The 53213-nt window shown below is 64.4% G+C and carries 64 protein-coding genes and 1 tRNA gene (2 of these 65 running past the window's edge); 31 read left to right on the top strand and 34 right to left on the bottom strand.

Annotation, left to right across the window (positions count from 1 at the left end):
* From NP503_RS03405 to NP503_RS03385, 5 genes are all read left to right on the top strand, one after another.
* Positions 1 to 19: the 3' end of a hypothetical protein gene (locus NP503_RS03405; RefSeq protein ID WP_127270775.1), read on the top strand. It extends 173 nt beyond the left edge of the window; only the last 19 of its 192 coding nucleotides appear in the window; its start codon lies off the left edge, out of view; it ends in the stop codon at positions 17 to 19.
* 485 nt (positions 20 to 504) lie between these two features.
* Positions 505 to 684 carry a DUF3606 domain-containing protein gene (locus NP503_RS03400; protein ID WP_023813816.1) on the top strand — a complete coding sequence of 60 codons (180 nt, stop codon included), beginning with the start codon at positions 505 to 507 and terminating at the stop codon, positions 682 to 684.
* A 171-nt stretch (positions 685 to 855) separates the two neighbouring features.
* Positions 856 to 1299 carry a GFA family protein gene (locus tag NP503_RS03395; RefSeq protein WP_127270773.1) on the top strand — a complete coding sequence of 148 codons (444 nt, stop codon included), beginning with the start codon at positions 856 to 858 and terminating at the stop codon, positions 1297 to 1299.
* A 95-nt stretch (positions 1300 to 1394) separates the two neighbouring features.
* Complete coding sequence (locus NP503_RS03390; RefSeq protein WP_127270771.1) at positions 1395 to 1631, top strand: DUF982 domain-containing protein; 237 nt, start codon at positions 1395 to 1397, stop codon at positions 1629 to 1631.
* A 14-nt stretch (positions 1632 to 1645) separates the two neighbouring features.
* Entirely contained in the window at positions 1646 to 1891 is a 246-nt protein-coding gene (locus NP503_RS03385; protein WP_127271133.1) for a DUF982 domain-containing protein, read from the top strand.
* 43 nt (positions 1892 to 1934) lie between these two features.
* On the opposite strand, the gene NP503_RS03380 is transcribed toward NP503_RS03385, so the two are convergent.
* Positions 1935 to 2069: a hypothetical protein gene (locus tag NP503_RS03380; protein WP_255337188.1), complete on the bottom strand. Its 135-nt coding sequence runs from the start codon at positions 2067 to 2069 to the stop codon at positions 1935 to 1937.
* 90 nt (positions 2070 to 2159) lie between these two features.
* A complete protein-coding gene (locus NP503_RS03375) occupies positions 2160 to 2465 on the bottom strand; it encodes a hypothetical protein (protein ID WP_127271135.1) in 306 nt (101 codons plus the stop codon).
* Between the two features lie 145 nt (positions 2466 to 2610).
* On the opposite strand from NP503_RS03375, the gene NP503_RS03370 reads away from it, so the two are divergent.
* On the top strand, positions 2611 to 3549 hold the full coding sequence (locus tag NP503_RS03370; RefSeq protein WP_206517099.1) for an alpha/beta fold hydrolase: 939 nt from the start codon (positions 2611 to 2613) through the stop codon (positions 3547 to 3549).
* On the opposite strand, the gene NP503_RS03365 is transcribed toward NP503_RS03370, so the two are convergent.
* Entirely contained in the window at positions 3529 to 4077 is a 549-nt protein-coding gene (locus tag NP503_RS03365; RefSeq protein ID WP_127271137.1) for an MgtC/SapB family protein, read from the bottom strand. The two genes, NP503_RS03370 and NP503_RS03365, sit on opposite strands and share 21 nt — an antisense overlap.
* Positions 4078 to 4218: 141 nt before the next feature.
* The gene (locus NP503_RS03360; protein WP_164749551.1) at positions 4219 to 5295 is read right to left on the bottom strand and encodes a PAS domain S-box protein; all 1077 of its coding nucleotides are present in this window, start codon (positions 5293 to 5295) and stop codon (positions 4219 to 4221) included.
* Positions 5296 to 5460: 165 nt separating this feature from the next.
* Between NP503_RS03360 and NP503_RS03355 the strand changes: the two genes are divergently transcribed.
* From NP503_RS03355 to NP503_RS03335, 5 genes are all read left to right on the top strand, one after another.
* Positions 5461 to 5943: a pyridoxamine 5'-phosphate oxidase family protein gene (locus NP503_RS03355; protein WP_127269199.1), complete on the top strand. Its 483-nt coding sequence runs from the start codon at positions 5461 to 5463 to the stop codon at positions 5941 to 5943.
* Between the two features lie 381 nt (positions 5944 to 6324).
* Positions 6325 to 6618: a hypothetical protein gene (locus NP503_RS03350; protein WP_127269198.1), complete on the top strand. Its 294-nt coding sequence runs from the start codon at positions 6325 to 6327 to the stop codon at positions 6616 to 6618.
* An 84-nt stretch (positions 6619 to 6702) separates the two neighbouring features.
* Positions 6703 to 6776: transfer RNA gene (locus NP503_RS03345), tRNA-Gln, on the top strand.
* A 318-nt stretch (positions 6777 to 7094) separates the two neighbouring features.
* Positions 7095 to 7280: a hypothetical protein gene (locus NP503_RS03340; protein WP_127269197.1), complete on the top strand. Its 186-nt coding sequence runs from the start codon at positions 7095 to 7097 to the stop codon at positions 7278 to 7280.
* Positions 7281 to 7476: 196 nt separating this feature from the next.
* On the top strand, positions 7477 to 7683 hold the full coding sequence (locus tag NP503_RS03335; protein WP_127269196.1) for a hypothetical protein: 207 nt from the start codon (positions 7477 to 7479) through the stop codon (positions 7681 to 7683).
* 96 nt (positions 7684 to 7779) lie between these two features.
* Here NP503_RS03335 and NP503_RS03330 read toward each other — a convergent pair whose 3' ends face one another.
* Positions 7780 to 8022, bottom strand: a complete 243-nt coding sequence (locus tag NP503_RS03330; protein ID WP_127269195.1) for a hypothetical protein — start codon at positions 8020 to 8022, stop codon at positions 7780 to 7782.
* A 280-nt stretch (positions 8023 to 8302) separates the two neighbouring features.
* On the opposite strand from NP503_RS03330, the gene NP503_RS03325 reads away from it, so the two are divergent.
* Positions 8303 to 8620, top strand: coding sequence for a hypothetical protein (locus tag NP503_RS03325; protein WP_127269194.1), 318 nt, complete (start codon positions 8303 to 8305; stop codon positions 8618 to 8620).
* A 103-nt stretch (positions 8621 to 8723) separates the two neighbouring features.
* Here the strand turns inward: NP503_RS03325 and NP503_RS03320 are convergent, their stop codons facing one another.
* A complete protein-coding gene (locus tag NP503_RS03320) occupies positions 8724 to 9593 on the bottom strand; it encodes an NmrA/HSCARG family protein (RefSeq protein ID WP_127271143.1) in 870 nt (289 codons plus the stop codon).
* Between the two features lie 103 nt (positions 9594 to 9696).
* Between NP503_RS03320 and NP503_RS03315 the strand changes: the two genes are divergently transcribed.
* The 3 genes from NP503_RS03315 to NP503_RS03305 all read left to right on the top strand — a co-directional run bounded on the left by NP503_RS03315 (position 9697) and on the right by NP503_RS03305 (position 12325).
* Complete coding sequence (locus NP503_RS03315; protein WP_127270566.1) at positions 9697 to 10581, top strand: LysR family transcriptional regulator; 885 nt, start codon at positions 9697 to 9699, stop codon at positions 10579 to 10581.
* Between the two features lie 424 nt (positions 10582 to 11005).
* Positions 11006 to 11194 (top strand): hypothetical protein, encoded by a 189-nt coding sequence (locus NP503_RS03310; RefSeq protein WP_127270567.1) that lies wholly within the window; start codon positions 11006 to 11008, stop codon positions 11192 to 11194.
* 129 nt (positions 11195 to 11323) lie between these two features.
* Positions 11324 to 12325 (top strand): aldo/keto reductase, encoded by a 1002-nt coding sequence (locus NP503_RS03305; protein WP_127270568.1) that lies wholly within the window; start codon positions 11324 to 11326, stop codon positions 12323 to 12325.
* 101 nt (positions 12326 to 12426) lie between these two features.
* On the opposite strand, the gene NP503_RS03300 is transcribed toward NP503_RS03305, so the two are convergent.
* The 6 genes from NP503_RS03300 to NP503_RS03275 form a co-directional block, all read right to left on the bottom strand.
* On the bottom strand, positions 12427 to 13074 hold the full coding sequence (locus NP503_RS03300) for a glutathione S-transferase family protein (RefSeq protein ID WP_127271145.1): 648 nt from the start codon (positions 13072 to 13074) through the stop codon (positions 12427 to 12429).
* 147 nt (positions 13075 to 13221) lie between these two features.
* Positions 13222 to 15243 (bottom strand): AI-2E family transporter, encoded by a 2022-nt coding sequence (locus NP503_RS03295; protein ID WP_372958874.1) that lies wholly within the window; start codon positions 15241 to 15243, stop codon positions 13222 to 13224.
* A 92-nt stretch (positions 15244 to 15335) separates the two neighbouring features.
* Positions 15336 to 16403 carry a D-alanine--D-alanine ligase family protein gene (locus tag NP503_RS03290; RefSeq protein WP_127268759.1) on the bottom strand — a complete coding sequence of 356 codons (1068 nt, stop codon included), beginning with the start codon at positions 16401 to 16403 and terminating at the stop codon, positions 15336 to 15338.
* 26 nt (positions 16404 to 16429) lie between these two features.
* The gene (locus NP503_RS03285) at positions 16430 to 17047 is read right to left on the bottom strand and encodes a C39 family peptidase (RefSeq protein WP_127268758.1); all 618 of its coding nucleotides are present in this window, start codon (positions 17045 to 17047) and stop codon (positions 16430 to 16432) included.
* A gap of 100 nt (positions 17048 to 17147) precedes the next feature.
* Complete coding sequence (locus NP503_RS03280; RefSeq protein ID WP_127268757.1) at positions 17148 to 17663, bottom strand: hypothetical protein; 516 nt, start codon at positions 17661 to 17663, stop codon at positions 17148 to 17150.
* Between the two features lie 187 nt (positions 17664 to 17850).
* On the bottom strand, positions 17851 to 18279 hold the full coding sequence (locus tag NP503_RS03275) for a VOC family protein (RefSeq protein WP_127268756.1): 429 nt from the start codon (positions 18277 to 18279) through the stop codon (positions 17851 to 17853).
* Between the two features lie 321 nt (positions 18280 to 18600).
* Between NP503_RS03275 and NP503_RS03270 the strand changes: the two genes are divergently transcribed.
* Positions 18601 to 18903: a hypothetical protein gene (locus NP503_RS03270; RefSeq protein WP_236382754.1), complete on the top strand. Its 303-nt coding sequence runs from the start codon at positions 18601 to 18603 to the stop codon at positions 18901 to 18903.
* Here NP503_RS03270 and NP503_RS03265 read toward each other — a convergent pair.
* From NP503_RS03265 to NP503_RS03255, 3 genes are all read right to left on the bottom strand, one after another.
* Entirely contained in the window at positions 18880 to 20079 is a 1200-nt protein-coding gene (locus tag NP503_RS03265; protein WP_206520052.1) for a PLP-dependent aminotransferase family protein, read from the bottom strand. The two genes, NP503_RS03270 and NP503_RS03265, sit on opposite strands and share 24 nt — an antisense overlap.
* A gap of 176 nt (positions 20080 to 20255) precedes the next feature.
* A complete protein-coding gene (locus NP503_RS03260; protein ID WP_127272036.1) occupies positions 20256 to 20708 on the bottom strand; it encodes a GNAT family N-acetyltransferase in 453 nt (150 codons plus the stop codon).
* A gap of 258 nt (positions 20709 to 20966) precedes the next feature.
* A complete protein-coding gene (locus NP503_RS03255; RefSeq protein WP_164748791.1) occupies positions 20967 to 21719 on the bottom strand; it encodes a pyridoxamine 5'-phosphate oxidase family protein in 753 nt (250 codons plus the stop codon).
* A gap of 35 nt (positions 21720 to 21754) precedes the next feature.
* Between NP503_RS03255 and NP503_RS03250 the strand changes: the two genes are divergently transcribed.
* Positions 21755 to 23179, top strand: coding sequence for a PLP-dependent aminotransferase family protein (locus tag NP503_RS03250; RefSeq protein WP_127272052.1), 1425 nt, complete (start codon positions 21755 to 21757; stop codon positions 23177 to 23179).
* A gap of 51 nt (positions 23180 to 23230) precedes the next feature.
* Here the strand turns inward: NP503_RS03250 and NP503_RS03245 are convergent, their stop codons facing one another.
* Positions 23231 to 23725: a hypothetical protein gene (locus NP503_RS03245; RefSeq protein WP_236382752.1), complete on the bottom strand. Its 495-nt coding sequence runs from the start codon at positions 23723 to 23725 to the stop codon at positions 23231 to 23233.
* Between the two features lie 118 nt (positions 23726 to 23843).
* On the opposite strand from NP503_RS03245, the gene NP503_RS03240 reads away from it, so the two are divergent.
* Entirely contained in the window at positions 23844 to 24443 is a 600-nt protein-coding gene (locus NP503_RS03240) for a DUF922 domain-containing Zn-dependent protease (protein WP_127270851.1), read from the top strand.
* 72 nt (positions 24444 to 24515) lie between these two features.
* Here NP503_RS03240 and NP503_RS03235 read toward each other — a convergent pair whose 3' ends face one another.
* Positions 24516 to 25574, bottom strand: a complete 1059-nt coding sequence (locus NP503_RS03235; protein WP_127272050.1) for a Gfo/Idh/MocA family protein — start codon at positions 25572 to 25574, stop codon at positions 24516 to 24518.
* Positions 25575 to 25621: 47 nt separating this feature from the next.
* Positions 25622 to 26326, bottom strand: coding sequence for an SDR family oxidoreductase (locus NP503_RS03230; RefSeq protein WP_023813851.1), 705 nt, complete (start codon positions 26324 to 26326; stop codon positions 25622 to 25624).
* Positions 26327 to 26453: 127 nt separating this feature from the next.
* Here NP503_RS03230 and NP503_RS03225 point away from each other — a divergent pair, with 127 nt between their 5' ends.
* Positions 26454 to 27353: a LysR substrate-binding domain-containing protein gene (locus tag NP503_RS03225; protein WP_127271872.1), complete on the top strand. Its 900-nt coding sequence runs from the start codon at positions 26454 to 26456 to the stop codon at positions 27351 to 27353.
* On the opposite strand, the gene NP503_RS03220 is transcribed toward NP503_RS03225, so the two are convergent.
* Positions 27350 to 27811 (bottom strand): Lrp/AsnC ligand binding domain-containing protein, encoded by a 462-nt coding sequence (locus tag NP503_RS03220; RefSeq protein WP_023813853.1) that lies wholly within the window; start codon positions 27809 to 27811, stop codon positions 27350 to 27352. The genes NP503_RS03225 and NP503_RS03220 overlap by 4 nt on opposite strands.
* Before the next feature lie 127 nt (positions 27812 to 27938).
* On the opposite strand from NP503_RS03220, the gene NP503_RS03215 reads away from it, so the two are divergent.
* Positions 27939 to 28934: an ornithine cyclodeaminase family protein gene (locus NP503_RS03215; protein ID WP_127271377.1), complete on the top strand. Its 996-nt coding sequence runs from the start codon at positions 27939 to 27941 to the stop codon at positions 28932 to 28934.
* A gap of 126 nt (positions 28935 to 29060) precedes the next feature.
* Here the strand turns inward: NP503_RS03215 and NP503_RS03210 are convergent, their stop codons facing one another.
* Complete coding sequence (locus tag NP503_RS03210; protein ID WP_127271375.1) at positions 29061 to 29678, bottom strand: helix-turn-helix domain-containing protein; 618 nt, start codon at positions 29676 to 29678, stop codon at positions 29061 to 29063.
* A 135-nt stretch (positions 29679 to 29813) separates the two neighbouring features.
* On the opposite strand from NP503_RS03210, the gene NP503_RS03205 reads away from it, so the two are divergent.
* Genes NP503_RS03205 through NP503_RS03195 form a run of 3 tightly spaced genes read left to right on the top strand, consistent with a single transcriptional unit; the run spans position 29814 to position 33789 of the window.
* Positions 29814 to 30947 (top strand): FAD-binding oxidoreductase, encoded by a 1134-nt coding sequence (locus tag NP503_RS03205; RefSeq protein WP_127272047.1) that lies wholly within the window; start codon positions 29814 to 29816, stop codon positions 30945 to 30947.
* Between the two features lie 55 nt (positions 30948 to 31002).
* Complete coding sequence (locus NP503_RS03200; RefSeq protein ID WP_127269268.1) at positions 31003 to 32604, top strand: ABC transporter substrate-binding protein; 1602 nt, start codon at positions 31003 to 31005, stop codon at positions 32602 to 32604.
* Between the two features lie 3 nt (positions 32605 to 32607).
* Positions 32608 to 33789, top strand: a complete 1182-nt coding sequence (locus tag NP503_RS03195; RefSeq protein ID WP_236382751.1) for a serine hydrolase — start codon at positions 32608 to 32610, stop codon at positions 33787 to 33789.
* Here NP503_RS03195 and NP503_RS03190 read toward each other — a convergent pair.
* The gene (locus NP503_RS03190) at positions 33786 to 34499 is read right to left on the bottom strand and encodes a 3-keto-5-aminohexanoate cleavage protein (protein WP_127269269.1); all 714 of its coding nucleotides are present in this window, start codon (positions 34497 to 34499) and stop codon (positions 33786 to 33788) included. The two genes, NP503_RS03195 and NP503_RS03190, sit on opposite strands and share 4 nt — an antisense overlap.
* A 320-nt stretch (positions 34500 to 34819) precedes the next feature.
* Between NP503_RS03190 and NP503_RS03185 the strand changes: the two genes are divergently transcribed.
* Entirely contained in the window at positions 34820 to 35014 is a 195-nt protein-coding gene (locus NP503_RS03185) for a hypothetical protein (protein WP_164748793.1), read from the top strand.
* A 54-nt stretch (positions 35015 to 35068) separates the two neighbouring features.
* Here NP503_RS03185 and NP503_RS03180 read toward each other — a convergent pair whose 3' ends face one another.
* A complete protein-coding gene (locus NP503_RS03180; protein WP_127301839.1) occupies positions 35069 to 37186 on the bottom strand; it encodes an EAL domain-containing protein in 2118 nt (705 codons plus the stop codon).
* Between the two features lie 249 nt (positions 37187 to 37435).
* Between NP503_RS03180 and NP503_RS03175 the strand changes: the two genes are divergently transcribed.
* Positions 37436 to 37885, top strand: a complete 450-nt coding sequence (locus tag NP503_RS03175; RefSeq protein WP_127269678.1) for an ester cyclase — start codon at positions 37436 to 37438, stop codon at positions 37883 to 37885.
* Between the two features lie 10 nt (positions 37886 to 37895).
* Here NP503_RS03175 and NP503_RS03170 read toward each other — a convergent pair whose 3' ends face one another.
* On the bottom strand, positions 37896 to 38255 hold the full coding sequence (locus NP503_RS03170) for a type II toxin-antitoxin system HigA family antitoxin (RefSeq protein WP_236382749.1): 360 nt from the start codon (positions 38253 to 38255) through the stop codon (positions 37896 to 37898).
* Between NP503_RS03170 and ada the strand changes: the two genes are divergently transcribed.
* The 4 genes from ada (at position 38211) to NP503_RS03150 (ending at position 41173) form a co-directional block, all read left to right on the top strand.
* Positions 38211 to 39326 carry a bifunctional DNA-binding transcriptional regulator/O6-methylguanine-DNA methyltransferase Ada gene (gene ada / locus NP503_RS03165; protein ID WP_164748794.1) on the top strand — a complete coding sequence of 372 codons (1116 nt, stop codon included), beginning with the start codon at positions 38211 to 38213 and terminating at the stop codon, positions 39324 to 39326. The genes NP503_RS03170 and ada overlap by 45 nt on opposite strands.
* Before the next feature lie 18 nt (positions 39327 to 39344).
* Positions 39345 to 39557, top strand: coding sequence for a hypothetical protein (locus NP503_RS03160; RefSeq protein ID WP_236382747.1), 213 nt, complete (start codon positions 39345 to 39347; stop codon positions 39555 to 39557).
* Between the two features lie 321 nt (positions 39558 to 39878).
* Positions 39879 to 40433 (top strand): methylated-DNA--[protein]-cysteine S-methyltransferase, encoded by a 555-nt coding sequence (locus NP503_RS03155; RefSeq protein ID WP_127272377.1) that lies wholly within the window; start codon positions 39879 to 39881, stop codon positions 40431 to 40433.
* Positions 40430 to 41173, top strand: a complete 744-nt coding sequence (locus tag NP503_RS03150; protein WP_127272378.1) for a 2OG-Fe(II) oxygenase — start codon at positions 40430 to 40432, stop codon at positions 41171 to 41173. Before NP503_RS03155 ends, NP503_RS03150 begins: the two co-directional genes overlap by 4 nt.
* A gap of 24 nt (positions 41174 to 41197) precedes the next feature.
* On the opposite strand, the gene NP503_RS03145 is transcribed toward NP503_RS03150, so the two are convergent.
* Complete coding sequence (locus tag NP503_RS03145; RefSeq protein WP_127271659.1) at positions 41198 to 41797, bottom strand: dihydrofolate reductase family protein; 600 nt, start codon at positions 41795 to 41797, stop codon at positions 41198 to 41200.
* Positions 41798 to 41900: 103 nt separating this feature from the next.
* Here NP503_RS03145 and NP503_RS03140 point away from each other — a divergent pair, with 103 nt between their 5' ends.
* Positions 41901 to 42317, top strand: a complete 417-nt coding sequence (locus tag NP503_RS03140) for a helix-turn-helix domain-containing protein (protein ID WP_127271661.1) — start codon at positions 41901 to 41903, stop codon at positions 42315 to 42317.
* A 117-nt stretch (positions 42318 to 42434) separates the two neighbouring features.
* A complete protein-coding gene (gene dinB / locus NP503_RS03135; RefSeq protein ID WP_127372074.1) occupies positions 42435 to 43682 on the top strand; it encodes a DNA polymerase IV in 1248 nt (415 codons plus the stop codon).
* Between the two features lie 18 nt (positions 43683 to 43700).
* Here the strand turns inward: dinB and NP503_RS03130 are convergent, their stop codons facing one another.
* The 10 genes from NP503_RS03130 to groL form a co-directional block, all read right to left on the bottom strand.
* Complete coding sequence (locus NP503_RS03130) at positions 43701 to 44729, bottom strand: cupin domain-containing protein (protein ID WP_127270848.1); 1029 nt, start codon at positions 44727 to 44729, stop codon at positions 43701 to 43703.
* Positions 44730 to 44862: 133 nt separating this feature from the next.
* Positions 44863 to 46464, bottom strand: coding sequence for an FGGY-family carbohydrate kinase (locus NP503_RS03125; RefSeq protein WP_127272380.1), 1602 nt, complete (start codon positions 46462 to 46464; stop codon positions 44863 to 44865).
* A 160-nt stretch (positions 46465 to 46624) separates the two neighbouring features.
* Positions 46625 to 47353, bottom strand: a complete 729-nt coding sequence (locus NP503_RS03120; RefSeq protein WP_127272381.1) for an SDR family oxidoreductase — start codon at positions 47351 to 47353, stop codon at positions 46625 to 46627.
* Positions 47354 to 47375: 22 nt separating this feature from the next.
* A complete protein-coding gene (locus NP503_RS03115; RefSeq protein WP_127272382.1) occupies positions 47376 to 48635 on the bottom strand; it encodes a sugar ABC transporter permease in 1260 nt (419 codons plus the stop codon).
* Complete coding sequence (locus NP503_RS03110) at positions 48632 to 49471, bottom strand: ATP-binding cassette domain-containing protein (protein ID WP_127270008.1); 840 nt, start codon at positions 49469 to 49471, stop codon at positions 48632 to 48634. The genes NP503_RS03115 and NP503_RS03110 overlap by 4 nt, the downstream gene beginning before the upstream one ends.
* A 95-nt stretch (positions 49472 to 49566) precedes the next feature.
* Positions 49567 to 50655, bottom strand: coding sequence for a sugar ABC transporter substrate-binding protein (locus NP503_RS03105; RefSeq protein WP_127270010.1), 1089 nt, complete (start codon positions 50653 to 50655; stop codon positions 49567 to 49569).
* Positions 50656 to 50902: 247 nt separating this feature from the next.
* Positions 50903 to 51787: an AraC family transcriptional regulator gene (locus NP503_RS03100; protein WP_127270012.1), complete on the bottom strand. Its 885-nt coding sequence runs from the start codon at positions 51785 to 51787 to the stop codon at positions 50903 to 50905.
* A gap of 334 nt (positions 51788 to 52121) precedes the next feature.
* Entirely contained in the window at positions 52122 to 52415 is a 294-nt protein-coding gene (locus NP503_RS03095) for a DUF982 domain-containing protein (RefSeq protein WP_127270014.1), read from the bottom strand.
* A 97-nt stretch (positions 52416 to 52512) separates the two neighbouring features.
* Complete coding sequence (locus NP503_RS03090) at positions 52513 to 52740, bottom strand: hypothetical protein (RefSeq protein ID WP_013530720.1); 228 nt, start codon at positions 52738 to 52740, stop codon at positions 52513 to 52515.
* 69 nt (positions 52741 to 52809) lie between these two features.
* Positions 52810 to 53213 carry the final stretch of a chaperonin GroEL gene (groL, locus tag NP503_RS03085; RefSeq protein WP_127301758.1) on the bottom strand. 1228 nt of this gene lie beyond the right edge of the window, so 404 of the gene's 1632 nt are visible here — the last part of the coding sequence; the start codon falls outside the window, past its right edge; its stop codon occupies positions 52810 to 52812.

The raw sequence follows: 53213 nt of genomic DNA, 5'->3' as shown, positions 1-53213 counted from the left end.
GCGGCTGAAGCCGGCCTGACGACGGCCCGAACGGCTTTCCGGCGCCGCCGCGATTGAAACTTGTTGGTAATCACGGAAGTGCTATCGTTAGTCGGGGCTAATGCATCGGCGTGCCGACGCAGCGATTTTGGGTGGGCTGAAATTTGCGTACAAGCGTCAGGTTTGGGGCGACATCTCATGGCGAGCGGTCGGCGCCGCTGGAGTGCAGCGGCTGCGGTGGCGCTGGCCAGGTCTTCGAATGCCCGCGCTGGACGAGTTCCAACGGCCATTGCTGCCCCGCCGGCACGCACCGGCGCGGCTGCCCCGGCCTCAGCGCGGCATGCTCCGAATGTGACGGCGACCACGCTGCCGCCGCCGATACCATGCGGCCCTCGGCCTGATACAGGCCTATCGCAGCCCAGGCCGTGTCGTCTGGTGGAACCGGCGGCGCCAATCTGTGTTATGTCGTGTTGATCGCGGGCGCCGAAGACTGCGCGTCCCCGACAACAGAAAGCGAGGCCTGAGATGGCTGACGACAAGTCGAAGACGAAACAGGACCGCAAGCAGGTCTCGAGTGAAGAGCCCTACGAGGTTGCCGCCTTTGCCCGCAAATACGGCATCCCGCCAAGCGAGGCACAGACCATCATCAAGCGCTACGGCCCCTCGCGCAAGAAGCTCGACGCCCATATGGCGGCCCGCGGCTAGCCGAAACCATTTCGCCTGGGCGGCGTTGAAGATGCTGCGGGCCGCGTCAACCGGGCCTGGTGGTACGGTGAACAGGATGTCTTTTTCCCGGTTTCTCATCCTGGCCAACGAAACGGCAGACGAGCATCTGTCCCACCCGGCCGGCAGCGCCACGCATTGAGGGAGGTCGCCATGTCCGACACCATACGCAGGACCGGCAGCTGCCTGTGCGGCGGCGTGCAGTTCGAGGTTCACGGCCCGCCATTGCGCGTTGGCCTGTGCCACTGCAAGGATTGCCGCAAGGCCGGCGGTTCGGTCTATTCGGCCTTTGCCATCTGGCCGCGCGAGGCCTTCGAGACCACCGGCCTCGTCAGCTCCTATGGCACGCGGAGCTTTTGCCCGACATGCGGCGGCCGCGTCGCCTGGGTCGACGACAATGAGGCCGAGGTGGCGATCGGCAGCCTCGACATCGCGCCGACCGATCTCGTGCCCGAATATGAATTGTGGACCTCCAGGCGCGAGACCTGGCTGCACGCTCTGCCCGGCACCGAACAGTTCGAGCATGACCGCCCAGCGCAGCACAGCGCCGAAGCGCCGACGCCGAGATCGCTGTCGGACATCGACGCCGAGATTTGATCTCCTGGGAAGGGAACCCTGTCCTGCCGCCGACGTTACCGATCGCCTCTCACGCATGTCGCCAGCGACACTTGCGGCAATCATGGAGACGACCGTTGAACGACAAGATGTTTCCCCGCCCCATCAGGCTGAAATTCGCGCCTGAGCGCGAGCGCATCATCCGCAGCGCCTGGGAAGGGCTGGAATGCCTCGGCGACTGGCCGTCTGGCCAGGGACGGCGCTACCGGGCGGCGTTGCGCAGTTGCCGCGATGCGCTGGATGGCTGGACGCCGGCGGAAAAAGCGATGCGGGCGATGATCGACGCCGCGCGCGAAGCAAAACTCCTCCAGTAGTTGGAAAACAGGACATGTCCGAGCTCATTTTGCCCACACCGATGCGGATCAAGCCGCATGGGTCGGACACGATCCGCGACGTCGCCACGCTCAAGGATGCCAGCGAAATCCTGATCGACTGGCCGCAGGCCAAACGCGGCCCGTTCTACCAGGCGGCGCGCGAGAAGGTCGAAGCCGCATTGGAAACCGGGACAGGCGCCGCCGAGGCGCAGGAAGCGTTCGCAGCGCTCTGCAGCCATGCCGGCGTGCTGGTGCGGTAGGTGTCAAAGGAAGCAGACGGGGCGTCGTGCCTCGCCTGCTTTGTCATTTCGTTGGAAGCTCGCCCTGGACAATCGGCTGAGAGGTTTCGAAGCCAAAACTCTTCGGCGCCAGAAGAATCAAGGCAATCACGATGGCTATCGAGGCAAGCAACGTGGCCGTGGTCGCAATATCTCTCACGATAATCTCTCCGAATTCCAAGTCGTGAGAGAAACGCTCCTGAGATAACGAGGTTCCATTAGCTTGCGCGATAATACCAGCCAGCGGCGTTTATTGCTTCGGCGGCTGGGGCGGCACTTCACCCGGCTTGATCACCGGCGTCTTGCCTTCCTCGGGGGCCGGCGCCGCCATGCCCTGGTCGCCCGTCGGGGGCGGTTTCAGCACGCCGCCGCAATCGTTGAGCTTCGCGGTCAAATTGCCGTCATCGGCCTGCTGTCCAGGCTGCTGTTTTGCCCCTTGCTCGGTCTGAGCCCTGCATTTGTCGGCCTGTGCCTGGCTGTCGTTCTGCTGCTGGGCCGCGGCCGGCACTGCCAGCGCCAGCATGAGGCCGATTGGCATGATGGCGAGAATTCTCATCACTGCCTCCTTCTTTCTTGCACGGTCGCCCGCGGCGACCTTCCCTTCACAGGGACAACGTCTGTCGACGAAAAAGGTTGGCCGCCTCGCCGGGCGGCATTGCAACCAAACCCGTTTGCCGCCGTTGCGCGTGCCGGAGGCGATCATGTTCGAGGGTTTCCAAGGCGCGGAAATCGACACCGGCGATGCCAACATATTCTGCCTGCGCGCCGGCGGCGGGCCACCGCTGCTGTTGCTGCACGGCTTTCCGCAAACGCATCTGATGTGGCGCGACATCGCCCCCGCTCTGGCCAGCCGGTTCAGCGTCGTCTGCGCCGACCTGCGCGGCTATGGCCGCAGTTCGTGTCCGGCATCCACTCCCGACCACGCCCCCTATGCCAAGCGCACCATGGCCGCCGATATGATGAGGCTGATGGAGAAGCTGGGTTTCAGCAGCTTCATGGTCGCCGGCCATGATCGCGGAGGGCGTGTCGCCTACCGCATGGCGCTCGATCATCGGGGCAGCATCGACAGGCTCGCCGTTCTCGACATCGTGCCGACCGCCGATGCCTGGGACCGGGCCGACGCCAGGCTGGCGCTGGGTTATTGGCCATGGTCGCTGCTGGCGCAGCCCGAGCCGTTGCCGGAAAAGATCCTGTCCAGCGCCGCCGAGGCGATCGTCGACAATGCGCTCAACGGCTGGGGCTCGTCGTCATCGGCGTTTCCAGCCGAAGTGCGTCAGGCCTATGTCGAGGCCTTGCGCGCGCCTGCCCACGCCCATGCCATCTGCGAGGAATATCGGGCGGCAGCCACGCTCGATCGCGAGCACGACCATGCCGACAAGGCAGCCGGCCGGCGCATTCGCTGCCCGCTGCTGGCGCTATGGAGCGGTCAGGGCGCGTTGGCGCAATGGTATGCCGGCGAAGGCGGGCCGCTGGCGCTGTGGCGCGGCTGGGCCGACGATGTGCGCGGCCAGGCGATGCCGGGCGGGCACTTCTTTCCCAAGGAGAACCCGGCGCGCACGGCCGATCTGCTGGCCGGCTTCTTCGGTGAAACCAGTCACGGCATCTCTCGGCGAACGGGATTACCTTCGCCCTCCCTTTGATCGGGCCGAGGCCCCCTCCTTCTCCGCCTTTGCCTGACTGCCTTCATCACCGGCGGCAAGGCCGGGCCCGCGTTCGAACCGGCGCAGAAAGCCGGCAACTATCAGCACGATCAGCGTGCCGAACCCGGCCACTTGCCAAAGACCCAGTCCGCAGGCGACGCCGATCGCGCCCGCCAGCCACATGCCGGCGCCGGTCGTCAGCCCATGCACCTCGCCGCGCGAAAACATGATCGAGCCGGCGGCGAGGAAAGCGACGCCGGCGGTCACCGCCTCGACCACCCGGATCGGATCGACCTTGACCGATTCCCCCGCGAACATCGGCGCGTGCACGATCTCGACCGTCAGGATGCCGAAGGTGGCGGCGGCGACGCAGACGAGGATATGCGTGCGAAGTCCGGCCGGGCGATTGCGCCATTCGCGTTCGAAACCGATGACCGCGCCATAGAGGGTGGCCAGCAACAGCCGCGCCGCGATGACCGGAAACGAGGTGTAGGTGGAATGGCCGAATTCCTCGACGAGCTGTTCCATGATGTCCCCTCCAAAAGCTTGACGCCACAACGCGGCCACCGGGTCGCGGTTCCTGAATCCACGGCCAGGTGCGGCAAGGATGCGGCCGCTTTTGAATACGCATCTGCCAAAGGGAGGTTGATGGAGCCAATCCTCAAGGCCTCAGGACGTTTCGGTTTCGGGCACGTCGGCGCCGAGCTGCGGAACGATGATCGAAGCCAGCGGCGCCGTCAGGGACCATTTGAGATGGCCCGGGCTGCGATCCAGCACCGCCAAGCCGTTCAGCGATTGCGGCGCGACCCGTTGCAGGACGACGGTGCCGAAACCCTTGCGCGTGCTTTCGTCCCGCCGCTCTCCCTCGCGCACCGGCATCGTCTCGTCCCAAACCAGATGAATTTCCCGCTTGTCAGAAACGCCTTCGACGATCCGCCAGGTGATCTCGAGCCGCCCGGCCTCGCTCGCCAGCGCGCCATATTTTGATGAGTTGGTGCCGAGCTCATGAAATGCCATGCCGAGATTCTGCACGGCGTTCGGCTGCAGGGTCAAAAGCGGCCCGGAGAGCGATACCCGCGCCTCGTGGCCGAACGGCTTGAGCTGCTCCTGGGCGAGGTCGAAGAGGCTGGCGCCGGCCCATTCCGAGTTCACCAGCAGATCGTGCGACCGCGACAGCGCCATGATGCGGGAGCGGATCAACTCCTCGAATTCACGCGGATCGGTCGAGCGTTTGCTGGTCTCCCTGATCATCGAGAGGATCACCGCGAACTGGTTCTTGACGCGATGGTTCACCTCGCGGAGCAAAAGCCTGATCCGGCGCTCGCTCTCCTTGCTGGCGGTGATGTCGCGGGCGATCTTCGAGGCGCCGATGATCTCGCCGGACGCGTTCCTGATCGGCGAAATGGTCAGCGACACGGCGATGAGGCCGCCATCCTTGCGCCGGCGGATCGTCTCGTAGCTGGCCAGCAGCTCGCCCCTGCGAACCCGGCTGATGATGTCGGTCTCTTCATCCTTGAGATGATCGGGGATGAGCATGAGCACGGAGCGGCCGACGGCCTCTTCGGCGGTGTAGCCGAACATGCGTTGCGCCGCCGCGTTCCAACTGGTGATGATGCTGTTCAGATCCTTGCTGACGATAGCGTCGAAGGACGAATCGACAATCGCCGCCAGCCGCGCATCGGCGGTGATGGCGATCAAGGCATCACGGCCCGCCAAATCTGTCACTGTCGACCCCTTCTCCCTCATGCGCGGATCGCGCGCATGGCCACCAATGCGCCGCGGTGCGTTTTGGTTGCAATCGCCTCCAACATTCCTCCCAGGAACAGTCCGGGCAGTTCATGTCCGGAACCTTGCGCGCCTGCGCGAGTTGCACCCGACACCCCCATGGACGGCTCAATAAGGAGGCACACAATGAGCGACGGCAACAGCGATCTCGACCGGGTCTGGAAACTGATGGACAGGATCGGCTTCTGTATGCTCGCCACTCGCGAAGGCGATGACATCCGCTCGCGACCGATGGCGGCGCATGTGGTGCGCGACGAAAACGCCGTCTACTTCCTCACCGATGTCGACAGTCACAAGGATGACGAGATCGAAGCCGAGCCCAATGTCGGTCTCGCCTTCGCCGATTCAGGCGGCCAGAAATATGTTTCCGTCAGCGGTCTGGCGGCGGTTTCGAACGACCGCGCCAAGATCAGGGAGTTGTGGTCGACCCCGGCCAAGGCCTGGTGGGACAGTGCCGATGATCCTTCGATCCGCGTGCTTAAGGTGACGCCGAAGGACGCCCAGTATTGGGACAGCCCCGGCACCGTGGTCAGCTATGTGAAGATGCTGGCCGCAACGGTCAGCGACAGCCGCCCGGAAATCGGTGACACCGGTAAGGTCAGGATGTAGCCGGACGGCGTTGAAAATCACGACATCAGTCAGATGTACGAATGCCGGCGGGTCGCATTTGACATATTGCTGGCGGCATACCGGCGCGGATCAGTCTGGCTTGGGAGGGTCAGGGGCATTCGGCACTGGATCGGCGTCAGTATCCCTTTGCGGACAGTCCTCATAGCTGTGGTCGCGCCCGCCGCAGAAAGAACAGCACATGGCCTCGCGGTCCCCGTTTCCGGGCCGCCATTGCGGGGTCTCGTAGGGCTTCCTCCCATCCATCCCCAGCAATGCGCGACGAACCATTTGGTTGCGCCGCCACAGACGGCCAGCCGGCGGTTGCGGAACCACCCGCCGGGATGCGAGTTTCGGCCGATACTTCCATTCGAGGGAATAGCCATGCCGATGCACCGAATTGCCTTGATGACGGCAGCGATCCTGCTGGCCGCGACCGGCCTTGCCGAAGCCAGGCCCGACACCCGCACGATGAGTTGCGACCAACTCCGGCAACTGCTCCAAAGCCATCATGCCGTGGTGCTGACCACCGGACCCAACACCTATGACCGCTATGTCAGGCAGTTCGGCAACGAATGCGACTGGCCGGAGGTGCCGATGTCGGCCTGTGTCCCGACCCGCGACGGCAGCTGCCCGGTCTACCGCTGCGAGGAACCTGTCACCAACTTTCCGGACTGACACCGCGCTTCCAATCGGCTTTGCCGCCCCCGTGCGTTGATCCCGGCGCGCGAACCGGCTAGGGGTGGGGCGCAACGTGCATTTTCCCGCTTCGTCTAATGGTAGGACAGCGCCCTTTGAAGGCGTGAATCGAGGTTCGAGCCCTTGAGCGGGAACCAGCAACCAAGCGTTCGGCTGTTCAAAAGCTGCGCGCAGGGCTGGCCAGCCGGCATCAGCGTATTAGCGAACGCTTGTATTTCGCCCCAAGCAGGATCATCATCCGGACCGTCAGTGGCTTCAAGGGGTGCAGCGCCATGGAACTGAGTTGCTTTGACGGGGGCGTCCTTGCATCGACGATGTCCCTGAACGTCACGGCGGTTTTCATAATATTGGCCGCATTTGCCGCATTTCGGCTGGTTGCAATGTCAGGCGAAGGTTCTGTCGACCAACTCCAGACGGCGTAGCCCGCGGAGAACCTTCCGTGCAGGAGAAGGCATATGGCCGTCCGAAAGGTGATAGCCGTGAAGGACTGGTCTTGCGGCATGAGCGACGAGCTCGGCCGCGTCGTCCTGACCATCAACCCGACCGAGGGTGAGCCCATCCTGGTTTTGATGACAATCTTCCAGGCGGCAAGGATAGCCGGGGAATTGCGGGCTCCGGAACTCGTCTCCATACCTCGGTGACGCAACGCCCCTGGGCAAATCGGATCAAGCTCGCCGGGGCAGCCCCAACGCCCTCCCCAGCGAGCTGTTGCTCCGTTACGATGAACGATGGAGCAATTACTGCTTTACGAATCCGGGCGCCGTTAAGTTGCATCCGGCTCCTGAAACCATTTCGCGGACCCTGCGTTGACCACCGGGCCGACACAGGAGACATCTCATGACCGTCAACTGCCGCTTATCGATCGACAACCGGCCGGAGGCCACGGACGCCGTTTTCCAGGCGGTTCCCCGGATCGGCGAAAGTGTTGCGCTGTCGATCGACGGAACCACGCAGGATCTGCGGGTATCGCGCGTCGTGCACGTCACCAATGGCAGCCTGGAAGGTGCCGCGATAATCGTCGAAGTGACGACCAATATCCTCTGAACCGAGAGTCTCGTCCCGGTACGCCAGCCGGCGCCGCGTCGCGGCAACCGCCGACCGGCCTGCGGGACCAGGGCGGCTCAGGCACGGTGAACCGCCCTACTCCTTGCCGCCGTCGGAAATGCCGTTGCCGCCGGCGGTTGGCAGGATGCCGAAGTCTTGCGACTTCGTCCCTTGCTCCGCCGTCAGGAAGCCATCCGAGGCAAGACCGCGCCGCAGCAATTCCCTCACGGCGGCCGAACGGCTCGGCATGCGCTTGTCGAAGCGCCAGTTTTCCAGCGCCGCCAGTTCGTCTGACGTCAGCATGATCTGCAACCGTTCCGGGCGTTCCAGTTCAGTCATCGCGCTTCCCTCGCTCAGCACCACAAATACGTAGAATGAGTATTCAACTCACTTACCGCATAATTAGGAAGCCGCTCCTAGCGCGTCAAGACCTCGCGATGGGTGAACTGCTTCTCATGCTCAAGATGAGTCTCATGGGTATTCGGCGTAAGGCGCACACTTGCATAACTATTGTAACTACCTGATTTGTTTAGATATTTTTTAATTCGTGACTTGCCAAGACGAAGCCTCTGCCGCATTGTGCAACCTCAACGAAAACCGGTCCCCTTGGGAGGTTTCGATGCGGTATGATTACTCGGCGCGACTACGCGATGACGTCCGTTCAGCAGTCCAGGTCGCCTTCAGGAAGACCGGCATCGTCAGCATCACGGCGGTGGCGGAGCATGTAAGGGTCAGGAATCTGGCCGAAAACGTCGCCCTCGAGGACGTCGAATACCTTGTCTTCCAGGCAGCCCAGCTGATTGGCGCGGCAATTGAATTCGACGGGCTCACCAATTTCGACGGCGTAGCTGGTCTGTTCGTGGATGGCCTCGGTGGCGACGATGGTGAGCGCGTCAACGCCCAACTCGACAGACCTGGTGAGGCCACCCTGCAGTAAGGCAATTCCGGCTGAACGCGCATTTGTCCCGTGCCAGTCAAGGCGGCCTCCTCAAAGGGCCGCCCTGCTGTTTCCGTACCTTGGTGATGACCAGAGCAGTTCCTCAGGCGGAGCCGGCGATTTGTGAGGCGAAGTCGCGATAGGGACGCAACGGGCGGCCGAGAAGCGCGGTCAGGCGCTCGACGTCGCCGGCCTCGGGCAGCATGCCGTCGGTCAGGAACCGTTCGCCCATCAAGCGCATATCGTACGCCATCCAGGCAGGCAGGAACTGCTTGAGATTCTGCTCGAAACCTTCGGTGTTGTCGCCGCCGTAGCTGATCGGGCGGGCGAGCACGTCGGACCAGATGGCCGCGATATCCGTTCCCGTCAGTGTCTGCGGACCGACGAGATTGATCCGCTCGAGCGCAAGCGGCTCTGCGGACCGTTCGCGACGCAGCAACTCGAGAGCGGCGATCTCGGCGATATCACGCACATCGATCATGGCGAGACCCTTGACGCCGATCGGCATCGTGTAGGTGCCGTAGCCGGTGATCACGTCTTCGATCATCAGGTCGTTCTGGATGAAATAGGCCGGACGCAGGATCGTAGCCTTGAAGCCCATCTGCTCGATCATTCGCTCGACGCCGAACTTGCCGGCGAAATGCGGCACGTTCACATAGACGTCGGCATGGATCACCGAGAGATAGACAATCCGCTCGATGCCCGCCGATCGGGCGACGTTCAAGGCGACCAAAGCCTGGGTGAATTCGTCCGGCACCACCGCGTTCAAGAGGAACAGGGTGGAAACACCGGACATGGCTTTGCGCAGCGAATCGACATCGAGGAAGTCGCCTTGCGCGACCGATACGCCCGCCGGGAAGCTGGCTTTCGACGGGTCGCGGACGAGAGCACGGACGTCGGCGCCGCGCTTGACGAGGTGCTCGACGACTTGGCGGCCAACATTGCCTGTGGCGCCGGTAACGAGGATGGTCATGGAATTTCTCCTGTTGGGTTGCTTGACAGGCCCAATATGTGTGGCTCACAAACATTCAAATAGGCGAAAATTTTAGACGTACCGTCTCACTGGTGGAACACTCATGGATCTTCTGGCCCTGACCGATTTCAACCTCGTTGCCCGCCATGGCGGTTTCGGCAAAGCGGCAAGGGCCACCGGCCGGCCCAAGGCAACGCTGTCCCGGCGGGTTGGAGACTTGGAGAGCAGCCTTGACCTGCGCCTGTTTGAACGGGGTGCGCGTAACCTGAAGCTCACCGAGGAAGGACGGGCGCTTTTCGAGCGGACGGGGGCGTTGCTTGCCGAACTGGACGAGACGGCCGCGGCGATCGCCTCGGGCGGTCAAAGACCCAAGGGCAGATTGCGTATCAGCGCGCCCCTGCTTTTTTCTCAGACCGCGATGGGGAGGATCGCCGCGGGATTTGCCCTCAAATTTCCGGAGGTGAGGCTGGAGGTCACGACGGAGGACCGGGCTGTGGACATGATCGAGGAAGGCTACGACCTGGTAATCCGGGTCAACCCGGATCCCGACGAAAGCCTGGTCGGACGGGCGTTTCTCCGCGACCGGCTGGTCGTCGTGGCGAGCCCTGACCTTCCTCGCACCGGTGGTCCGGCCCCTGGCGTTGCGCGCGGGACAGGCGAACGGCAAATATGGCACGTGAAGACAGAGGCTGGCCGGTCGGCGATAAAAATCGAGCCGGTCCTCGCTTTGGGAACGCTCATTATGGTGCGCGATGCGGTGCGAGCGGGGGTCGGGGCAGCACGTCTTCCCATTTCGTTGGTGGCCCACGATTTGGCTGACGGCACACTGGTGAATTGGGGAGACATTGACGGCCCTGAGATCGCTCTGTGGACGCTCTACCCGTCCCGGCGGCTGCTCAGCCCGCGCGTGTCGGCTTTCCTGGACTTTCTGAAACAGGCCTTCCCGAACGGGACGCCGGACGAACTGGCCGCCTATATCGGCAGGTGATGCCCGGCCGCTTTCAGCGCACTGGGAGCCTGGGCAGCGTCACGTCACCTGCCAGCCTGCTTGGCAGAACATGCCGCGACCTCCGATCCACTCCTCGACAGAACCCGGCAAACAGGCCGATCGCGCCGGCAGGCGCCGTTTCGCGAACGATTGTTTTCGGTGTGGAACAAACTGGGTGCATAGAGGTTTTGGCCTCGCCGCACTCAGGAGGACGTGGTGAAGGCTCTGCGCAGTCTCCTTGCCGAACTGTCATCCAACTGGCTCAGGCGCCGCAAGGCGCAAGCGTCCAACACCGCTGGGAATGCCAAAGCCACGCCCAGCGTTGCGCCGCAGGCGTCAAACCAGCGTGCCGCTCATAGGCCCAAGCCTCCGTCCACCCGCGATGTCGCCTCCAACATGTGAGCGAGCTGCAAAGGCCATCATGATGCTGAATCGCCTGACTACGGATCCACTTCTCCGCCTTTTCATCGGTATAATTGCCGGCACATTGGTTGGAGGCGGTGTCGGCGAAGTGGTCGGCAACCATATCACAGCCGATCTCCTTGTCGGCGCATCCGTGGGCGCTTTTGTCGGCGCCGCGATTGCCGGAGTGATCCTGGCCGTCGAAGAATAGCGCCGCCGCATGGTGAGCAGCCATGGGGCGGCCGCGTCGTCTTCAAGCCATCGACATGCGGCCGAACACCCTGTGGGAATTGAGCGATCGGCTGCTATAATTCCTGGACCTTCCCGGAGAACGCCTGCCATGACCCTGAAAACACGCAAGCTCGGCAGCCAGGGGCTGCAGGTCTCGGCCATCGGCCTCGGCTGCATGGGCATGAGCCAGTCCTACGGCCCGGCCGACGAGGCCGAATCCATCGCCACGCTGCACCGCGCCATCGAACTCGGCTGCACCTTCCTCGACACCGCCGAGGTCTATGGCCCGTATACCAACGAGGCATTGCTCGGCCGGGCGTTGAAGGGCAAGCGCGGCCAGGTGACGATCGCCACCAAATTCGGCTTCCGCATCGAAAACGGCAAGCAGGCTGGAACCGACAGCCGGCCCGAGCATATTCGTGAGGTCGTGGAAGCCTCGCTCGGCCGCCTCGGAACCGACCATATCGACCTGCTCTACCAGCACCGCGTCGACCCGGCGGTGCCGATGGAGGATGTCGCGGGCGCCGTCGGCGAACTCGTCGCGCAAGGCAAGGTGCGCTTCTTCGGCCTGTCGGAGGCCGGCGCGGCCAACATCCGCCGGGCGCATGCCGCGCACCCGGTGTCAGCGGTGCAGAGCGAGTATTCGCTGTGGGAGCGCAATCTGGAGCCGGAGATCATCCCGCTGCTTGGCGAACTCGGCATCGGCCTGGTGCCGTTCTCGCCGCTCGGCCGAGGTTTTCTCACCGGCCAGGTCAAGCGCGCGGAAGACTATCCCGACGGCGATTATCGCCGCAACGACCCGCGCTACCAGGGCGAAAACTACGGCGCCAATGTCGAGGCGGCCGCCAAGGTGAGCGACATCGCCGCTGCCCGCGGCGTCAAGCCCGGCCAGGTCGCGCTGGCATGGCTGCTGGCGAAGGGCGACGGCTTTGGCATCGACATCGTGCCGATCCCCGGCACCAAGCGCACAAAATACTTGGGAGAGAACGTCGCCGCCGCCGCGATCAAACTCGATGCCGCCGAGATGGCCGCGCTCGACGAAGCGCTTGCGCCGGGGAAAATCTCCGGCCCGCGCTACACCGAGCGGGGCATGGCGATGGTCGACCGGTAGGGGGCGCCGCCCGTCTCGCTCTGAGGGCAATGCTCTCGCTCAACTCTTCGGCGGCAGCTGATGTCAAATCGGCTGTCGGCTCGGCTTTATCAGCCAATGTTTCAGCTGGCCGGTGGAGCGTTGATCGCAAATTGCGCGGCGAAAGCCCTGATGTAAGCAGGCCGAGCTTCACCGCGCGCTACATATGCAGCAAGGTTTTGATATTCGTCCAAAATGCCCGACATTCTTAGTCGCAGCAGCACCGATACCATCAACAGATCGCCCGCGCTGAATGCATCGTCGAGCCACTCGGCGGCGTCCAGACGAGCCGAGAGCCTGTCGAGACAGGCGCGAACACGATCCTTCACCAATGGCAAACGCTCCTCGCTCCAGGGCTTGTCAGCTTCGAATATCTTTGCCGTCGTTAATTCGAGGATCGGCGGCTCGACTGTGTTAAGTGCGGCAAACATCCACGTGATCGCACGCGCGCGGGCATCGCGATCGCCGGGCAGCAGGCCCGCGTGCTGCTCGGCAAGGTGAAGGATGATCGAGCCGGTCTCGAACAGTGAGAGAGAACCCTCCTCGTAGGTGGGGATCTGGCCGAAGGGATGGAGGGCCAGATGGTCCGGCGCCTTCATCTGCGCGAAGGAAACAAACCGAACCTCATAAGGCAGCCCTACCTCTTCGAGCGCCCAGCGAACGCGCGTATCGCGCGCCAGTCCCTTGCCGCGATCGGGCGATCGCTCAAATGCCGTGATGGTGATTGTCATCGCATCGTTCCTGATTGGGCGAATTCTTCGGCTCCCTATCGTGAAGACGAATGGGCCTCCCGGAAATCGACATCGGTGTGAACTATTTTCCGCAATTCGTGCCTGGCTTGTCGACCCCGACATTGCCGAAAAAGGCAAAGGCAGGGCCTAATCCGCCGCTGCCGCCGTAACCTTCTTGGACGCGGCCCGCTGTCGCCGCATGCGCCGTTTGGCGACGAGCTTGAGAGCGACCGGCGGCTCGTTTGAGAGCGCGCCCAGCACGGCGTCGACCATGCCATGCGCCACGAAATCCGCGTTCAAGTCACGGGCCAGTTTGTCGGCCGTCTCCTTGTCCTCGCTGCCGGTCTCCGACCAGAACACGATTCCCACCCGAAGTGCGGCCTTGGCACGCTTCAGCCGGCGAACCAGAAAACGGGCGTGCTTGACGGAATCCCGGTTCAGGAATCCGACCACGACAGTGTCGACGGTTTCGAGCTCAAGGCGGCGAATGCTGGCGGGCTCCATATCCGCAAAGCCGGCTTTCGATACCGTCGCGCCCTGGACCTCCAGCACCTGCGCCAGCATCGCGGCGGCGGCGTCGTCGAGCTCGCCACGCCCACCGGCGCAAAGCACGGACATATCCGTTCCATCGGGCAGGTCGGTCTCGTCTTCCCCGTTGGGATCGCCATCGTCGCTCGCCTCTGCGGCCTCGGGCGGCGCCTCCTCCTCGCCTGCCTCCTCCTGCGCGCTGTCGTCGAGATTGGCCACCAGCACCAGGGCACTGGCCGCCACCTGCCGCCTTTGCAAATCGCCCATGACGCCGCGCACACGGTCTTGTTCGCCCAGCAAAAGCGCCGGAATGGCAACCTTGTCGTAGAATTCGACCAGATATTTCTCCTCCAGCATCTCCTCGGCATGGTCGGTGGCTTCTTCCGGATCGCCGGCCAGAAGCCGCTGGTACAGGCGCGCATGGGGTTCGAGCACGGGCTCGTTGCCGAACAGCACGTCGAGGAATTCAAACTGCGGCACGTGTCTGCCCAGCACCACCAGGCAGACGGTGAGCGGTGTCGACAGGATCAGCCCGAGCGGCCCCCAGAGCCACGTCCAGAAAATCGCCGCGACGATGATCGCCAGCGGCGACAGTCCTGTCCGCGAACCGTAGAGCCAGGGTTCGATGATATTGCCGGTGATCAGCTCCATCACTACGAACAGGGCGGCGGTCCACAGCACGAGCGACCAGCCCGGCGCAACGGCCAGCGCCAGGAACAGCGGCAAAAGCATGCCGATGATCGGGCCGATATAGGGAACGAAACGCAGCGCCAGCGCCAGCAGCCCCCACAGCAGCGCATTGGGAATACCGAGGGCCCAGAGCCCGATCGCAATCGGTACGGCGTAGACGATGTTGACGACCAATTGCATCAAGAGATAGCGGCCCACCCGCTTGGCGGCATCCTGAAGCGCCTCGGTGGTGCGGTGGAGGTCGCCGTAGCCGACAAGCCGGATGAAGCGGTCGCGCAGATCCTCCCGCTCGAGCAGCATGAAGATGACGACGACGATGATCAGTCCGGCCGACCCAAGCGGGCTGATCAGCGGCCCGACGATATTCTGCAGGACCTGGAGCGGCCTTTCTCGGGCGACGATCTCGACAGGCACCGGCTCACGCGCAGGCTTTTCCGGTGCGGCAGCCGGCAGCGTGGCGTCCTGCCTGTCGATCTCCTGGCCGACACGCTCGACCACCTGGCTCAATCTGGCAAGTATCCCGCCCCCGACCCCGGTTTCCTTGAGCGAGCGGATCTTGGTCAGGATGTTGGTCTGGTAGACCGGGATGTTCTGCGCCAGTTCGCTGACCTGCGTGGCGACGATGAAGGAGAACAGGCCAAGCGCCGCGAAAGCGCCGAGCACGCTGGCAATGACGGCGGCAATCCGGGGAATGCCGATTTTTTTAAGAGCTGAGACAAGCGGCGCCAATGCGAAGGTCAGCAGCAGCGCGATCGCGATCGGCAGGAAAACCTCGCGCCCGAAATACAGTGCGGCCACCGTCGTGACGATGGCCGCCACATTGGGCAAAGAGGTTCGCGGATGGGGCGCGGCTGCTGAAAGTGCGTCCCCTAGCCCGTCAGCCGGAGACGCCGTGCCGTTTCGACGATTGGCCACGTGATGCCTCCCCTGCCAAATGCCATGATCGGGCATATAGAGCGGACGTGCAACTTTAGCCAACGATGAAATACGCCTCGCTCACAGGCAATGATCCGGGCCGCATCGGCCGCTCTCGACCGATCGGATCAGCGCGCCGCATGCCTGGCCAGCGCGTGCTCGATCAGCACGTCAATGGTCTGGCTGTAGCCGATGCCTGACGCCGCCAGCGCCTTGGCATACATCGAGATGTCGGTGAAGCCGGGAATGGTGTTGACCTCGTTGACGAGCAGGCTGCCATCGGCGCGCAGGAAGAAATCGACGCGCGCCATGGCTTCGCAGCCGAGCGCCTGAAAAGCCTGACGCGCCATCTCCCTCGCTTTGTCGGCCACAGTGGCCGGGACATCAGCGGGCACCTTGACCAGCGCGCCGTCGGCATCGAGATATTTGGCCTCATAGGTGTAGAAGCCGTGCTTGCCGGCCGGAATGATCTCGCCGGGCAGCGACACCGTCAGCGACCCGTCGGCGCGCTCCAGCACCGAGAACTCGATCTCGCGCCCCTCGACGAATTCCTCGATCAACACTTTGCCGTCGTAGCGGAAAGCCGTGTCGATGGCCTGCTCGAAGCCATCCCTGTCATTCACCTTGCTGACCCCGAAGGACGAGCCCTGGCGCGCCGGCTTGGCGAAGAACGGCAGGCCGAGCATCCCGGCAATCTCCTGGAAGGAATGCTTGCCGTTTCGATGCACGGTGACGGAGCGGGCAACCGCCAATCCCGCCTCGCGCATCAGCCGCTTGGCGACATCCTTGTCCATGGCCGCGGCCGACGCGAGGATGCCGCAGCCGACATAGGCTACATCGGCGACCTCGGCATAGCCCTGCACCGAGCCGTCCTCGCCGAACGGCCCGTGCAGCACCGGGAACACGACGTCGATGGGGGGCAGGTCAGGCTGCGTACCATCCCGCGAGACGGCGACCAGCCGGCCCTTGCCGCCGGGCAGCAGCGCGACCTCGGCACCATCTTCGGATGCCGGCGCCCCTGCCGCGTCATCAAGTTGTTGCAGCAGCCATCTGCCGCTTTTGGTAATGGCGATCGGCACGATGTCGTAGCGCGTCCGGTCGATCGCCTTCAGCACATTGGCGGCCGACAGGCGCGACACGTCATGCTCGGCCGAACGCCCGCCATAGAGGATGGCCACTCTTGTCTTACCGGTCATCGAAATCCCTCGACTGTCAAAAAAAATCAAATGGCGACGGCAATGCCGCGATTGGCGAAGAAGCGGTCGAAATCGGCCGGCGCCAACACTGCGTCTGCCTGTGTGGCGGGGTCATGGCCGGACGGGTTGTGGAAGCGGAAACCCTGATTGGATGCCGCCGTGACCAGCACCAGATGACCGCCCTTCGAGGGCGGCTCGCGCTCGGGCCAGCGGATCGAACTGCTGACCGACGCGATGAAGAAGCGCGTCCGCTGCATGATCGCCGGAATCTCGGCCGTCGCGACATTGGTCACCACCTCGGCCCGGAGTCCAAAAACCTCTTTCACGAAGCTGACGAAGGGCGCGTAGATCAGCCCCTTGATCGATCCCCCGTTGACGACATAGCCGCCATATAAGGTGCAGCGCCTGGCAAGCTCGATCGTCGGCACGATCTCGCCGCGGCTTGCCAGGATCATCTTCAGGCACGCCATGCCGCAGATATTGGCCGCCCAGACCGCATATTCATCGAGTGTTTCCGCGCCCGATCCCCGCCACAGCGGATCGCGCCTGAGGGCAACATCCGCGCCGTCGGCGAGCACGTCCAGCGTCAGGTCGGGCGTCTCCCACTGGCTGAAAAACGGCACGGTTTCAGGCAGTGGACTCATACGGGCTCCTCGGCGGCTGGCTCCATCTCGTATACGAGGATACGAGATGGATGAAAAGCCGCTTAGGCCCGTTTAGGTGTGGGGAGCCGTGCGCCGCCGCCTACTCGGCCTTCGTCCAACCGAAAACCAGCCAAGCATATTTCGATTTTTCGTCGGGTTCGACAGTGTAGGTCATCTGCATGTCGCCGTCCTTGGCGTAGATATCCAGCCTGGGCGCGGTCTCCAGCTTGAGCCACGCCGAACTGTTGCTGAAGGACCAGGTTCCGCACCAGACGCAAGGCCCCGCCGTCGGATCACCCGGCTGATGAAAATTGTAGCGGCCGTCCGCCGTGATCTCCAGATAGTCAAACGCGCCGTAAAACGCGGTCACCGTCTGCTGGAATTCATTGGCGGCCGCTTCCTGTTCCGGTGTCGGCGCATCCTTCATATCGCGCGGCGGCCGGATGGCTCCGCCGTTCAGTTTCCATTTGCCGACAAAATCCTTCTGGGTCGGAAGATATTCCTCCTGCGCCTGCGCCGATGAAACATAAGCAAAAGGTGATATACTTGTGAGATCCACGGCCCCGATCGCAAATAAAAGCGTGGCGGCACAGATCGCCCTTGTTGGGTTTTGCATAAAAAATGTATCTCCAAGGGGGTAAGGGGAGTTCTATTGAGGATTTTGCAGCGCACGTTGCTTCGATGCCGATTCCCGCCCGCCATTTGCACGGTTAGCATCGTGGCCATCAATCTGGCAACGCAAGGCAGCTTCTCTCCGGCATCGCCCATGCGCCCGCGATCCCGGCCGGCTGAATATCGGCAGCTTAGAAGGTGATCTTCACCGAAGCTGCGCTGCGACTATGCGGACCATGATGGACGGCCTCGATGTTGTTGCCGTCGGGATCGAGCAGGAAGGCGGCGTAATAGCCGGGATGATAGGGCCGTTCGCCCGGCGCGCCATTGTCCGTGCCGCCAGCCGCCAGTCCGGCCTTGTAGAAGGCGTCGACCATGGCGTGGTCCCTTGCCTGGAAAGCCAGGTGATGGCGACCGGTGAGTTTTCCCTGTGCGGCCCGGCTGTCGGCAGTGGAGACAAACAGCTCGTCGGCCCAGAAAAAATCGTCGCCGCTCCCACCGATCGGAACATCGATCGCCTGCAGGACCGCCTCGTAGAAACGCCGGCTGGGCGCGAGATCCCTGACCACCAGTTGGATGTGGTCGATGAGCCGGCCGCGATGCAATTCCTGGGTTTCCATAAAGATGCCTCCTCGTGAGGTTCGAATTTAGGTTCGGACAGGGCGTCGTCAATGCGGATACTTGTTCTATCCCGCAAACAAAAAGCCCGCCGGGAGGGGATCCGGCGGGCCTTTGGAAAGCATGTCTAGCCTTCAGGGGTCTGAGGGGGATCAGACCTGGTAAGAACCTTTGTTGGCCGCGGAGGTTCCACCCGAACAAAAAATTGCCGATGGCCCGTCGAAACCGCGGAAGCGGTGGAGGCGATTTCTTCGCGAGAGCACTCACAGTTTGGAACTTTCCGCTCACAACCGGGTTGGGTGCCCCGGTGGGAGGAATTGCTATTGGATAGTTTTCAGAGGCTCGAAGCGCTGGTCGACAGCGCCGGTGTCGAGGATATCGAGGAAGCAACCGCTCTGCTGCGCCGGTTCAAGGGCAGGTCGCGCGAGGTCTCGGCAGCCATAGATGAGTTCATGCTCGATTTCATGACGTTGGTCTTCGTCGTCGAAAGCGGCGAAGAAGGTTTCGAAAAGCCGGTCCGCAAGCTCGCTCGCACCAAGCTTTCAAAGCTTGAGCGGATGGTGACTGTGATGGCGGAGGAAAAGCCGGCCTCCGGCGCCGGCCTATCCCTTCAGGATGGCGGCTAGCCTTGGAATGCCTTCGCTCACCGCGCGCCGGTCGGCGAGCGTGAAGGACAGCCGCAGCGTGTTGCGCCCGGTGCCGTCGGCATAAAAGGCGCCGCCCGGCACGAAGGCCACCCGCGCTTCTTTCACCGACCGCGCCAGAAGCTCGGTGGCGTCGGCCCCTTCCGGCAACGTTACCCAGACGAACATGCCGCCTTCCGGGCGGCTCCAGGTCACGCCTTCCGGCATATTGGATTCCAGTGCCGAGAGCAGCCCGTCGCGGCGCTCGCGATAGGCGCCGATAAGTTTTTCCACCTGGCCGTCGAAGACGGCTTCGGCGACACGATGCATCACCACCTGGTTGATCGACGGGCTGTGCAGGTCCGAGGCCTGCTTCATCAGCACCAGTTTCTCGACGATGTGGCGCGGGGCGCAAACCCAGCCGATGCGCATGCCCGGCGACAGTATCTTCGAGAACGAGCCGCAATAGAGCGTGCGCGCCTTGTCGATGCCGCCGGACCTGATGCAGTCGAGCGCCAGGATCGGCGGCACGCCGTCGCCGTCATAGCGCAGCGCGCGATAGGCGGCATCCTCGATGACGGCGATGTCGAGTTCGCCGGCAAGGCCGAGCACCGCCTCGCGCTGCTCACGGTTCAGCGTGTTGCCGGTCGGGTTGGCGAAATCCGGCACCAGATAGGCGAATTTGGCCTTGCCGCCATTTGCTGCCGCTGCCGCGCGATAGGCATCGGGCGTCATGTTGCCGCCGGCCGGGGTCAGCCGGTCGTAGCGAGGCTCATAGGCGTTGAAAGCCTGCAGCGCGCCGAGATAAGTCGGCCACGTCACCAGCGCGGTATCGCCCGGCGACAGGAACAGTTTGCCGAGATAGTCCAGCGCCTGCTGGGAGCCGGAAGTGATGAAGATATTGGCCTCGTCACAGGCGACGCCGAGCTTGCCCATCTGCCCGGCGAGCCAGCGCCGCAACGGCAGGTAGCCTTCCGAGACCTGGTACTGCAGCGCCGCACCCGCCTCGGCGCCGCCCAGCACCGAAGCATAGGCGTCACGGATCGCCTCGGCCGGGAACAACGCCGGATCGGGAATACCGCCGGCGAACGAGATGATGTCCGGCTGGTCGAGCAGCTTCAGGAGCTCGCGGATTTCGGACGCTTTCATGCGCGACGAGCGCGAAGCCAACAGATTCATAAGGGTCACGACACGCCTCCCCAAACGCTGCAATATAGGTCAACTTGGCTGACCTATATCCCCTCTTGGCCGCGAATTGAAGTGTGCCTGAACGATTTCCCGAATGCGCCAGCGCGGGCGCACTGCTCGAACGCCGCGAGCAGTTCCACAAAAAATGTGCAGCGGTTTCCGTCCGCCTAAAGGCTCTTCTTGTAGCCGAGATGGCTGCCGGTGAAGCCGAGGCTTTCGTAGAAACGGTGCGCGTCCGCCCGCCCCTTGTCGGTGGTCAGTTGGACGAGGCTGCAGCCCCGCGCCCGGCACGCGTCGATCGCCCATACGATCATCTGCCTGCCGATGCCGTCCGAGCGCCTGTGGCCGGCAACCCGAACCGCCTCGATCTGGCCGCGCCAGGCGCCTTTGCGCGAGAGCCCGGCAAGGAAAGAAATCTGCAAGGTACCGATCACTTCGGCCCCGTCGACAGTCACCGCCAGCAGCTGATTGGGATCGGCGTCGATGGCGTTGAAAGCATCGACATAGCCTTGGGCCAGCGGCATGGAAGCGTCCTCGCGGCCGGCGCCAAGCGGATCGTCGGCCAGCATGGCGATGATGTCAGGCAGGTCGGAGGCCTGCGCACGGCGGAAGGTGATCATGGTGTCGAGATATCGCGAGGCACTGGTGGCCGCAAGATTTGAATATGCTCTCCACCGGGCGCTGGTGCCGCCCCTCATCTGCCTGCCGGCATCTTCTCCCCGTATAGTGACGGGGAGAAGGACGCTGTGTCAGATGATTTCGCCAAATCGCCAGCGTCGCAGAAAAAGCGCCAACGTGGCGGCCGGCCCCTTTCTCCCCGTCACTATACGGGGAGAAATGTCCGGCAGGACAATGAGGGGCAGCGCTAACTTTGCTGGCTACAGCTCGCCCTCATACGTCAGTTGCGCCTGCGTCAGCGCCCGATCCAGCCTTTCGCCCTCGGCATATCCAGCCAGATTCTGCGGCCGCTCCATGTCAGGCAGCAGCCTCGGACACGGCTCGGCGGCGCCGACCACCATCCGCACCGGGATGACGCCGGCCCACACCGGATGCCCGTAATCCTCCTCGTCGTCGCCGACGCCCTTGGCGCGCACTTTGGCCGATGCCTCCTCGATGCGCATGCCGATCACCGTCGTCGCCTTGGCCTCCTGCACCGAGATCGGCCGCAAGGTCTCGCTCCGGCCGGGATAGAAGCGGTCGACGACTCCGGCCAGCGCCTTCAGTTTCTCATCAGGTTCGTCGATGATCCGCGCTGTACCGAAACACATTGCCGAGCGGTAATTGGCGGAATGGTTGAAGCCCGAGCGCGCCAGCACCAGCCCGTCGAGATGCGACACCGTCAGACACGCCGGCGTGCCGCCGCGCAGATTGCGCAGCATGCGGCTGGCCGACGAGCCGTGCCAGTAGAGCATGTCGTCCTCGCGCCAGTGGATGGTCGGCGTGCAATAGGGCTGGCCGTCGAACGTATAGGCGACATGGCACAGCAGCCCGGCATCCAGCACCGCGAAGACTGCCGCATGGTCGTAGCTGCCGCGCTCGTGCAGGCGCTTGACGCGGTTGCGGCTGGTGGTCGGAAAGCTGGCTGGCGTGTCGTTCACGGCTTGCATCCTTGGTTGTTGTCTGCCAACCATGCGCCATGACATTGGTTGATAAAAGAACCAATCCGATGAAGAAAAAACAGACCAATTTGCCGGATTGGTCGGCGCTGATCCCGGTCCTCCCGGGCGACGGCCCGCGCAGCCGCGAGCTTTATGCGGCGCTCAGGCGGCTGATCGAGACCGGCGCGCTGGCCGCCGGGGCCAAATTGCCGACCACCCGGGATCTCGCACAGCGCTTCGGCCTATCGCGTTCGGCGGCGGTTGCCTGTTTTGAAATGCTGGTCTCGGAAGGCTTCGCCGTCGCCAGGATCGGTGCCGGAACCTTCGTCGCGCCTGACGTGCCGCATCTGCCGACAACACTGGTCAAGCCACGGCCACCCGAGATCGATGCCGCCACCTCGCTGCCTTGCGGCCTTGGCGTGGCGGTGTCCGATCCGCGCACGCTTAATTTGTTTCGCATCCTTCTGTCGCGCCACCTCGCTCGCCCCGGGCCGGAGCATTTCCGCTATGGCGATCCGCGCGGCGGCCTGCCGCTGCGCACGGCAATTGCCACCTATCTCAGGACCGCACGCGGCGTGCGCTGCGATGCCGGCCAGATCGTGCTGACTTCGGGCACGCAGCAGGGGCTGGATCTTCTGGTGCGCGCCGCGCTCAGCCCCGGCGATGCCGTCTGGATCGAAAACCCCTGCTATCCCATGGCGCAGGCCGTGCTGGCCGGCAGCGGCGCCAGGGTTTTTGGGGTACCGGTCGACGCGGAAGGGCTCGATCCCGAGATCGGCGAAAGCCTGTGCTCCAAGGCGCGCGCGGCCTATGTCACGCCCTCGCATCAATATCCGCTCGGCGTGACGATGACGATGCGCCGCCGTCTCGCTTTGCTCGACTGGGCTCGGCGCAACGATGCCTGGATCATCGAGGACGACTACGACAGCGAGTTCCGCTATGCCGGCCCGCCGCTGACCTCGCTGCAGGGCATGGACGGTTCAGACCGTGTCGCCTATCTCGGCACCTTCTCGAAAATCCTCTTCCCCGGCCTGCGCATCGGCTATGTCGTGGTGCCCGAAGCGCTGCTCGATGCCGTGATGGCGGTCAGGGCGCGCTCCGACCGCTTCCCCTCGACGCTGGCCGAAGGCGCGCTGACCGACCTGTTGAACGAAGGCCATTTCGCCGCGCATCTCCGGCGCGTGCGCCGCCGCGTCCAGGCCGCGCGCGACGTCCTGGTCGCCGGCCTCGAGGCGCATTGCGGCGATGCCCTCGAAGTAACCGTGCCCGAACAGGGGTTGCATTTGATGGCGACGCTGAAGGACGCCGGGCCGGACACCGCGATCGTCGAGGCGGCGAAGGCGGCGGGTGTCGGCGCCAGGGCCTTGTCCTCAATGTTCATCGGCGGGGCGCCCCGGCAAGGTCTGGTGCTGGGTTTTTCGGGGTTTTCGGACGAGGAGTTGATGGCCGCGACGGTGCGACTGGGTGGGGTGGTTCGGCAGCAAGCCCGGTGAGCCAACGAGAACCGCCTCATTGGTGCGCCGGCATCGAACTGTAGAGCCCCGTCAATTCCCATTCGCTGGCCCGGCCTTGCCGCACTGCGCCAGCACCTTGCCGATGGCCGCGCTGGAGCCCTTCAGCGGAAAGCTGATCTCGCCATATTTGGCTGAACTGACCGACACATCGCCCTTCCCGCGCAGCAGGTCGAACAGCGGATCGGCTTTCGCCAGATTGACCACGAAGTAGTTGTACATGGCCTCCAGCTGCAGTGTCTTCGTTACCGTCTTGCCGTCGGCCTTGAACGCGAACGAACCGCTGATGCCAGGTTCCAGCAGCTGGCCGGCGGCACCGAGATCGTAGCTCAGCACCGGCGTGTCGAAACAGGTGAGCATCATATGCGCATCGCCTTTCGGCCCGCCGCAGACCGAAGCCGTCAGCACGCTGCCGCCCTCGTCTTCCTCCATCTTGGCGCTCCAGCCACCGCACGACGCGGCAAACGCCGGCTGCGCGGCCTGCACGACGGCCAAGGCACCAGCGACGATGAGATGTGCAACTCTCATGACTCCCCCAATTGACTGCCTCCAGGGCATTTGCAGCGCCCGTCGGCAGCATATAGGAAAAAGCGATCCGATGGCATTGCCCGTTGCGGCAGCCGGTCCTGTTTCGTGGAGAGTTGGATTGAGAGCCTGCGTTCGCCTGTGTCTGTCCTTTGCCGCCCTGCTTGCCTCGCCGCTCACCGCTCGTGCCGAGTGGAAGCCGGTCGAGAAAATCGAGCCCTACGCGATCTCGGGCCGGTCCGGCGCCGAACTCTACCGCTCGATCGGCGAGAAAGGGCCAAAGCTCGGCATTGCCCGCGCCATCGCCTACACCAATTTCAAGCTGACCTGGGGGTTAAGGGACTACAAGCCCAAGGGCAAGGACTGCGTGCTGACGGCCGGGCGGCCGAAGCTGATCGTCACCTACACCTTGCCAAAACCTTCCGGCTCCCTGCCGCCCGCCGTCCAGAAGAACTGGGAAACCTTCATCGCCGGCGTCGCCGCCCATGAGAAGGTGCATGGCGCCAGCATGGTCCAGATGGTCCACGACATCCAAGCCGCGACGAACGGCCTGACCGTCGCCGACGATCCCAAATGCAGCAAGACAAGGGCCGAGGTGGTGAAGCGGCTTGACGCGATCTCGAAGGCGCGGGTGCTGGCAAGCCGCGATTTCGACCGCGTCGAATTCGGCGATGGCGGCAATTTACAGAAACTGGTTTTTTCGCTCGTGACCGGCCCCTGACTGGCGCGGACCGCAGTCCGAAGTTGGCGGCAGTGCTATCTTCGACCGCTGGCGCCGGCCGCTTCGCCCAGCTCACCGCGTTTCCGCACTCGCCCTCAGCTCCGCCCGCTTCTCGTCCGAGACGACGGCCAGATCCAGCACCTTCTGCAATTCGGCGGCATGGCGGAAGGACGGTTCGGCCTGCACGCCGGATCGCACCGCGTCAGTGAAACGCTGGTAGTTGGTCGGCACCGTGCCGGCGTCGAGCTCTTCCCATATGGCGTTCTCGACGTTTTCGCCGATGCAGGCCTTGAGCGTCGAACCATCCAGATTGTGCACCACTTCGATGCCGCCCTTCTCGCCATAGATGCGCAGGCGCAGCTCGTTGAGATGGCCAGTCGCCCAGCGGCTGGCATGCACCACGCCGAAGGCGCCGTTGGAAAAGTCCAGCGTCATGGCGAAGCTGTCATTGGCGTCTAGCCCGTAGTCGCCGATGCGGTTGCCGGGCGCCTTGTCGAAGGCGCGCAGCCGGCAGAAGACATGGTCGATGTCGACGGCTGCGCCATAGCTGGCGAAATCGAGGATGTGGATGCCGACATCGCCAAGCACGCCATTGGAGCCGTGGCCGCGTGACAGGCGCCACAGCCATTTCGGATCGGTGCGCCAGTCGCCCCAGAATTTCGACACCAGCCAGCTTTGCAGGTAGGACGCCTCGACATGCCTGACGGTGCCGATCTCGCCCGCCTGCACCATCTGGCGGGCCTTCTGCAGCGCCGGCACATTGCGATAGGTGAGGTTCACCATGTTGACGATGCCGGCGGCCTCGGCGGCGTCGGCCATCTCGGTCGCCTTGCCATAGTTTTCGGCCAGCGGCTTCTCGCACAGCACCGGCTTGCCGGCGGCGACCAGCGCCATGGTGGTCGGGTGGTGGATGCGGTCCGGCGTGACATTGGCCACCGCGTCGAACTCACCCCATGTCAGCGCCTCATCCAGCGCGGTAAAGCGGTTGGGAATGTCAAAACTGTCGGCGAACTCGCCGACCCGTGCCGGATCGACATCGACCGCGCCGACGATGTCGACGCCGTCGATGGCGGTGAAGCGCCGCGCATGTTCCTGCGCCATCCAGCCGGTGCCGAGTATCAAAAGCCGCATTCTTTGCTCCTTGGGGTGAGATGCCGGGATCCCCCCGGCCGACGCCCTCAAATAGCGCGTATGATGCCGCCGTCGACCCGGATGTTCTGGCCGGTGATGTAGCCGGCGCCTTCGGACGCCAGGAAGGCGATGGTCGCGGCGATTTCTTCCGAGGTGCCGTAGCGCTGCATCGGCACACTGTCGCGGCGTTCTTCTGTGGCCGGCAGGCTGTCGATCCAGCCGGGCAGCACGTTGTTCATGCGCACATTGTCGGCGGCGTAGGTGTTGGCGAAGATCTTGGTGTAGGCGGCAAGCCCGGCACGGAACACCGCGGACGTCGGGAACATCGGGCTCGGCTCGACCACCCAGGCCGTCGAGATGTTGATGATGGCCCCACCCTTCTGCTTGACCATCTGCGGCGCCACGATGCGCACCGGACGGATGACGTTCAGCAGATAGACATCCATGCCGGTGTGCCATTGCTCGTCGGTGATTTCGAGGATCGGCGCACGCGGCCCGTGGCCGCCGCTGTTGACCAGCACGTCGATGCGGCCAAAACGTTCGAGCGTCAGGTCGACGAGACGCTGCAGATCTTCATTGGATTGGTTGGAGCCGGTGACGCCCAGCCCGCCCAATTCCCCAGCCAGCGCCTCGCCCTTTCCGGACGACGAAAGAATGGCGACCTTGAAGCCGTCCGCCGCCAGCCGCTTGGCCGCCGCCGCACCCATGCCGCTGCCGCCGGCCACCACCACAGCTACTTTTTCTACACTCATCGGATTTTCCTCTCAGGGTTTGCGGGCACCGCAAGCGGTGTTTTCGGGAGCTGAGCGTTGATATAGCTGGTTTTCCCCGCTGGTTCGAACCAGAATGCCTGAAATCAACCTGTAGAAAAACTCCTGCATGCCCGAAGCCTTCCTCAGCCTGCCGCCGTTGAATGCGCTGCGCGCCTTCGAAGCCTCGGCGCGTCATCTCAACTTCCGCATCGCCGCCGAAGAGCTCAATGTCACGCAAGGGGCGGTCGCCCAGCACATTCGCGGGCTGGAAGCCGATCTCGGCACAAAGCTGTTCGAGCGGCTGCCGCGCGGCCTGGCGCTGACCGATGAGGGCCGCGCCTATGTCCCCAATATCCGCCGCGCCTTCGACCTGATCTCGGAGGCGACGCTGCTGCTTCGTCCCGAGCCGGCGCGGCTGACGATCAGCGTGACGCCGAGCTTCGCCACCAAATGGCTGATCCCGAGATTGCACGACTTCGTCGCGCACAACCCGCTGGTCGATTTGCGCGTGCTGGCCAGCGAGAGCCTGTCGAGCTTCCAGGCCGATGGCGTCGACATCGCGGTCAGGCAAGGCCGCCCGCCCTTCGGCGCTGGGCTGATCGTCGACCTGCTGTTTCCCCAGCAGATCGTCGCCGTCTGCAGCCCGGCCTTGCTGCCGGAAGGTGTTGCTGAAATCGCAGCCTCCGAAATCCAGCACCATGTGCTGCTGCACGATGCCCACAATCTGTGGCCGGAATTCATGGAGAAAGCGGTCGGCCTGAAGATGACGACCGAATTGAAACGGATGCGCTTCAACCAGACGGGCCTGGCCATCGACGCGGCCGTCGCCGGCCAGGGCATTGCGCTGGCCAGCCGCTTCCTCGTAGCCGCTGATCTCGCCACGGGCCGCCTGGTTCAGCCCGTCAGCGGCGAAATGCGCGGCACGCAGGATTTTTATGTCGTGATGCCGAGAAAACAGCGCCACCCCGAGCCGACGCAAGCCGTGCGGCAATGGTTGCTGGATGCGGGAGAAAGGCCGCCGCTCTAGATCGGCAGCAAGGCGTCGGGCTTCACATTGGCGATCGAAGCGTAGGTGTGTGTCTCCCGCACCCCGGGCAGCGGCAGGATGACGCGCTGCAGGAAATCCTGGAACATCGCCATGTCGGCGATGCGCGCCTTGACCAGATAGTCGAAGCCGCCGACCACCATGTGGCATTCGATGATCTCGGGCGCCCGCAGAACCGCCTCGGCGAAGCGGTCGAACACATGCGGCGCCGTGTGGTCGAGCCGCACCTCGATGAAGACGAGCTGCGCCTGCCCGATCCGAGCAGGATCGAGCACCGCGCGCACGGCGCGAATGAAGCCTTCGGCGAACAGCCGCTTGACGCGCTGCGTCGCCCCGGTCGGCGACAGACCGACCCGGCGCGCCAGATCGAGCGTCGTGCGGCGGCCGTCCTCCTGCAACAAACGTAGCAGCGAGCGGTCGATACGGTCGAGATCGTCCATTGCAGGATTCACACTTTTTGACCAGAACAAACGTGATAATCACGCCAAAGTAGCAAAAGCAGTATATTTCATCACGCTCCCGGACTGCAATACCGTTGTCGTGCAACCGACAACGAAAGCGTATCCCATGACATCAGCGATATCGACCTCCCGCAGCGCCCAGGCCAAGGGTGACATGCCCGTACTCATCCTGAGCGAGGCCGAGGTGAAAACCTGCATCGACCTGCGCCAGCTTCTCGACGTGCTCGCCGGCGGCTTCAAGGCCTTGTCCGGCGGCAAGGTGGTCAATCCGGCACGGCCGCAGCTCGATGTTCCGCAGGCCGGCTATTCGCTGGCGATGTCGGCATGGATAGCGGGCATGCATCTGACGGTGAAGATCGTCAACGTCTTCGAGGGCAACGTCGCCAAAGGCATCCCCAGCCACCTCGCCACCATCCATCTGTTCGACCCGCAGACGGGCATGCCGGTCTGCGTCATGGATGGCACCTACATCACCGCCGTGCGCACCTCCGGCTCGGCCGTGCTTTCGGTGCGTGAACTCGCCCGCCGCGACGCCAAGGTCGCGACGGTGGTCGGCGCCGGTGTGCAGGCCGGCCAGCATCTGCATCTTTTGCCGCTGGTGCGCGATTTCGCCGAAATCCGCGTTGTCTCGAAGGAGTTTTCGGATGCACAGGCGCTCGCCGCGCAACATCCCGGCGTCGTTGCCGTCGCCGATATCGAGGCCGCGGTGCGCTCGTCTGACGTCGTCTGCCTGGCAACGCATTCCTATGCGCCGGTGATCTCGGCCGACTGGGTGCGGCCCGGCACCCATGTCTCGTCGGTCGGCGTCGCCCCACCCGGCGGCGAGTTGCCGGTCGAGCTTGTCGGGCGGGCCATCCTTTTCGTCGAGACCAAGGACGCCTTCGCGCCGACCCCGGTCGGTTCCTGCGAACTGGTGGGCATTGATCCGGAAACCGGAACCGAGCTTGGCGAAATGCTGCTCGGACTGCGGCCGGGACGCGTCAGCGCCGATCAGGTCACCGTCTACAAGGCCATGGGCGTTGCAATGGAAGACATGGTGGCCGCCGATCTCGCCTATCGCGAAGCGGTTCGGCGCGGAATGGGACGTGTAGTTGCGCTGTAGCGGAGCCGCTCAATTGTTGGAGCCAGCGCCGCCCGTCGATAGGATCGTCCTTCTCCCCGTGAACGGGGAGAAGATGGCGGCAACCAGATGAGGGGCAGCACCAACGTGGAGGGTTGGGACCTGCCCCTACCCCTCCACCGTCTCCAGCACGCTCAGCAGCGCGCCCTCCATGTCAGGCTCGTCGCCGGAGCAGACGCACAGCATCTCGGCGTCGCCCTCGCCCACCGACAGGTAGGCGTGACCCATGGTGGAATCGATATAGACGCTGTCGCCCTGTTTCAGCCGCACCGGCGCGTACTGGTCGGTGTGCAGCTCGATCTCGCCCTTGAGCACGATCAAAAATTCCTCGCCGGCATGCCTGGTCAGCGGGCCGAATTCCTGCAGCGTGCGGGCGCGTGCATAGGCGTGGATCGGCACCATGCGCTTGCGCACCAGATCGGTGGCCAGATAGCGGTAATCGTAGTTGCGGGTCAGCTGGCGCAGCGTGTTGGACTGCGAGGTCACCGAACGACGGGTGCGCGCGGCCGGCTGCTTGCGGTCGCCGCTGAGCAGCTCGGTGACATGGATGCTCAGCCCCTCGCAGATCTGCAGCAGCTTGTCGTAGCTCAGCGACATCTGGTCGTTCTCGACTTTGGACAGCGTCGACACCGCGACGCCAGTCAGCGTGCTGACCTCCTGCAAGGTCCAGCCATGCGTCTTCCTCAAGCCGCGCAGGCAATCACCGAGGTTCGGTTGCTCCGACATCGTCAGCTCCTGGCGCGGCCACCGGGCCGCTTCTTCACCCTAGGTAGTCCAACTCCCTGCCGCCATCAACAACGCTAACAATTTTCTTATACGCTAAATATTGACTGGATACGAAATTATTTCTACCCCTAGGACATGCAGTCCAAGTCTCTCCAAAAAATCGTCGTCATCGGAGGCGGCATTGCCGGCCTTTCGCTGGCGACGGCCGTGCAATCCTGGGCCGAGATCACCGTGCTCGAGCGCGAGCCGCATCTCGGCTACCACGCTAGCGGCCGCTCCGCGGCGCTGTTTTCCGAAACCTATGGCAATGCGCTGGTGCGGGCGCTGTCGCTGGCCAGCCGGCAGGCGATCATCGATGGCGGCTTCGCCGCCCACCGGCGCGGCGCGCTGCACGTCGGCGGTGTCGAAGACAGTGCAGCCGTCGACCGCATGGCGGCCGAGATGCAGGCGCTGGTGCCGAGCGTACGGCGCCTGTCAGCAGCAGAAGTCACCGCGCTGGTGCCGGTCATCGCCACGGCAACCACCTGCGGCGGCGTGCATGAACCCGGCGCGCTCGATGTCGACACGGGAAAGATGCTTGCAGCTTCAGCCTCCGCGCTCAAGGCCGGCGGCGGCGTGATCCGCACCGGCGAGGAAGTGCTGGAGATTTCCCGCGTCGCAAATGGCTTCAGCGTCACCACCAATGCCGGCGCCTACCAGGCCGACATCGTCGTCGACGCCGCTGGCGCCTGGGTCGATGTCGTCGCCGGGCTGGCCGGTCTCTCCGGTCTCGGCTTCCGGCCGAAGCGCCGCACCGCCTTCCTTTTCGATCCGCCCGCCGGCACCGACATCAGCGCCTGGCCGCTGGTGGTCGATTTGCATGAACAATTCTACTTCAAGCCCGATGCCGGCAGGCTGATCGGCTCGCTGGCCGACGAGACCGATTCCGAACCCTGCGACGCCTATCCGGAAGACATCGACGTCGCCATCGCCGTCGACCGCATCGAACAGGCGACGTCGCTGCGCATCGGCCGTCCGTCGACGCCATGGGCGGGCCTGCGCACCTTTTCGCCCGACCGCACGCCGGTCATCGGTTTCGACCCGCGCCTGCCCGGCTTCTTCTGGCTCGGCGGCCAGGGCGGCTACGGCTTCCAGGTGTCGCTGACGCTGGCGCGGCTGGGTGCGGCGCTGCTGCGCGGCCAGCCGCTGCCGGACGATCTCACGGCACGCGGTATCACCTCCGCCGCGCTTGCGCCCGACCGTTTCATCACCCCGGCGGCGACGCCATGAACTTCACCGGCCTGCCCTTCCCTCAACCCGTAAAGTGTCATCAGGAGCGTTTGCGATGAAATCCGTTCTGCGCGCAGTCCTTAGCTCGTCCTTGCTGGCCTCGTCCGTCCTTCTTGGCGGACAGGCCTACGCCAAAACCCTGGTCTATTGCTCGGAAGCCAATCCCGAAACCTTCAACCCGGCGATCGGCACGGCGGACTCCACCATGGATGCCGCCGCCAAGACGATCTTCAACCGGCTGGTCGAGTTCAAGCCTGGCACCACCGAGGTCGGGCCGGCGCTGGCCGAAAGCTGGGAGGTCTCAGCCGACGGCAAGATCTACACGTTCCACCTACGCCACGGCGTGAAATTCCAGTCGAACGACCACTTTACACCGTCGCGCGAGTTCAATGCCGACGACGTGCTGTACACCTTCAACCGCCAGCGCGACGCCAGCAATCCCTACCACAAGTTCGGCGGCGGCGCTTACGAGTACTTCAACGCACTGGGCATGGGCTCGCTGATCGACAAGATCGACAAGGTCGACGACCACACCGTGCGCTTCACGCTGACGGCGGCCAACGTCACCTTCCTGCCCGGCATTGCGCTCGACTATCTCTCTATCCTGTCGTTGGAGCAGACCGAAAAGATGGTCACCGCCGGCACGCCGGAACTGATCGATAGCGAGCCCGTCGGCACCGGCCCGTTCGTGCTGCAGGCCTATGTCCCCGACAGCCAGATCCGCTACGCCGCCAACAAGGATTATTGGCGCGGCCCGCCGAAGATCGACACTCTGGTGTTCGCCGTTACGCCCGAACCGACCACGCGCGTCGAGCGTCTCAAGGCCAATGAGTGCCAGGTCGCCGCCCCGCCCCCGCCAAGCGCCGTCGCCGATTTGCGCACCGATCCCGACATCACCGTGCTCGACCTCAAGGGTCAGAACATCGGCATCCTCGGCTTCAATGTCGAACACCAGCCGCTCGGCGATGTGCGCGTGCGCATGGCGCTGGCCAAGGCCGTCGACCGCAAGGCGATCGTCGACGCCGTCTATGCCGGCGCCGGCACGGTCGCCGGCAGCGTCGTGCCGCCGGCGCAGATCGGGGCCGTCACCGACGCCGGCATCGACTATGACCCGGATGGCGCGAAGGCGCTGCTGAAGGAAGCCGGCCACGAGAGCGACCTGAAAATCAGCCTGTGGGCGATGCCGGTATCGCGGCCCTACAATCCCAATGCCAAGCGCATGGCCGAGATGATCCAGGCCGACTGGGCGAAAGTCGGCGTCAAGGCCGAGATCGTCAGCTTTGAATGGGGCGAATATCTCAAGCGCACCGCGGCGGGCGAACAGGACGCCTATCTGCTCGGCGGCAGCAGCGACAATGGCGACCCCGACAACATGCTGAGCTACCTGCTGTCCTGCGACGGCGTGAAGGGCGGCTCCAACCGCTCGCGCTGGTGCGATCCGGCCTTCGAGAAGCTGCTGCAGGACGGTCGCGTCGCCGCCGATCCGAAACAGCGCGCCGACATCTACGCCAGGGCGCAAGCGATCCTGAAGGTCGAGGTGCCGGTGGCGCCGATCGCCCATTCGGTGGTGGCGATCCCGATCCGCAAGAGCGTGCTCAACTACGTGCTCGACCCCTTCGGCCGGCAGAACTTTGCCGCCGTCGATATGGCGGAGTGAAGCTTGGCGACCCTGCCCTCGGGCTCGGCCCGGGGACGCACCGACACCTATGAAACCAGCAATTTGGCGGCGAAAGCAGAATCCATGCGTGAAGACCTGAACGCCCTCCTCAAGACCTATCTCACCGATGGCGCGGTAGGCGCCTCGCTCGCCTACTCCACAGGCGCCGCACCAACCGCCCTCACTGCCGGCCTCGCCGACCGGGAGCATGGCATTGCCGTCTCGCCCGACCGCCTGTTCAAGATCGGCAGTTGCACCAAAACCTTCGTCGCCGCCGCATTGGTCAAGCTCGCTCAGGACGGCAAGCTCGACCTCGGCGCGCCGATCGCCTCCTGGTTTCCCGACCTCCCGGGAGCAGAAGACATTTCGGTGCGCCAGCTGATCAACCACCGCAGTGGCCTGCCCGAGTTCGAATATTACATTCCGATGGATCCGAGCCGGCAATGGACGCCGCAACAGCTGGTCGACATAGCCTTCGTTTCCGACAAGCAGAAGGCGCCGGGCGGGCCCGCCGTCTACAACAACACCGGCTATGTTCTGGCCGGCATGGTGATCGAGGCTGTCTCCGGCCAGTCGCTGGGCGGTTATGTCAGAAGCGCGGTGCTGCACCCGCTCGGCCTGACAAACACCTGGTCGCCGGCCACCGAAGCCTTTCCGGAAAAGTCGATGGTGCGTGGTTACTACCACCGCCCCCCGCCGCCAGCGAATGCGCCCACCGACATCGCCTCGGGCGGCGAGATGTGGCGCATGGATGGCGTGCTGCCCTACTCCGACGACTTGCAGGATTCCTCCGATTCCTTCCCGTTCGGCGCCGCTTATGGCTGCGGCGACATGGTGTCGACGCCGTCCGATATGGTGAGCTTCATGCGTGGTCTCTTTTCCGGAAAGCTGCTGTCGCCGCCGTTCTTCGCCGAGATGTTCGAACACCGCGTGCCGGCAAGTTTCCCTGGCACACGCATGCGCGAGACCGGCGCCGGCATGTTCCAGAGCGCCTACGCCGATCGCGCCTTCTACGGCCACCAGGGCAGCATCCCCGGCTACGTCGCCGTGATGCTGCACGACCCGCTGTCCGGCCTGACCATCGCCATGACCAGCAATGTCGGCTCCGGCAACCGGCTGTCCTTCCAGGCCAGTGGCCTCCATCCGGTGGTCGATAAGGCGATCAGGATCATTCTGGAAAACTAGCCGCGAAAGATCGCCACGGCGGCAGCGATGATCGCCGCGTTGTCCTTCGCCACAGTTCCATCGGCGAGCGTATTGCCGTCTTCCAGACCGACCCGTGTCGACCAGCGCTTGCGATGCGCAACCTTGACGAAGGGCCAGACAGTTGCATCGACGCCATGCAGCAGGATCGGCCGCCGTACCCCGGCGCGCTCGAGCACGGCGACGATGCCATGCGCTTCGTCGAGTGCAGCGGACAGGTCCGGGATGTCGATCTCGATCAGAATGCGCAGCACCTGGTCGTGGCCGGGAAGCGCTACGAAGCGCTCGGCATCGGCGACGACGGCAAGCCCCGCCTCGATGCCGACACCACGCTGGCGCAGCAGTTCCATCACGGCGGGCGCATCCGGTTCGGACAGGTTGACCGAAGCATAGTCGGGCAGGTCTCGCCAGCCGGCGATCGCCGTGCGGGTCCGCTCGACGTCGTTCTCGATCCAGGCGCCGGTCGACACGCCGACCAGTGTTCCCGGGCAGGTCCGGCGCACCGCCAGCACGGTGGCGTCGACGGCTGCCAGGCTTTCGCGCCCGTCAGTGCCGCGCGGATGGATGTGCAGTTCGGCCGCTCCAGCGGCGACGCAGGCTGCCGCATCGCTGGCCATTGCCTCGGCAGTCAGCGGCAGCTTCGGGTGGAAATCGCGCACGCGCGCGCCGTTGATGCAGGCCTGGACGATCATCGGTCTCACCTTGCGCAGGAAGTTGACAGTCTAATCACGCGGCGGTGAAGCCGCCAATCTCCCCCGTGTGGGGGAGATCTTCAATCTCATCAAGCGTGCAGGCTGCGAAACAGATCGAAAATCTGATTGTTCAGGTCGGCAGGACAGCGCCCCCCTTTATCCTGCCGGACATCTCCCCCACGGGGGGAGATTGGCAGCATCAACGCCGCGCGCCTCCCCGCAACATTCGGCGGCATTTGAATAAAAGCCGCTTGTGGATATTTACCCGGCGTTCCCTCGTCTCCGGCAAGGTCTTCTAGGGCGGGATCATGGAGGGACCATTGACCAGCGATTTTTCAGCCGCCCGCATCCACCTCGAACGAGCCTATCATTATCTGCAAGGCAACGACGAGACGAGTCGCGCGGCCTGTGAAGCGCTCGATCTGTTGATCGAAGCGGTGACGGAAGCGCAGCACAGGCGACCCGAGGCTGGAGTGCTGGAGTTTCCGCAATCGACGGCGCGGCGAACCGGATAGAATGCGGCGAGTTTCAGGTCAGTTCGGCCTGGCCTGAAACTCGCCGCACCCGGATCACGATGCCTTGCGGGCCGTCGCTCCCTTGGTCGCACGCGCGACAATTCGTTCCAGCGGCTCTGGCCGGTGCAGCAAAAATCCCTGGCCGAAGGCGACGCCCATGTCGCTCAACATGGCCAGCGTGTCCTGCTGTTCGATCTTCTCGCCGACCACGTCACAGCCGAGGCTGCGGGCGATGCTGGTGATGGCCAGCACGATCTCGCGGTCGAAACGGCTTTGCGTGATGTGTTCGATGAAGGAACCGTCGATCTTGATCGTGTCGACGGGGAACCGCCGGAGATATTCGAACGAGCTCATACCGGCGCCGAAATCATCGAGGCTGACCCGGCAGCGCCGCTCGCGCGCCTTGCGCACAAACTGTTCGGCGGCGTCGAAATTGGTGACGGCGGCGGTTTCGGTGATCTCGAAGCCGATGCCCGAATGCGGCGCCCCGGTTTCTTCTATGACGTTGTCCACGAAGTCCCAAAGCTGCGGGTCGCTCAGCGTCTGCGCCGACAGATTGAAGCCAAGCGTCAACGCCCCCGAACGCAAGGCGGCACCATGCCGCGACAGCGCGGTGCGGATGATCCAGCGGTCGAGCCGCGACGCGATGCCGAACCGCTCGGCCACCGGAATGAACTCGCCGGGTGGCACCAGCCGGCCGTTGCGGGCGGCGAGCCTGGCCAACACTTCGACATGGCGGCTTTCCAGCCAGGGACGGCCCAGCCGATGGATTTCCTGGCCAAACAGCTTCAGCCTTCCGTCTTCCATGGCATCGACCGTATCGGCGACGACGCGCGCCGCGTTGAGGCCACCCGAACCCGATGCCGTATCGGTGGAGAAGACGGCAAATCGGTTCCGCCCGGCGGCCTTGGCCGCGTAGCAGGCGTCGTCGGCGCAGGCCAGCGCGTCGGCCACCGTCGTGTTGGCGTCATCGACGAAAGCGATGCCGATCGAGGCCGCCAGCTTGCGCGACGTGGCCGTCGATCCTAGTTCGGCATCGCGAACCGCGGCAAGTACCGCGTCGGCCAGCCGCCCGGCCTGCGCCGTATTGCAATTGGGCATCAGCAGCGCGAACTCGTCACCGCCCAGGCGCGCGGCATGCGCCGTCGGGGGAAGGCAGCCCAGAATGCCTAGGGCAACGCTTTTCAGTGCCAGGTCGCCGGCCGCGTGGCCGGCAAAATCGTTGAGCGCCTTGAAGTAGTCGAGATCGACGTAGAACACGGAAAGCGGCAGCAACTGCGGGGCCGCGATGTGATCGGCCAGCAGCCGGTCGAACGCGGCGCGGTTCAAGAGACCGGTGAGCGCGTCATGGCGGGCCGCATAGGCAAGCTCCTGCTCGCGCTGCTTGTCTTCGGTGATGTCGCGCACCGTGCCCAGGATCTGCCCCGCCAGCCGGCGGTCCGGGATTTGCGGGTCGGCGATGAAACGCAGCAGGGATTCTATGTGCCGGACCTCTCCGTCGCGCCGGACGATGCGGTATTGCACGGCGGTGACCTTGTCCGTTTCGAGCGGCACCAGATGCGCGCGCGACGCGGCCTCCTTATCGTCCGGATGCAGATAGCCGAACCAGTGGTCGCGCTCGACTTCGGCGGTGTCGGAGACAAGCCCGAAAATCTCCCTGGTGCGTTCGTCCCAATAGCTTTTGCCGGTGGCGAGGTCGTGGTGCCAGATGCCGGTACCGCTGGCGGCAAGCGCCAGGCGGAAGCGCACATTGACCTGCTCGAGTTCGGCTTCGGCCGCCTTCTGCTTGGAGATGTCGGTCTGCACACCCATCAGCCTGAGCGGCTTTCCCATCGCGTCGCGCTCGACGGCGCCGCCGCGATCGAGCACCCACACCCAGTGTCCCTGCTTGTGCTTCAGCCGCAATTCGGTCTCGATGGCGTCGGTCAGGCCGGCAATGTGGCGGTCGCCGCTGGCCAGCGCCCGCTCGCGGTCGTCGGGATGGGTCAGTTGCAGCCACAGGTCGCTGGTGTTGGCAAGTTCGCTCTCATCGTAGCCCAGCATCCGCGCCCAGGTCGCGGAATAGAAGCAGTCGCCGGTTACAAGATCCCAGTCCCAGACACCAAGATGGGCGCGCTCCAGGGCCTTGGCCCAGAACGTTCCATTGCGACTTTTCTTGCCCTGACGCGCCATCGTCTGCTTCGCCTGCTCCACCGCAGGGCAATCTGCGGCAAAACCAGAGAAGAAACAGTTACCACGGCGATGGCGGGCTGCTTTGTTGGCTCCTCACCTGCCGCCTCTGCTCTTCGATTGGCCGGCAAGAACCGGAGTTTCGCATCGGCCGGATGTTCCTAGTCATGGCTCCAGGTCATCGGCCAATCCGGTGATCCCGGATCATCGGCGGCGCCGATGATCACATTGCAGAGACAAGAGGATCTTCCAATGACCAGACAAGAAGACAACAAGGCCGTCGTCGTCAGATGGTTCACCGACTTCTGGGGTGAAAGCTGCGACCTGTCCGTCGTCGACGACATCGCGGCACCCGACATGCTGCTGAAATACTCGCTGCACGAGCCGCGCCGCGGCCGCGACGAAATCAAGGCCTTCATGAGCGGCTTCCGCGCCGCCTTCCCGGACCTCAGCTTCTGGGCCACGGCCGACCTGATTGCCGAGGGCGACTATGTCGTCGGCCAGTGGGAGGGCGGCGGCACGCATACCGGCCCGGCCTTCGGCGATTTCCTCGCCGGCTCGCTGCCGGCCGCCACCGGCCGCACGATGCGTTTCACCGGCACCACGGTGCTGAAGGTGGTCGACGGCAGGATCGTCGAGGAGATCGGCCTCGATGACGGCGTCGCCGCCCTCACCCAGCTCGGCTTGATGAAGGCTGCCTGATTCGAAAGGGCTATCGCCGTCCAGGCGATGGCCCACCTTCAACGGGATCGGCGGCTTCGATCGGATAGTGCTTGTCCTCATAGGCCTCGATCAGAGTTGCGAGAACGTCGAACCGGTCACCATCGCGAGAGCCGACCTCCGGCTCATTTTCGAAATATTTAGTGATTTCGGCGATCGCCCAATCGTAATCGGCTTCGGTCTTAATGGGTCGAATGTTTTCCATCACACCATACTCTTTGTGCGTGCCGACGAACAGGCTTGCACCCTCCTGACCCTTGTCAAGAAACGGGTGGCGAGGCCGGCCTTTGGCGGCTTCAATGCGGCCATGTTCATCACCCTGGCCAAGAATCTGAAATCCACGCCGCTGCAAGCCGCCGACGATCCGCGCTGGGCGCGAATCGTCGCGCGCGACAAGTCGGCCGACGGCGCATTCTGGTATTCGGTGGCGACGACCGGTGTCTATTGCCGGCCTTCCTGCCCGTCTCGGCGCGCCAATCCGAAAAATGTGCAATTGCACGACACGCTCGATCAGGCCAGGGCCACCGGCTTTCGCCCGTGCCGGCGCTGCGACCCGGATGGCCCGTCGCTCGAGGCCGGCAACGCGGCGATGGTCGCCGCTGCTTGCCGCAGGATCGAGCAGAGCCAGGAAGAACCGTCGCTCGCTGAACTGGCTGATGCCGCCGGCCGCAGCGCCGGTTATTTCCATCGTATCTTCAAGGCGGCCACCGGGCTGACACCGAAGGACTATGCCGCCGCGCACCGCGCAGCCAGGGTTCGTCAGGGCCTGGAAGACGGCGCCAGCGTGACGACGGCGATCTACGATGCCGGCTTCAATTCGAGCGGACGTTTTTATGAGAAATCCACTGGCATGCTCGGCATGACGCCGACGCGCTATCGCGCCGGCGGCGCCGATGAAGAGATCCGCTTCGCCGTCGGCGAGACCTCGCTCGGCACCATCCTGGTCGCGTCCAGTCAAAAGGGCGTCGCCTCGATCCTGCTCGGCGACGATCCTGACGCACTGGTGCGCGACCTGCAGGACCGTTTCCCCAGGGCACGGCTAATCGGCGGCGATCACGACTACGAGGCGCTGGTCGCCCGCGTCGTCGGTTTCGTCGAAGTTCCGGCGCTCGGTCTCGATTTGCCGCTCGACGTGCGCGGCACGGCGTTCCAGCAGCGCGTCTGGCAGGCCTTGCGCGACATCCCCGCCGGCCGCACGGTTTCCTATGCCGAGATCGCGCGGCGCATCGGCTCACCGAAGGCGACCCGCGCCATCGCCGCCGCCTGCGCCGCCAACAATCTTGCCGTCGCCATTCCCTGCCACCGCGTGACCCGCAGGGATGGCGCCCTGTCCGGCTACGCCTGGGGCGCGGAGCGCAAGCGCGCGCTGCTGGAGCGTGAGGCCGGCGAATCTGACAGCGCCTACCGATCCGCGCGGAGATGACGGCCAAGCATGCGCGCGATGGCAAGATCTCATGACAGCGTCACCAATCGGACAGCTCGCACCACCGCCGCCGGCAACCGCGCGAAGTCCCATGTCATGGCCGCCATCGGCGGGCTGGTCGATGAGGGTAAGGCTGAGTGGAACCACACCGCAACCGGCGACATCGAGCTGCGCCTGCTGAGCGGTGAAGTGTTCGTGCTCGGCGAGGTGTCGGTCACGCGTGTCGAATGAGCATGCTTGGCTGAAGTGCGGACGGTTCAAAATCAGCACTCTATGGCGCGCCCCTCTGTCCTACCGGACATCTCCCCCACAAGGAGGGAGATTGGCAGTTCCGGCGCCGGCTCTCGTCCTGCAACGTTGGAGATTGGCGAAGGCGGTGGTGACAGCCAATCTCCCCACCCGTGGGGGAGATGTCCGGTAGGACAGAGGAGGGCGCCATAGAGCACCTACCTTTGCGCCTTTCAGGCAGATTTGAATTTGAAAGCAAGCACCGGAGTGAGACACGGCCGACACCGTGGCTAGGGTTCAGCCACAAACAAAGGAGTGAAGGCAATGAACCTTATACAAACCACTATGCCGATGGCCGCCTGCAACGTCGCCGCCCTCGGCACCATCGCCTATGCCATCGGCGAATCCCCCATCGGCAAAATCCTGGCGGCGCGCAGCGATATCGGCGTCTGCGCCATCCTGATCGGCTCGGATGCCGACACACTGGAGCAGGATCTCGCCAACCGCTTCCCAGGCAAGATACTGGCCAAGGACGAGGCCGCACTGCGCGACGATCTCGCGGCAATCGCGCGCTTCATCGAAATGCCCGGCGTCGGCTTCGACCTGCCGCTCGACCTGCGCCACGGCACGCCATTCCAGCAGCGCGTGTGGGAGGCGCTCCGAGGCATCCCGTGCGGCGGCACCATCACCTACACCGCGCTCGCCCGGCATATCGGCCAGCCGAACGGCGCCCGCGCCGTGGCGACGGCCTGTGCGGCCAATGCAATCGCGCTGGGCATTCCCTGTCACCGTGTTGTCCGCGCCGCCGGCACGCTGTCGGGCTACCGCTGGGGCGTCGAGCGCAAGCGCGCCCTGCTCTACAAGGAGGCTACGATATGAATGCCCATGCCAAGGTTGCCGCATCGGCGGTTGAAGCTGCTCAGACACGTGTTGCTGATTACGACTGGCCCGCCCTTGCCGCCGAACTGGACGGCTTCGGCTGCGCGGTGATTGAAAAGCTGCTGTCGCCCGAAGAGTGCCGACAGATCGCCGACCTCTATCCCGAGGAGAAGCATTTCCGCAGCCACATCCATATGGCCAGGCACGGCTTCGGCAAGGGCGAGTACCGCTATTTCCGCTATCCCTTGCCCGACCTCCTGGGTGGCCTGCGCAGCGCGCTCTATCCCAGGCTGGCCGAGGTCGCCAATCGGTGGAACGAGCGCATGGGGCAGGCCATGCGCTATCCCACGACGCATGCCGCGTTTCTCGAGCAGTGCCATGCCGCCGGCCAGACACGGCCGACGCCGCTGCTGCTGCAATATGTGCCTGGCGACTTCAACTGCCTGCACCAGGATCTCTATGGCGATCTCGCCTTTCCGCTGCAGGTGGCGATCCTGCTCTCCGAACCGGGCCGGGATTTCACAGGCGGCGAGTTCGCGCTGACCGAGCAGCGCCCGCGCATGCAGAGCCGAGTCGAAGTGGTGCCGCTGCGGCAGGGCGACGCCGTTGTGTTCGCCGTCCACAACCGGCCGGTGCAGGGCACCAAAGGCAACTACCGCGTCAATCTGCGCCACGGCGTCAGCCGGCTGCGCTCAGGCATGCGCCACACGGTAGGGATTATTTTCCACGATGCGAAGTGAGCAGGGAGAAGATGGAGGTTCCCCTCACCCCGCCGGTGCATAACGGCTGACCACCATGCCGCAGGCATAGGCCTTCGAGCCGAGCAGCCGCAGGTTCCTAAAACCGCCCTGATCAAAAACCCGGCGGCCCGCCCCCAGCACCGCCGGGTTGACGAACAGCTGGAACTCGTCGACCAGCCCGGCCGCGATCAGCGCTGACGCGAAACCGGCGCCGCCGAACACGGCAATGTCGCCACCCTCGCCCGTCTTCAGCGCGTTGACCTCGCGCGGCAGGTCGCCGCTGGCCACACTGGTGCGCTCCCAAGCCGGCTCCCAGGCCGATTGCTTGAGCTTGTTGCTGAGCACCACCTTGCGGGCGTCGACGATGCGCTGCGCAAAGGCGTAGAACGGATCGTGCGGAAACTTCTTCGCCGCAGTGCCCCAATGGGTGAGGTAGCCCTCCTGTGCCATTTTGCGGCTGAGCAGGATGGTATCGACGCCTGCGAAGACAGCGTTGAAGTCCTGCTTCAGCGCATCGTCCCAGGCGCTCTCGTCACCCCACTCCCAGAGCTGCCAGGAATGGTCCTCGGTGGCGCCGACAAAGCCGTCGACCGATATCTGCATCTGCAGGACCAGCTTTTTCACCGTCATTCTCCTCACGGCCATCGCAAAATAGTTTACATTTGGAACCGTTGACGCAAGGCCAAAACGATGTCAATAGTAAAGTGATTTAAAAATGGAACCATAGATGTCGACGCGCGAAAAATCCGACTGCCCGATCAACCTGTCGCTCGAACTGATCGGCGACCGTTGGACGCTGCTCATCATCCGCGACATGGCTTTCGCCGGCAAAAGGCACTTTCGCGAATTCCTGCAATCCGACGAAGGCATCTCCTCGCGCACGCTGGCCGAGCGACTGCAGACGCTTCAGGAGGAAGGCATCCTCACCAGAAGCGACGACCCGACGCATGGCTTGAGAACGGTCTACCGGCTGACCGAGGCAGGTATCGACCTCTTGCCGGTGCTGGCGACGCTCGGCGCCTGGGGCAGCAAGCACCGCAAGGCCGACGATAGGCTGGCGCGGATTGCCGAAGAACTGGCGGCGGGTGGCGAGGCGGAACTGGAACGGATGAAGGCGGCGCTGCGGGCGGAGCATATTGTCTAGGTGATTGCGCTCGAACTGGCTTGGCTGTTGCTGCACAAATCGCCCCTCGCTTGACAACGACCCGTGCTTGTTCTTTATTTGTTCCAATTCTATCAGCAACTGTGATGTGCGGTCGGGATGGAAACGACAGCCACCATCCTGCATGCCGATCTCGACGCTTTCTACGCCTCGGTCGAGCAGTTGCTCGATCCGTCGCTGCGCGGCAAGCCGATCGCGGTGGGCGGCGGCGTCGTGCTCGCCGCTTCCTATGAGGCCCGCGCCTTCGGCGTGCGCGGCGGCATGCCGGGGCGCAAGGCGCGTGAGCTGTGCCCGCAGCTGATCTTCGTCGGCGGCAATTTCAGCCACTACCAGCGGCTGGGCGACGCGGCGATCAAGGTGCTCGACGATTTTACCCCGGTGGTCGAGCGCATCTCCATCGACGAGGCGTTTGCCGACGTCGCCGGCTGCACGCATCTGTTCGGCTCGCCGCAGGAGATCGCAACGACCATCCGCCGCCGCGTGCGGGCCGAACTCGGCCTGCCGATCTCGATCGGCGTGGCGCGCACCAAGCATCTGGCCAAGATCGCCTCCCAGGTGGCAAAACCCGACGGGCTGGTGGTGGTCGACCCCGGCAGCGAGCTCGCTTTCCTGCACGACCTGCCGGTCGGGCTGATGTGGGGCGTCGGCCCGGCGATCAGGGCGAGGCTGGCGGAAATCGGCGTCGAGACCATCGGCCAGCTGGCCAGGACGCACAGCGGCGCGCTAACGCGGCTGCTCGGTCCCGCCGCCGGCGAAAAGCTCGCCGCCTTGTCATGGAACCGCGACCCGCGAAAGCTCGAAACGCATAGCCGCGCGCATTCGGCCGGCGCCCAATCGGCGCTGGGCCAAAAACCCGCCGTAGCGCGGATCATCGTGCCCACTCTGCTGCATCTGGCCGACCGTGTCGCCAGCCGGCTGCGCGCCAAGGCGCGGCCCGGCCGCACGGTGACGGTACGCGTGCGCTTTGCCGATCTCAGCGCCGTCACGCGCTCGATCACGCTTGACCAGCCGATCTCGGCGACCGCGATGCTGGCCGAGATCGCCGGCGATCTGGTGCGCGGCGTCCTCGCCGACAACCCCCACGAAAGAACGATCTCGCTGCTGGCGATCTCGGTGTCGCATCTTGAGGAAAGCTTCGAGCTGCAGCTCGAACTGCCGCTCGGCCTCGCCGACGAGAAACGCCGGCCCGGCACCCGAAAAGGCCTGGCACGCTTCGACGCCGACCGCGCCATCGACAAGATCCGCGAACGCTTCGGCAAACAGGCGGTCGGCTACGGCACGGTGGCACTGGAGGCCGCGCGCTCGGTTCCCGACGAATTCAGGGAGCTGGCGGAGAAGGAACTGTGAACCCGGGACCGCCGGGCGCTATTCCGTCTCCTCGCCGTCCCAGTACCGCCTCACCGCTCCCATGTCGAAAATGCCGTCGCGCCGGCGCAAGGCGTCGACCGCCATCTTGTTGGAATCGGGATAGACGCAGACCTCGTTGGGATTTTTCTCGCCGATCATCAGATAGCGGCACGGTTCCGTACCGCTGTTGAGGAAGGAATGCCCGACCGCCAGGCCGGCGGGAAAGCAGACATAATCGCCGGCCTTCATCTCGTGACGCTCCTCGCCAAGCAGCAGCGTCACCTGCCCTTCCAGAATCAGCGCGTGCTCCTCTTCGAGCATGTGGTAGTGCCTGGGCGCCAGGCGCATGCCGGGGGCCGGCGCCTCGATCAGCATGCCGACATGATAGTCTGGTAGTCCCAAAGCCGCATAGGTCAGATGCCTGGACCGGCCGCCGAACCGCGGGCCTTCGCCCTCGACCTTCCATTCGACGGCATCGCTGGCGACAGGCGGGATCGGCACGGCTGGGGGTTTGGTGATACCGGACATCACACCCGACGGCAGCGGATCGCCGGCGGCAAGGCCGGTGTTCTCGCCGTCCCAGTAGGTTCGAGTTGCAGCGAGATCGAAGAGCGCACGGCTACCCAGCGCGCGCACCAGCACCTTGTTGGAGGCGGTGTAGACGACCACGTCATTCGGGTTGCGCTCGCCGACGATGACATAGCGGCACGGCGCGTCGCCGGTGTTGATGAGGCAATGCCCCGCCGCAGCACCAGCCGGAAAGCAGATGTAGTCGCCGGCCTTCATGGCGTAGGCGGCGTCGCCGACATAAGCGGTCAGCGCCCCTTCGAGGATGAAGACATGCTCTTCCTCGAAAATGTGGTAGTGCGCCGGTGAGGTCTGCTTGCCCGGCGGCAGTTCCTCGATCGCCACGCCGACATGGTAATTCTCGCCTAGGGCGGCCAGCGACAGATGCCGGTAGCGCACGGCAAAGCGCGGCACATCGGACCATTCCGTCCATGGCACGCTGTCCGATGCGAATGGCACTGGCGATTTGTCGTCTGCCATCAGGCCTCCTGCTCCTGCCGCCTACCTCGTCGCGACGGAACAAAGCTGCCAGCTTCCGGCATCATCGCCAAGCGGTGTTCGCCACACTCCTGACAGAGCCGGGCAGGAGTCGCTGGCCTTTCGAAACAGTTTCTCAGCCCCTGATCGCCTTGCCCGCCTGCTGCAGCAGCTCGAACGCCGCGAAGCGTTTTGCATGCCAGCCGCCCAGCGTAGCGTCGGGATGATAGACCTCGCCGAGTTCCGACATGCCGGCCATCGCCCCCGTCAGATCCCTGTAGGCACCGGCGGCGACCGCGCCCAGCATAGCCGAGCCGAGCAGCACCGGTTCCGGCGAGGTCGACGCCACCACCACCATGCCTGTGGTATCGGCAAGCAGCTGGCGCACCAGCGGGCTTTGGCCGGCGCCGCCGCTGACCACGATGGTGTCGACGGCAATGCCCTTGTCATGCTCGGCCCGCACGATCTGGCGCGCGCCATAGCCCAGCCCGCAGACCCCGGCGACATAGAGCCCGACCAGGCTGTCGAGGCTGGTGTCGAGATCGAGCCCGGCGATCAGCGCGCGCGCGTCCGGGTCGGCGAAAGGTGCGCGGTTGCCGAGAAACTCCGGCACCACATGGATGCCGCCGACCAGCGCCGGCGTTGCCGCGGCCCCATTGCGGCTTTGCGCCTGCAACGACAGCCAGGCGCTGAGGCTGAGCCCCTCGGCTTGCGCCTTGGCGGTCGCTTCGGCAGCCGCGGGATGCATGCGCACCAGATGGTCGATAGCAGCACCGGCTGCCGACTGGCCGCCCTCGTTCAGCCACAGGCCCGGCACCATGGCCGAGAAATACGGACCCCAGACGCCGTCGACGAAGGCCGGCGCCGCGGTCGACGACATGGTGCAGGCCGAGGTGCCGAAAACATAGGCCATGCGCGACAGAACGCTGCCGAACGCGCCGCGCGCACCGACCGTACCGACGCCACCGGCATGCGCATCGATCAGACCGGCCGCTACCGCGGTGCCGGGGACGAGGCCAAGGTCCGCAGCCGCCTGCGCGGTCAACCCGCCGCCAAGTGCGCCACCCGCCGGCACGATCTGCGTGCCGATGCGCGCGAACCCCTCGTCGGCCAGGCTCCCTAGTCCGATGGTGCGGAAATAGGCCTCGTCCCAGCGGCTTTCATGCGCCAGATAGGTCCATTTGCAAGTCACCGTGCAGACCGAGCGGGCAAGGCTGCCGGTCGCCCGCCAGGTGAGGAAATCGGGGAGGTCCATGAACTGCCAGGCGGCGTTGAACGTGTCGGGCAGGTTTTCGGCCAGCCAAAGGAGTTTCGGCGTTTCCATCTCCGGCGAGATGACGCCGCCGACATAGTTCAGCACCGCCTCGCCGCTACGGTTGATGCGGCGCGTCTGCTCGACCGCGCGATGATCCATCCAGACGATGATGTTGCGTTCCGAATTGCCGGATCTGCTCACCGGCAGCGGCACGCCGCCCTCGCCCAGCACCACCAGCGAACAAGTGGCGTCGAACCCGATGCCGGCGATCGCCTCGGGTGCCACGCCCGATTGAGCGACCGCTTCCCGCGTGGCCGCGCACACCGCCCGCCAGATGTCGTTGCTCGACTGCTCGACAATGTCGCCGGCCTCGCGCCAGGCCTCGATATCGCGCTTGGCAGAGGCGAGCATGTTTCCAGTGTGGTCGAACACCCCGGCCCGCGCGCTGCCGGTGCCGACGTCGATGCCGAGGAAATTAGGCATGGGGGAAACCTTCGGTTCAGGGCAGTAGGCAGTAGGCAGTAGGCAGTAGGAGATTAGCGAGTTGGGATAGGGAGCAAGAAGCGTTTTCGACAGCAAGGTCGTGCCTTTATCTTCCCCCTACTGCCTACTGCCTACTGCCTATTCCCTATTCCTCACCCACTCACAAATCATTGCTCTGCGGCAAAATCACCAGATCGCGGATCGTCACGTTGCGCGGGCGGGTCAGCATGAACATCACCGCTTCGGCCACCTCGCGCGGCTGCATCAGGCCGCCGGCGGCGAGTTCTTCCTCGAGCTTGGCCTTCGGCCAGTCGTCGACCAGCGCCGTCACCACCGGGCCGGGCGCCACCGCACCGACGCGCAGGCCGTGCTTGGCGACCTGCCGGCGCACCGTGTGGACGAAGGCCTGCACGGCGTGCTTGGAGGCCGTGTAGATCGGCTCCCAGACCACAGGAACCAGTCCGGCAATCGAACTGGTGACGATGACGTCGCCCGTCTTGCGCTCGATCATGTGCGGCAGCACCGCCTGGATCGAACGGAAGCAGGCATTGATGTTGAGGTTGAGCATCCGGTCCCAGGCGTCGGGATCGCCGGTCGCCACCTCGCCGCCGACATAGGCGCCGGCATTGGCATGGAAGATGTCGAGTTGGCCGACCTTCTCCAGAATCTGCGGCATCATGGTGGCGACGCTGGCCGGCTGCATCAGGTCGATGACCAGCGGGATCGCCTTGGGGCCGAGTTCGGCGCACAGTTTGTTCAGCGTCGCCTCGGCGCGGTCGACCAGCACCACGGTGGCGCCGGCCGCCAGCATATGCCTGGCGCATTCGAGGCCGATGCCTGATGCCGCGCCGGTGACGGCGGCAACTTTTCCGGACAGTTCTTCGCTCATGTCTTGCTTCCTGTTGATGGGTTCAGGCCCGGCCATGGGAGACACGCGAGCGGCGTGCCAGCGAGTCGACGATGACCGCGATGGCAAGCACGGCGCCGGTGATCATGTACCGAAGCGACGAGGACAGATCGAGCAGCGTCAGGCCGCTGGCGATCGACTGGATGACGATGATGCCGAGCAGCGCCGAATACGCACTGCCGCGACCGCCGAACAGGCTGGTGCCGCCGATGACGGCTGCCGCGATGGCGTTGAGGTTGACGTCGCCGGTGCCGGCCTGCTGGCTGGCCGAGGCCAGGCGGGCCGCCGACAGCACGCCGCCGAAAGCGGCCAGCATCGAGCACAGCACGAAGGCGCTCGAATAGATCAGCCGCACATTGATGCCGGCGCGCCTTGCCGCCTCGCGGTTACCGCCGACCGCCGACATCGAGCGGCCCCATTTGGTCCGCGTCAGCGCGTAATGCATCGATATGACCAGGCCGACGAACAGGCCGAACATCCACGGAATGCCGCGCGCCTGGTTGAGATAGAAGACGATGAGTTCGAGAATGACCGTGATCACCACCGCCCGTATAACCAGGCCGCCGGTCGACGGCGCCGACAGATTGGCGGCGCGGCGGCGCGTAACGGTGCGCAGGCCGGTGACCAGCATGACGATGCCGGGCACGGCCGCCAGGGCGAACGAAACAAATTTCGGCATCATCAGCAGCTGGCCGAAATTCACCAGGTTCGAGCCGTAGGGCAGATTGATCGAGCCGGTCGAGCCGAGAATGTAGAGCTGCAGGCCAAGCACCGCCAGCAGACCGGCCAGCGTCGAGACGAAGCTCGGCATGCCCAGCCGGTTGAACAGCAGCGCGTAGAGTGCGCCGATAAAGCCGCCGACGGCGACAGCGGCCAGAATGGCGAGCGCCACCGGCCAGCCCTGGTTGACCCACAGCGTGCCGACCATCGCCGAGGCAAAGCCGCTGATCGAACCGACAGACAGGTCGATTTCGCCGACCATCAAGACGCAGACGATGCCGAGCGCGATGACGCCCACGGTGGAGCAATCGAACAGCAGATTGACCAGATTGCTTGATGATAGGAAGATCGGGTTGATGCTGGCAAACACCGTCCAGATGATGACCAGCCCGACGATCACCGGCAGCGAGCCGAGATCGCCCGAGCGGACCCGGTCGAAGAACCTGCGGATGGCGCCGCCGATCCCCGCCTCATGCTTGACGCGCACGTCGGCGCGGTCGAGCTGCGGCGGCACGGGGGCCGTCTGTTGCACGTCGCGGCTCATGGGCGTGGCTCCTGCGTTTGATCCTGTCGCGCCATTTGAGTCTGCTGGGTTTGGCGCCGCTCGGCGCGCCGCGACACCGAATTGTTCGACGCGCCGGTGATGGCGCTGACCAGTTCCTGGTTCGAGGCGTCGGGCGAGAAGATGCCATTGTTGCGGCCAAGCCGCAGCACGACGATGCGGTCGGCGACGGCGCGCACGTCTTCCATATTGTGGCTGATGATGACGACGCCGAGACCGCGGTCGCGCACCCGCTCGATCAGGTTGAGGACTTCCGCCGTCTGCGCCACGCCAAGTGCCGCCGTCGGCTCGTCGAGCAGGATGAGCTTGGGTTCGAGCAGCAGCGAGCGGGCGATCGCCACCGTCTGGCGCTGGCCGCCCGACAGCGAAGCGACCACTTCGCGCACGCTTGGGATGCGCGCCGATAGCTCGTTGAGCAGCGTCCAGGCGCGCACTTCCATCGCCACCTCGTCCAGCCGCAGCGGGTTGAGCTCACGACCGAGAAAGATGTTGGCGACGATGTCGAGGTTCTCGCACAGCGCCAGGTCCTGGAACACGGTGGCTATGCCGAGCGTCAGCGCCGCACTTGGATCTGCAAGCGTCACCTGCTTGCCGCGAAAACTTATCGTGCCTGAGCTCGGCTGATGCACGCCGGCCAGGATCTTGACCAGGGTCGACTTGCCGGCGCCATTGTCGCCGACCAGCGCCACCACCTCGCCGGCATGGACATCGAGATCGATGTCGGTGAGCGCCGAAACGGCGCCGAAATTCTTCGAAACGCCGCGCAGGCTGAGCACCAGCTCGCCTGCCGGAACCGGTTCGTCCGGGGTATCGATCATGCCAGGAAGCCTTTCAAAACCGGTTCAAAAATGTCGGATGAGCGCTGCCTGGCCACCGCGCGGTGGCCAGGCAGCGGAGCGGGCAAGGGTCGCGGTCAGTTCCCGATGCCCAGCTTCTTGCAGCCTTCCGCGTAACGATCGACGCAGAGTTCGGCCGCGGTGTTGATCTTCTTGTCGATGATCTCGGCCTTCAGGTTTTCCTGCGTCACCACGGCTGGCGTGAACAGCTGCGAGGGCGTGTCGTACAGCGTCATCTCGGCCTTCGGCGTCTCGCCCGAAAGCAGCTTGATGGCGATGTTGGCGGCCGCCGCCGCCACGATCTCGCTCGGCTTGGAGATGGTGTTGTACTGGTCGCCGGCGATGATCAGCTGCAAGGCCGCGATCGTCGCGTCATTGCCGGTCACCGGCGGCACCGGATCGACGCCGGCCGCCTTGAAGGCGGCGATGGCGCCGCCACCGGTGCCGTCATTGGCGGCAACCACGCCGAGGATTTTCGGCCCGAAGCGGGTGATCTGGCCGCCGGCCCATTGCTGCGCCTTCGGCGGCGCCCATTCCGGCGTGTCGTATTCGGCCAGGATCTTGTAGCCGCTATTGTCGAGGCCGGCATGGATGCCCTTCTTGATCAGGCCGGCCGCCGCGTCGGTCGGCGAGCCGTTGATCTGCAGCACACCGCCGCTGGCCGGATCGACCTTCAGCGCCTTCAGGTGCTCGACCAGCGAGTCGGCGATGGCCTTGCCGATGCCTTCATTGTTGAACGACACATAGAAATCGGCCGGCGCGGTCGGGATCGGCCGGTCGTAGGCGATGACCTTGATGCCCTGGCTCTGCGCCAGCTTGACCAGCGAGGCGGCGGCGGTCGAGTCGACCGGGTCGAGCACGATCGCCTTGGCGCCCTGCGAGATCACCGAGTTGAACTGCTGCTGCTGGCGCGAGGCGTCGGCATCGGCATTCTGGTAGAGCACCTTGCAGCCCGGGCACAGCTTCTTCATCTCGGCGGCGAAGCCGGGATAATCATGCTGCTCGTAGCGGGTCGAGGCCTGGTCGGGCATCAGGAAGGCGACGGTCGCATCGGTGACTTCGGCGGCCCTGGCGATCGCGGCGGTGCCGGCCAGCAGCGACAGCGCAAGGGCTGCCACACCGGCGGACTTGCCAGCGGACTTCAATGAAGATGAAAGTTTGGTCATTCGGTCTTCTCCGTTTCTGGATATGGTTGTAAGAAGGTCGTTGACTGCTTTGGTCTGAAGATACCTATCCGCCCTCGCCCAAACTGCATTGGGAACCGGGACCCGGCGCCGGCCTTTCGAGCCGCGCCGACAACCTCCGCCGACGGAGGAATTCGAGACAAGCGTTCTCCATCGCGAACCGCTCCACGCGGCTCACGTCGTCATGCAAAAGAAAAAATCCTCCCTTGGTTCCTCCCTGGCTCCTCCGTTAAGCGGCTTTTCCCGCGTTGATGTTGTCGGCCAGCAGGCGCCTGAAGCGCGAGGGCGGCATGCCCTTCTCCGCCAGGAACTGCCGGTTGAAATTGGACAGATTGTTGAAGCCGACCTCGTAGCAGATGTCGGTGATCGAGGCCTGCTCGTCGCTCATCAGGATCTGGCAGGCAAGGTTGATGCGCAGCCGCTTCACATACTGCACCAGCGACATGCCGGTGTGACGGCGAAACGAGCGTGAGAAAGCGCCGGTCGATTGGCCGGCGATGGCGGCGAGGTCCGCCTCGTCGAACAGCTGCGTCAGGTTTTCCCTGATATAGGCGAGCGCCTTATTCATGCCGGCGGTCATGTAGCCGGAGGGATCGGGCCGGTAGCTGGCGCTGGCCAAAAGCTGGAATTCCTGGGCGCGGCTGAGCAGGCCGGCGATCATCATGAACAGCTCGATGCGGCGCACACCTTGTGCCTGCATCATCTCTTCCATCAGCGGCGCCAGCGCCTTGCTGGTGCGGCTGGAAAACAGCACGCCGCGACGTGACGCCTCGAGCAGAGCCGTGAGCCCCGCCAACTCCGGCAGCACATGCATGGCATCGCCGATGAAACTTTCGGAAAACTGAATGATGCGGCCGCGCAGCGGGATCGAACTGTCCCTGGCGATATCGCTGACCCAATTGTGCGGCAGGTTCGGCCCGGTCAGCACCAGATTGCCCGGCTCGAACTCGCCGATGAAGTCGCCGACGAAATAGCGGCCGTTGGTGAAGATCACCTGATGCAGTTCATATTCGGGATGGAAGTGCCAGCGCACCGTATGGAAGGGGTAGCCGTGCGACCACGCCTTGAAGGACTCACCGCGTCGTATCTGGACAACTTCCAGGTCCGGTTCCATGTCCGTTTCCTCCCGGGCCGGCACGGATATTTGCCGCGTTCGGCCCAATTCCCTAAACCGGCCGAATTGGTTTCGGCTCTGCATTTCAAGAGCCAAGGTACCGGCTCATGACAACAGGCGCCACCACGATTCAAGACAACGGATGATACTTTTTTAACCGGGAGGCGGCGCTCAGAAGCGCTATTCGGGCAGAACAGGTCAGTCTTGCTGACGCGTTCGCTCAATGACCAACGACAATGCCGCCCGCCCGGAAAGGAATTCCGGCGTCTCCGTGTTCGCCTGGCTTATCGCAAGACCATGGTCTTCAGGCGCTGTGCAGCGCCGCATCGTCAGTTCACCTCGTGCGCAGCGCACCACCGGCCGCCGTCGCGAGCGGCGTAACCATCTCCGGCACCAATATGTCGTGGCGGCGCGCGAAGCTGACCAGCGTGGCCCGCACCGTCTCCGGATCGATCTCGCCGACGATGCCCGCCTTGCAAGCGTTGAGTGCGACGGCATGGGCGCCGTTGCGGCCGGCGCTCGGCCAGTCCTGCAGCAGTGCGTAAGCTTCCATCACGCTGTCGATCTTCCTCGGAAAGCCCATTCCGACCAGAAGTGTGACCGGTTCCTCAAATTGCCCGTGATTCATGGCTTGTGCCTCCTCTCGATTGTTCAGGGCCTGTAGCGGGCCGAGCACCGGGAGCGCGGCCCGCCGCGAATAGGTGAATGGACTGGCCGATTTCCGTTCAGCCGCTGCCGGCGGATACCTCGGATGTTGCCGACACTTGCTGCGCGGCGAGGAACATCAGTGCCGACGCCGCGGTTCGCCGGTTCCAGCCGGCAGCTTCAGCCATGTCGAGCAGCCCTGCCAGCAGCGGCTTCAGCACGTTCCTGCATTCTGTTTCATAGGCCAGGAATTCCTTCGCCTGGTGCGTAGGAGCCGGTACGGATCCGAGGCCAGCCATTGCATCCATCTTTACCTCCACTTTCTCTTCGGATGACGCCCGCTCCCCGCCAGGGAAGCGGGCGGATGGGCCGTGACCTCAGAAGTCCATACCGGCGCCGGCGGGCATTGCCGGGGCGGCGGCTTCCTTCTTCGGCTTCTCGGCCACCATCGCCTCCGTGGTCACCAGCAGGCCGGCGACCGATGCCGCGTCCTGGAGAGCGGTGCGCACCACCTTGGCCGGGTCGATGACGCCCTGGCCGTAGAGATCGCCGAATTCGTTGGTCTGGGCGTTCCAGCCCCAGCCGAATTCGCTTTTCTCGCGCAGCTTGCCGACGATGATCGAGCCTTCGGCGCCGGCATTCTCGGCGATCTGCCGGACCGGCGTTTCGATGGCACGGCGCACGATATCGACGCCAGTCTTCTGGTCCGCATTGTCGGTCTGCACGGCATCGAGCGCCTTGGCTGCCCGCAGCAGCGCGACACCGCCGCCAGGCAGCACGC

The organism is Mesorhizobium sp. SEMIA396, assembly GCF_024518615.1.
Classification (GTDB): domain Bacteria; phylum Pseudomonadota; class Alphaproteobacteria; order Rhizobiales; family Rhizobiaceae; genus Mesorhizobium.
The sequence above is the reverse complement of the archived record's forward strand: the minus strand, read 5'-3'. Positions and strand labels throughout refer to the sequence as shown.

Excerpts from the sequence above, each read along its gene's own strand:
- NP503_RS03400 (WP_023813816.1), top strand. The coding sequence starts at position 505 with ATGGCTGACGACAAGTCGAAGACGAAACAGGACCGCAAGCAGGTCTCG.
- NP503_RS03395 (WP_127270773.1), top strand. The coding sequence starts at position 856 with ATGTCCGACACCATACGCAGGACCGGCAGCTGCCTGTGCGGCGGCGTG.
- NP503_RS03385 (WP_127271133.1), top strand. The coding sequence starts at position 1,646 with ATGTCCGAGCTCATTTTGCCCACACCGATGCGGATCAAGCCGCATGGG.
- NP503_RS03375 (WP_127271135.1), bottom strand. The coding sequence starts at position 2,465 with ATGAGAATTCTCGCCATCATGCCAATCGGCCTCATGCTGGCGCTGGCA.
- NP503_RS03370 (WP_206517099.1), top strand. The coding sequence starts at position 2,611 with ATGTTCGAGGGTTTCCAAGGCGCGGAAATCGACACCGGCGATGCCAAC.
- NP503_RS03365 (WP_127271137.1), bottom strand. The coding sequence starts at position 4,077 with ATGGAACAGCTCGTCGAGGAATTCGGCCATTCCACCTACACCTCGTTT.
- NP503_RS03360 (WP_164749551.1), bottom strand. The coding sequence starts at position 5,295 with ATGAGGGAGAAGGGGTCGACAGTGACAGATTTGGCGGGCCGTGATGCC.
- NP503_RS03355 (WP_127269199.1), top strand. The coding sequence starts at position 5,461 with ATGAGCGACGGCAACAGCGATCTCGACCGGGTCTGGAAACTGATGGAC.
- NP503_RS03350 (WP_127269198.1), top strand. The coding sequence starts at position 6,325 with ATGCCGATGCACCGAATTGCCTTGATGACGGCAGCGATCCTGCTGGCC.
- NP503_RS03340 (WP_127269197.1), top strand. The coding sequence starts at position 7,095 with ATGGCCGTCCGAAAGGTGATAGCCGTGAAGGACTGGTCTTGCGGCATG.
- NP503_RS03335 (WP_127269196.1), top strand. The coding sequence starts at position 7,477 with ATGACCGTCAACTGCCGCTTATCGATCGACAACCGGCCGGAGGCCACG.
- NP503_RS03330 (WP_127269195.1), bottom strand. The coding sequence starts at position 8,022 with ATGACTGAACTGGAACGCCCGGAACGGTTGCAGATCATGCTGACGTCA.
- NP503_RS03325 (WP_127269194.1), top strand. The coding sequence starts at position 8,303 with ATGCGGTATGATTACTCGGCGCGACTACGCGATGACGTCCGTTCAGCA.
- NP503_RS03320 (WP_127271143.1), bottom strand. The coding sequence starts at position 9,593 with ATGACCATCCTCGTTACCGGCGCCACAGGCAATGTTGGCCGCCAAGTC.
- NP503_RS03315 (WP_127270566.1), top strand. The coding sequence starts at position 9,697 with ATGGATCTTCTGGCCCTGACCGATTTCAACCTCGTTGCCCGCCATGGC.
- NP503_RS03310 (WP_127270567.1), top strand. The coding sequence starts at position 11,006 with ATGCTGAATCGCCTGACTACGGATCCACTTCTCCGCCTTTTCATCGGT.
- NP503_RS03305 (WP_127270568.1), top strand. The coding sequence starts at position 11,324 with ATGACCCTGAAAACACGCAAGCTCGGCAGCCAGGGGCTGCAGGTCTCG.
- NP503_RS03300 (WP_127271145.1), bottom strand. The coding sequence starts at position 13,074 with ATGACAATCACCATCACGGCATTTGAGCGATCGCCCGATCGCGGCAAG.
- NP503_RS03295 (WP_372958874.1), bottom strand. The coding sequence starts at position 15,243 with ATGCCCGATCATGGCATTTGGCAGGGGAGGCATCACGTGGCCAATCGT.
- NP503_RS03290 (WP_127268759.1), bottom strand. The coding sequence starts at position 16,403 with ATGACCGGTAAGACAAGAGTGGCCATCCTCTATGGCGGGCGTTCGGCC.
- NP503_RS03285 (WP_127268758.1), bottom strand. The coding sequence starts at position 17,047 with ATGAGTCCACTGCCTGAAACCGTGCCGTTTTTCAGCCAGTGGGAGACG.
- NP503_RS03280 (WP_127268757.1), bottom strand. The coding sequence starts at position 17,663 with ATGCAAAACCCAACAAGGGCGATCTGTGCCGCCACGCTTTTATTTGCG.
- NP503_RS03275 (WP_127268756.1), bottom strand. The coding sequence starts at position 18,279 with ATGGAAACCCAGGAATTGCATCGCGGCCGGCTCATCGACCACATCCAA.
- NP503_RS03265 (WP_206520052.1), bottom strand. The coding sequence starts at position 20,079 with ATGAATCTGTTGGCTTCGCGCTCGTCGCGCATGAAAGCGTCCGAAATC.
- NP503_RS03260 (WP_127272036.1), bottom strand. The coding sequence starts at position 20,708 with ATGATCACCTTCCGCCGTGCGCAGGCCTCCGACCTGCCTGACATCATC.
- NP503_RS03255 (WP_164748791.1), bottom strand. The coding sequence starts at position 21,719 with ATGGTTGGCAGACAACAACCAAGGATGCAAGCCGTGAACGACACGCCA.
- NP503_RS03250 (WP_127272052.1), top strand. The coding sequence starts at position 21,755 with ATGAAGAAAAAACAGACCAATTTGCCGGATTGGTCGGCGCTGATCCCG.
- NP503_RS03245 (WP_236382752.1), bottom strand. The coding sequence starts at position 23,725 with ATGAGAGTTGCACATCTCATCGTCGCTGGTGCCTTGGCCGTCGTGCAG.
- NP503_RS03235 (WP_127272050.1), bottom strand. The coding sequence starts at position 25,574 with ATGCGGCTTTTGATACTCGGCACCGGCTGGATGGCGCAGGAACATGCG.
- NP503_RS03230 (WP_023813851.1), bottom strand. The coding sequence starts at position 26,326 with ATGAGTGTAGAAAAAGTAGCTGTGGTGGTGGCCGGCGGCAGCGGCATG.
- NP503_RS03225 (WP_127271872.1), top strand. The coding sequence starts at position 26,454 with ATGCCCGAAGCCTTCCTCAGCCTGCCGCCGTTGAATGCGCTGCGCGCC.
- NP503_RS03220 (WP_023813853.1), bottom strand. The coding sequence starts at position 27,811 with ATGGACGATCTCGACCGTATCGACCGCTCGCTGCTACGTTTGTTGCAG.
- NP503_RS03215 (WP_127271377.1), top strand. The coding sequence starts at position 27,939 with ATGACATCAGCGATATCGACCTCCCGCAGCGCCCAGGCCAAGGGTGAC.
- NP503_RS03210 (WP_127271375.1), bottom strand. The coding sequence starts at position 29,678 with ATGTCGGAGCAACCGAACCTCGGTGATTGCCTGCGCGGCTTGAGGAAG.
- NP503_RS03205 (WP_127272047.1), top strand. The coding sequence starts at position 29,814 with ATGCAGTCCAAGTCTCTCCAAAAAATCGTCGTCATCGGAGGCGGCATT.
- NP503_RS03200 (WP_127269268.1), top strand. The coding sequence starts at position 31,003 with ATGAAATCCGTTCTGCGCGCAGTCCTTAGCTCGTCCTTGCTGGCCTCG.
- NP503_RS03190 (WP_127269269.1), bottom strand. The coding sequence starts at position 34,499 with ATGATCGTCCAGGCCTGCATCAACGGCGCGCGCGTGCGCGATTTCCAC.
- NP503_RS03180 (WP_127301839.1), bottom strand. The coding sequence starts at position 37,186 with ATGGCGCGTCAGGGCAAGAAAAGTCGCAATGGAACGTTCTGGGCCAAG.
- NP503_RS03175 (WP_127269678.1), top strand. The coding sequence starts at position 37,436 with ATGACCAGACAAGAAGACAACAAGGCCGTCGTCGTCAGATGGTTCACC.
- ada (WP_164748794.1), top strand. The coding sequence starts at position 38,211 with ATGTTCATCACCCTGGCCAAGAATCTGAAATCCACGCCGCTGCAAGCC.
- NP503_RS03160 (WP_236382747.1), top strand. The coding sequence starts at position 39,345 with ATGGCAAGATCTCATGACAGCGTCACCAATCGGACAGCTCGCACCACC.
- NP503_RS03155 (WP_127272377.1), top strand. The coding sequence starts at position 39,879 with ATGAACCTTATACAAACCACTATGCCGATGGCCGCCTGCAACGTCGCC.
- NP503_RS03150 (WP_127272378.1), top strand. The coding sequence starts at position 40,430 with ATGAATGCCCATGCCAAGGTTGCCGCATCGGCGGTTGAAGCTGCTCAG.
- NP503_RS03140 (WP_127271661.1), top strand. The coding sequence starts at position 41,901 with ATGTCGACGCGCGAAAAATCCGACTGCCCGATCAACCTGTCGCTCGAA.
- dinB (WP_127372074.1), top strand. The coding sequence starts at position 42,435 with ATGGAAACGACAGCCACCATCCTGCATGCCGATCTCGACGCTTTCTAC.
- NP503_RS03130 (WP_127270848.1), bottom strand. The coding sequence starts at position 44,729 with ATGGCAGACGACAAATCGCCAGTGCCATTCGCATCGGACAGCGTGCCA.
- NP503_RS03125 (WP_127272380.1), bottom strand. The coding sequence starts at position 46,464 with ATGCCTAATTTCCTCGGCATCGACGTCGGCACCGGCAGCGCGCGGGCC.
- NP503_RS03120 (WP_127272381.1), bottom strand. The coding sequence starts at position 47,353 with ATGAGCGAAGAACTGTCCGGAAAAGTTGCCGCCGTCACCGGCGCGGCA.
- NP503_RS03115 (WP_127272382.1), bottom strand. The coding sequence starts at position 48,635 with ATGAGCCGCGACGTGCAACAGACGGCCCCCGTGCCGCCGCAGCTCGAC.
- NP503_RS03110 (WP_127270008.1), bottom strand. The coding sequence starts at position 49,471 with ATGATCGATACCCCGGACGAACCGGTTCCGGCAGGCGAGCTGGTGCTC.
- NP503_RS03105 (WP_127270010.1), bottom strand. The coding sequence starts at position 50,655 with ATGACCAAACTTTCATCTTCATTGAAGTCCGCTGGCAAGTCCGCCGGT.
- NP503_RS03100 (WP_127270012.1), bottom strand. The coding sequence starts at position 51,787 with ATGGAACCGGACCTGGAAGTTGTCCAGATACGACGCGGTGAGTCCTTC.
- NP503_RS03095 (WP_127270014.1), bottom strand. The coding sequence starts at position 52,415 with ATGAATCACGGGCAATTTGAGGAACCGGTCACACTTCTGGTCGGAATG.
- NP503_RS03090 (WP_013530720.1), bottom strand. The coding sequence starts at position 52,740 with ATGGATGCAATGGCTGGCCTCGGATCCGTACCGGCTCCTACGCACCAG.